Genomic DNA, 54869 nt, shown 5'->3' on the forward strand with positions numbered 1-54869 from the left:
CTCCCAGCGGTTCGGCGTGCCGGTGGCGGACGACTCCGCGCAGCCAGTGCCGGACGGCGAGCGGCGGGATGAGCACGCTGGTGCCGAGCATCCCGGCGATCTCCCGGGCGGTGCGGGGGCCGGGCAGGATGCGGGCGAGGGCGAACTCGGCGGTGCCGAGCGTCCACAGGGCCGCGCAGGCGGTCGCGGCCCGGCGCCGCCCGGCCAGGGCGCAGGAGGCGGCGGCGAGGGCCGCGCCGGTGACCACGAGGTGGCGGGGCAGCCGGCCGCGGGGTGCCTCGGCGCGGTCCCACCAGTCGCGGCCGTGCAGCCGGTTCATCAGGGCGTCGTCGGCGTTGCCGCGCTGCGCGGGCAGCGAGGCCCACCAGTGGGCCGGGCGGACCGGGTGTCGGGTGACCCGCGTGCCGCGGGTCAGGGCCCAGCCGGCCCGCCGCACGCGCAGGGCGAGGTCGGCGTCCTCGCGGAAGGCCCGCGGGAAGCGTTCGTCGAAGCCGCCGGTGCGTTTGAGCGCCTCGGTGCGGTAGGCCATGTCGGCGGTGGCCCAGGCGGCGTTCTCCAGGCCCTTGGTGGTGCGTTCCCAGTCGGTGGGCCGGCGGTCCGGGGGCAGGGGGACGTGCAGCCGTCCCTGGACACCGCCGACGTCGGGGCCGGCCTCGCGCAGGTCCGCGGCGAGGTGCCGGGACCAGTCCGGGAGCACCTGGACGTCGTCGTCCAGGAAGACCGTCCAGGGGGTGCGGACGGTCTGCCAGCCGGCGTTGCGGGCGGCGGCCGGGCCCCGGCCGGCGGTGCGCAGGGTGCGCACCCGGTCGAGCAGCGGCCCGGCCGCCGTCAGCGGCAGGTCGCCCTCGGGCGCGGGCCGGTCGTCCACGACGACCACCTCGTGCGGCGGGTGGTCGGCGGCCGCGGCGAGGGCGTGCAGGCACTCGGCGAGGCAGGGCCGGCCGATCGTCGGCACGACGACGGTGTAGGCGGGTGCGTCGCTCATGCGAACGCCTTTCCGCGGCGGACCGCGAACGGTCCGAGGACCAGCAGGTCCACGGGGGACGAGCCGAAGCACTCCAGGGCGTCCCGGGGGTCGTCCACCATGGGCCGTCCGGCGGTGTTCAGGCTGGTGTTGACCACCACCGGCAGTCCGGTCCGCCGTTCGAAGCCCTCGATCATGCGGGCCACCAGGGGCTCCAGGGCCCGGTCCACGGTCTGGATGCGGGCGGTGCCGTCGACGTGGACGACGGCCGGGATGCGGGCCTTCCAGTCGGCGGCCACGTCGTGCACGAACAGCATGTGCGGGCTGGGCAGCGGCCCGTCGAAGATCTCGGCCGCGCGCTCGGCGAGCACCATGGGCGCGACGGGCCGGAACTCCTCGCGTCCCTTGACCGCGTTGAGCCGTTCCAGGTTGGCGGCCTTGCCGGGGTGGGCGAGCAGTGAGCGGTGCCCGAGCGCGCGCGGCCCGTACTCGCTGCGTCCCTGGAACCAGGCGACGATCCCGTCGGCGGCCAGCGCCTCGGCGGCCGTCTCGGCGATGTCGGCGGGCTCCTCGTACGGTACGGCGGCCCGCTCCAGCCAGGCGCGCAGTTCGGCGTCGCTCCAGCCGCGTCCCAGGGCGGCCGTCGGCATCGGTTCCAGGGTGTCCTTCTGGCCGGCGACGTGCGCCGCCGCGCCCAGGGCCGTACCGGCGTCCCCGGCGGCGGGCTGCACCCACACGTGGCGGAAGCCGCTCTCCCGCCACAGCCGGGTGTTGGCAACGCAGTTGAGCGCGACGCCGCCGGCCAGGGTGAGCGCGTCCTCGCCGGTGCGCTCGCGCAGCCACCGGGCGAGGGCGAGCATGGCCTCCTCCAGGCACAGCTGGGCGCTGGCCGCGAGGTCGGCGTGGTCCTGGTTCCAGGGTGCGCCGGCCGGACGCGGCGGGACGAGGTCGGCCCAGGGGACGGGGCGGGCGCGGAAGCCGCCCTGGTCGTCGGCGTGGACGTGGGCGCGCAGCCGGTCGGCGAAGCGCGGGGTGCCGTAGGAGGCGAGCGCCATGACCTTGAACTCGTCGCTGCTGCGCAGGAATCCGAGGTGCTGGGTGAGGTCCTCGTAGAACAGGCCGAGGGAGTCGGGCAGTTGCTGGGTGCCGAGGACGGTCAGTTCGCGGTTGGTGCAGCGGCCGGCCAGGTGCGAGCCGCACTCGCCGCGGCCGTCGAGGACGAGGACGGCGCAGTCGGGGTACGGCGAGACGGGTCCGGCGGAGGCCGCGTGCGCGACGTGGTGCGGGACGAACCTCACCTTGGCCGGGTCGAGTCCGGGCAGTGCCTCGGCGAGGAAGGCGGGGGCCTGCCGGGCGTACTCCTGGCGCAGGTGGTCCCAGGGGTCGTCCAGGCCCATGCGTTCGGCGGGCCGGGCCAGGGAGGGGTCGTAGGAGTAGGCGACGGCGTCCAGGTCGGACGGGTCGAGTCCGGCCTGCCGCAGGCACCAGCGGGCCGACTGCTCGGGCAGCTCCCAGGCGGAGAAGGGCAGGGGCCGCTTGCCGTGCTTGCGGCGGGAGAACCGCTCCTCCTCCGCCGCCGCCACGATCCTGCCGTCGGTGATCAGGGCGGCCGCGGGGTCGTGGAAAAGTGCGTTGATACCGAGGACGTGCATGCGCTGTCTCCAGGGCCGGGGACGGGCGGGGTCAGGACTGGGCGGCGGTGTCCTCCTCACACGCGATCGGCTGCGGGGGCATGGCCGCGAAGTAGGCGATGGTCTGCTTCAGGCCCTCCTCCCAGGGCACCTGCGGCGACCAGCCGAGCAGCTCGTGCGCGAGCGTGGTGTCGGGGCGGCGCCGGCCGGGGTCGTCGACGGGCCGGTCGACGAAGGCGATCGGGGAGCGGGAGCCGGTGAGGGCGACGATCCGGCGGGCCAGGTCGGCCACGGTGATCTCGTCGCTGCCGCCGATGTTCACGGGGCGTACGGACTTGCTGGCGGCCACGCGCAGGATGCCGTCGACCGTGTCGTCGACGTAGCACAGTGAACGGGTCTGACTGCCGTCGCCGGTCACCGTGAGCGGCTCGCCGGCCAGGGCCTGGCAGATGAAGGTGGGGACCGCGCGGCCGTCGTCGGCGCGCATCCGCGGCCCGTAGGTGTTGAAGAGCCTCACGATCCCGGCGTCCGTGTCCCGGACGCCGGCGTGTGCGGTGACGAGCGCCTCGGCGAACCGTTTGGACTCGTCGTACACGCTGCGCGGCCCGACCGGGTTCACGTTGCCCCAGTAGCCCTCGTGCTGGGGGTGCACCTGGGGGTCGCCGTACACCTCGGAGGTGGAGGCGAGCAGGAAGCGGGCGCCGTCGCGTTCGGCGATCGCCAGGGCGTTGCGGGTGCCGAGGCTGCCCACGTCCAGGGTCTCCAGCGGCATGCGCAGGTAGTCGGCGGGCGAGGCGGGACAGGCGAAGTGCAGGACCAGGTCGTAGGGGCCGGGCAGCAGACCGGTGCACTCGGGTGCCGAGACGTCGCAGTGCGTGTAGCGGAAACCGGGCCGGTCCTGGAGGTGGGCGACGTTCTCGCGGCGCCCGCAGGCCAGGTTGTCGGCACAGTCGACTTCGACACCTGAATCCAGCAGCCGCTCGCACAGGTGGGAGCCGAGGAAGCCGGCACCGCCGGTCACGAGGGCGCGCCGCCAGGAGAACGGTGTGTCACCAGTCATGGGGGCTACTCCTTCGTCGTCCTTCATCCGCGCCGCGTGCGCCGTACGGGGCTGCTGAGGCGCGATGGGCCTGCTGAGGGCACCGGACGGGCGTTTCGGTGCGTACCGCGTCGCCGGGTCCGACGTCGTCGGCCCGCGGGGAAAGGAGAGGACAGGGCTCGGGGTCCCACCGGTCCGGAGGACCGCCCTGGTCGGCCGCCGCTTGCTGGACGGCACTGGCAGCTGGGTTCCCGTGCCAGTTGGTTTCACACGTTGGACTCTTATTGTCCGGAATGCCGGGTACTCGCGCGACTTCGGCGGCCTCATACCACGGTGGAGGAGCCCATGCACGACGATGTGACGGCGGCGGTGCTCGACACCCTCCGCTCACCTGCCCGTCCTCCCGGGCGGCTGCTGCTCACCGGCTGGTTCAGCTTCCGCGACGGGGAGGCGACGGCCGGGGACGTCCTCGCCCAGCAGCAGATGTCGGCCGCGCTGAGCCGGGCCGGCATCCTGCACGACACGGCATGGAGTCCCGGCTTCCGGCCCGGGGCGCTGTCGCTGGAGACGGCCGAACCGGGGGCGTACGACACGCTGCTGTTCGTGTGCGGTCCGGTGTACGGGCCCCAAGTGGCCGCCCTCCATGCCAGGTTCAGAACCTGTCGGCGACTCGCGGCCGGCGTCTCGGTGGTCGACCCGGCCGACCCCGGGGCCACCGGCTTCGACCTGATCGTCGCCCGGGACGGCACGGCCGGCCCGGCCCGTCTCGACCTCGCGGCCACCGCGCCGGCCGGTCCCCTGCCGCCGGTGGCCGGGGTGGTCCTCTCGCACGGTCAGGGCGAGTACGGGGCCCGTCGCCGGCACGCGGAGGTGAACGAGCGGATCACCGGCTGGCTGGCCGGCAAGGACTGCGCGCGGGTACCGGCCGACACCCGGCTGGCCGGCGACGACTGGCGGCTGTGTGCCACCGCGGAGCAGTTCCTCGCCCTCGTCGCCCGCTTCGACCTGGTCGTCACCACCCGGCTGCACGGCCTGGTGCTGGCCCTGCGCACCGGTACGCCGGTGATCGCCGTCGACCCGGTCGCGGGCGGCGCCAAGGTCAGCGCGCAGGCCCGTGCGGTGGGCTGGCCGGCGCTGGTGGCCGCGGACGCGCTGACGCCGCGCATTCTGGACCACTGGTGGGAGTGGGCGCTGTCCGGGACGGGCCGGACGGCCGCCGCATGCCACTCGATGCGCTGACGCGGGGCCGGCGGCCGTGTACCGGGACGCGCCCTGGGCACTCGGCGCGGCGACGGCCGGCCGTTCACGGGCGGCCGCGGTTCACGCAGGAGGTAACGACAATGGGTCACGGCGGAAACGTCATCCAGGAGCTGACCACCGACCACCGTGAGGTCGAGGAGATCTTCGGCCGCATCGAGGCGCTGCCGTCCGGCTCCAAGGAGCGCAAGGACCTCTGCGACCAGGTCACGATCGAGCTGGTCCGGCACTCGGTCGCCGAGGAGGCCTACCTGTACCCGGCGGTGCGCCGGCACCTGACGGGCGGGGACGCGCTGGCCGACAAGGAGCTGGAGGACCATGCCAAGGCCGAGCAGCTCATGAAGGATCTGGAGGGCTGTGAGGCGGACGACCCGCAGTTCGACATGCTCATGACGAAGCTGATGAGCGAGATCCGCTCGCACGTGGCGGACGAGGAGGGCAACCTCTTCCCGCAGCTGGAGGGCGTCTGTCCCCCGGAGGCGCTGATGGAACTCGGCGACAAGATCCGCCGGGCGAAGAAGACGGCCCCCACCCGTCCGCACCCGTCGGCACCGGACACTCCCCCGGCCAACAAGCTGCTGGCCCCGGGGACCGGCCTGGTCGACCGGATGCGCGACGCCCTGACGGGCCGGGGCAAGGAGAGCTGACAGCACGCGGCAGGGCCGGCCACCGGACACGGCAGGGCCGGCCACTCGACCACCGGGCGTGGGTTGGCCGGCCACTCGACCACCGGGCGTGGCAGGGCCGGCCAACTCGACCACCGGGCGTGGCAGGGCCGGCCCGCCCCGTCCGCCGCCCGCCCGCCCGGCCGTCCGCCGCCCCGCCGCGCTCTCTCCCGCTCCGCCCTCAGCGGCTCAGCGGGAACGCCGCCCGGCCCCGCGAGGGCCGGGCGGCGTTCCGTCGTCATCGTCACAGGAGGCTTTCCCGGAGGCCCGGCCGGAGAGACCTCTGCTCGGGTCGGCCCCCGGGAGAGCCGGCCAGGGGGGCGGTGCGGTCAGAGCCAGGGAGTCAGGCGGGTGCGGGACGAGGGGCGGGGGCCGGTCGTCCGGCAGAGCAGGCGGAACGCCTGGAAGAGGGTCAGCGGCCACAGCAGCGCGAAGCACCACAGCAGCGCGGGGTCCGAGGTGCGGATGCCCATGACGGCGACGAACACCGACGCGGCCGCCAGCAGCACCACTCCCGCCGGCAGCCAGAACTCGCGCCGCGCCGCGGCCATGCGGCGCGCGAACCGCCGGTCGTGCCGCAGGTTTGCCTCGATCTGCAGCAGCACGAGCCGCTCCCGCGGCGACAGCCGTACCTGGTCGTCCATCTCCCACATCTCCCAGTCGTCCACGGCGACACACCTCCTCCGCCGGTCGGCGGCGTCCGGGTCCCCGGGTCACCGAGTTCCCCGCACGGAGCGGCCGATGCGGCACCGGCCCGGCACCGGACGGCACCGGTACGGACTCCGGACCGCGCCGGACCGGCCCGATCGCGTTCGCCGGGCGGGACGCCCGGCCGGCGGAGGCACCCCGCTCGCGTACCCGCCGTTCCGCTCCCGACGCCCCGGGTGGAAGGGCAGCAGTGGGTGATCCACAGGTCGCCCAGCGTGATCGCCCACGTCTGCGCGTGACCTCCCCTGAGGCAGGGCAGATACTGCCCTTAGCGCCATCGGTGAACTCTGTTCGACGTCGCAGCACAGGTCTCAAGCCCAACCGCAAGGCTCACGAGGAGACACCCATGAGGATGCTGATCAACGTGCCCGAGACCGTCGTGGCGGATGCGCTGCGTGGCTTGGCGGCCGCGTGTCCCGACCTGAACGTGGACGTGGAGAACCGGGTCATCGTCCGCCGGGACGCCCCCGTGGCCGGACAGGTGGCGCTCGTGTCGGGCGGCGGTTCCGGACACGAGCCGCTGCACGGCGGGTTCGTCGGTCCGGGCATGCTCTCCGCCGCCTGCCCGGGAGAGGTGTTCACCTCTCCGGTCCCGGACCAGATGGCGCGTGCCGCGGCCGCGGTGGACAGCGGCGCCGGGGTGCTGTTCGTCGTGAAGAACTACACCGGCGACGTACTGAACTTCGACATGGCCGCCGAGCTGGCCGAGGACGAGGGGATCCAGGTCGCCAAGGTGCTCGTCAACGACGACGTGGCGGTCACCGACAGCCTCTACACGGCCGGCCGGCGCGGTACGGGCGCCACCCTGTTCGTGGAGAAGATCGCGGGCGCCGCCGCGGCCGAGGGACAGCCGCTGGAGCGGGTGGAGGCCATCGGCCGCCAGGTCAACGAGAACGCGCGCAGTTTCGGCGTGGCCCTCAGCGCCTGCACGACCCCGGCGAAGGGCTCCCCCACCTTCGATCTGCCGGACGGGGAGCTGGAGTTGGGCATCGGCATCCACGGTGAGCCGGGGCGCGAGCGGCGGCCGATGATGACGTCCGGGGAGATCGCCGACTTCGCGGTCAACGCCGTCCTGGAGGACATGCCGCCGCGCAACCCCGTCCTGGTGCTGGTCAACGGCATGGGCGCGACCCCGCTGCTGGAGCTGTACGGCTTCAACGCCGAGGTGCAGCGGGTGCTCGGGGAACGCGGTGTCTCCGTGGCCCGCACCCTCGTCGGCAACTACGTCACCTCACTGGACATGGCCGGCGCCTCGGTGACGCTGTGCCAGGTCGACGAGGAGCTGCTGCGGCTGTGGGACGCGCCGGTGCGGACCGCGGCGCTGCGCTGGGGGATGTGATACGGCGGAGCAGCCGGCCACCGATCCGGCCGTACGGACAACAGCCCTACCACGCAAGGAGATCCAGTGCTCGACGCCGACTTCTTCCGCCGTTGGATGACGGCGGCCGCCGCGTCCGTCGACCGCGAGGCGGACCGGCTCACCGCCCTCGACTCGGCCATCGGCGACGCCGACCACGGCAGCAACCTGCAGCGCGGGTTCACGGCCGTGACGGCCGTCCTGGAGAAGGAGGCGCCCGGCACACCGGGTGCCGTCCTGACCCTGGCCGGACGGCAGTTGATCTCGACGGTCGGGGGAGCGTCCGGGCCGTTGTACGGCACCCTGCTGCGCCGGGCCGGGAAGGCGCTCGGCGACGCCGCCGAGGTGGGGGAGGAGGAGCTGGCCGCGGCGCTGCGCGCGGGCGTCGAGGGCGTGATGACGCTCGGCGGGGCGGCCCCCGGCGACAAGACCATGATCGACGCCCTGGTGCCGGCCGTGGACGCGCTCGGGTCCGGGTTCGCCGCCGCGCGGACCGCGGCGGAGGAGGGCGCGCGGGCCACCACACCGCTCCAGGCCCGCAAGGGCCGGGCGAGCTACCTGGGCGAGCGCAGCATCGGGCACCAGGATCCGGGGGCGACCTCGTCGGCGCTGCTGATCGCCGCGCTGGCCGACACGGCGGAGGCGGACGGTGAGTGAGGAGAAGGCGGTCGGGATCGTGCTGGTGTCGCACAGCGCGGAGGTGGCCGCGGCGGTGGCCGAGCTGGCGAGGGGGCTCGCGGGCGGCGCGCCCTCGGTGCCGGTGGCCGCGGCGGGCGGCACCGAGGGCGGCGGGCTCGGCACCAGCGCCGAGCTGATCTCCGCCGCCGCGCACTCGGTGGACCGGGGGGCCGGGGTCGCGGTCCTCACCGACCTGGGCAGCGCGGTGCTCACCGTCAAGGCGCTGCTCGCCGAGGGCGACGAACTGCCGGACGGCGCACGCCTGGTGGACGCGCCGTTCGTCGAGGGCGCGGTCGCCGCGGTGGTCACCGCCGCCGCGGGCGGCGACCTGGACGCCGTGGAGGCCGCGGCGGCGGAGGCGTACGACTACCGGAAGGCGTGACGGATCCGGCAGTGGTCCGACGCGGTGTCCGGCGGGAGGCCGGACACCGCGGCAGCCGCGGCGGCGAAAGGCATACGACCACCGGACGGCGTGCGACCACCGGACGGCGTACGACCACCGGACGGCGTACGACCACCGGACGGCGTACGAGCACCGCAAGCGGGACGGATCCGGCGGGCCGGCGCCGGGGTCCGGCGGGGTGCCGGCCTCGGTCGGCACGCCTGCGGTCATTTCTTCGCGACGAAGTGTCTGGCCAGCCGCTCCCCCGCCGTCACCGCCGCCGCGCGGCTCTCGATGGGGCGGACCCGGGAGTTGCGGAAGACGATGTAGGTCACGCCGGAGGGCGCCCCGCCGACGCGCGGGTCGGGCCGGATGCCGAGGCCGCGCGCGGTGGCGTAGGAGGCCTCGCCGATGATGTCGCGCGGGCCGGTGTCGCCGACGACCGCGTACTGCACCCGGCCCCGGTAGACGACGGCGGCCAGGGAGCCGCCCCGGACGCCGGACGCACGGGGGTTCCAGCGGGAGCTCGGCGCCGGGACCACGATGTAGGGCAGGGTCTCGGCGTTCAGGTGGCGCCCGTCGGACTGCTGGAAGGCCGTGGTCGGGGCGAAGTACGGGTCGGTGCGGCGGTTGCAGCGGGCGGTGGGCCGGCCGTCGCAGTCGATGTCCAGGTCGGCCTTCCAGAAGACGGTGTCGCGGGTGCCGCAGACGCGGACGGTCGCGGGGCTGCCGGCGTCGGTGCGGAACCGGCCCCGGGAGAGCTGGGTGCACTCACCGGCCCGGGTCAGCAGGTCGGCGGCGGTGACCGCGCTCTGGCCCCGGGCCACGGGCCGTTCCCGGGGCGGGACGGCGGTGGCCGGGGCGGGCGCCGCCGCCGGGGCGATCAGGGCGGCGCCGGCCGCGGCCAGCGTCAGCGACGGGACACGCACGATGGGGGACCCTCTCGTCGGGGACGGACGTCGAGCCCACTGTGGGGTGGCCCGGGACGCGCGGCCACGGGGGCCGCCGCGAAGGGGCCGGATGGAGCACGCCGCTGACACTCCGTAAGGGGACACCGGCGGAGGGGGAAGCAGGTGGCGGGCGGGCGGCGGGCAGACGGAAGGGCCTGTGCCCGGGACGGGACAACAGGGGCCGGGGATCCGGATCCTGTACCGGTCCGGACCCCCCGGCCACCCGCGCCGGCGCGGGATCGGCGACGACAGCGTGTCCGCGCCACGGGCATGAACTCCCATGCAATTTCGGGCAGTTCAGCCGCAGGGAGCCCCAGCATACGTAACGTGCGGGCATGGTCACCAACGCGCCCCTCTTGCTGTGACGGTACCCGCCGGGCCATATTGGTCCGGACCTTTACCTGAGTCGAGGCCGTCCCCGGGGAGGCAGAGCCGTGCGACGCGTTCCCCTTCCGCTGGTACTGGTCTGCGGCGCGCTGCTGCTGGTCGCGTCCTGCGGCTGGAGCCGGGCCGACGACGGTGACGGCCGGGCGCCCGGCGCTCCGGTGGGGGTCACCGCGGCGGCGGGCAGCGCGACGAGCGTGCACGTGATGTGGAACGCGGCACCGGCCGGTTCCGGGGTCCGCACCTACGAGGTCTATCGCGGGCACACAAAAGTGGTTGATGTACCGGGTTCGCAGCACATGGTGGACGTCACCAGGCTCAGGCCGTCCACCGCGTACTCCTTCACCGTGCGCGCCCGGGACACCGGGGGCCGGCTGGGTCCGCCCAGCCGCGTGGTGCGGGCCCGGACACCGGCCGCGGTGGCGGCGGACCGCTCGGCACCGGCCCGGCCATCGGGGACCACCGGGCGGCCCGTGGGCAGCCGCGCGGCGCAGTTGTCCTGGGGCGCGTCCCGGGACGACCGGGGCGTGGTGTCGTACGACGTCTACCAGGGCGGGGTGAAGATCCACAGCGTCGGCGGTAACCAGACCGCCACCGTGGTCACCGGACTGCGCCCCGGAAGCCGCTATGTGTTCACGGTGCGGGCCCGGGACGCCGCCGACAACCTCTCCCAGGCCGGCGCGGCGGTCCGCCTCACCACGCCGGGCAGCGACGACGGCCGGGACACCGCGCCCACGGCGTTCACCGCCGCCGCCCACCGCTCCGGCGGGGCCTATTACCTCGACCTCGCCTGGGACCCGCCGCGCTCGGACGGGGTGATCACGGAGTACCGGATCCAGCTGGACGGCGCGGCGGCCACCTCGCTCGTATGGGGCGGCGCCCCGCCACGCGGCCGGGCGCACCACAGCTTCTACCTGGGCACGGCCGCCGGGGAGGAGCACCGGGTACGACTGCGGGCGCGCCTGCCGGACGGCACCTGGGGCGGCTGGTCGGCGGAGCGGACCGTGACCACGGGCGGCTGACGGGCGGAGCGGACGCTGACCACAGGCGGCCGACCGGCGAAACGGACACGACCACAAACGGCCGACCGGCGGAGCGGACGCTGACCACAGGCGGCCGACCGGGAGCGGGCGTGGCAGCCCTCCGTGTCCGCCGGACGGACCAGTGCGTCACCTGACCGGCCCTCGCCCGCGTGCGGGCACGGCGGGGGCCGCGTTGGCTTCGGTTGAGGCAGCACGGACGTTTCCCGACCCTCGGCGGCGCATGGGACGTACCGCCAACCGTGCCGCCGGAGGCCACCCCATGGACAACTCGCGACTCCTGCTCCGCTCCGGCCTGACCCTCGCGGCTGCCGCCGCGCTCCCGGCCGCGCTGGCCGGGCCGTCCGCCGCGGCCTCGGGCATATCGGTCAGCACCACCGGCTCCACGGTCTCGGTGGTCACCAGCGCGTGCACCCAGATCAACGGCAGCTGGGGGACGGCGGCCCTGCTCACCAGCCGGCAGGCGAACTTCGCCCAGGGCCGTCAGGTGGCCCTGTCCGGCACGTCCGTCAGCCAGTCCGCGGCCTGGTCGTCGGTGAGCCCGGGGACGTACACCGTGGTCGTGGTCTGCTCCAGCGGCACCACCGCGGGCAGCCAGTCGGTGATCGTCTCCTCGCCCGCTCCCGCGACCCCGACGATCTCCTCGACGTCCAGCGCGGCCCCGTCGCGGGGTGTGATGGGCGGCCTCGGCGGCGCCGCCCGCGACTACGGCCCGCTGACCCTGGGCGTCGGTGCGGCCCTGGTCGGTGCCGGGGTCGTCGCCACGGGATGGGTGCTGCGCCGCCGCTCCAAGCCGTACCGGCTCTGAGGAGCCGTACCGCCCGGAGCCGCCCACCACCGGCCGGGCGGCCCGCGCCACCGGGCGTTCGCGGCCCCGACGGGACCGGCGACCCCGACGGGACCGGCAACCCCGACGGGACCGGCAACCCCGACGGGACCGGCAACCCCGACGGGACCGGCAACCCCGGGGGAGCCGTCGCCGCGCGCCATCGCCATCAGGTCGCCATCAGGTCGCCGTCAGGCCGCCGTCAGGTCCCCTCCCGCTCCTGCTCGGGCAGCGCGGCGAACTCCGCCAGGGCGTGGGTGAGCCACTGGGTCCAGAAGGTCTCCAGGTCGATCCCCGCCCGCAGGACCAGGTGGCGCAGCCGGTCCTGCGGCGCGTCCCGGTCCGGCGGGAAGTCGCGCTCCTCGATCTCCTGGTACTCGGCCAGCTGCCGCCGGTGGAGTTCCAGATGCCGCTCCAGGTCGGCCCGCAGACCCGCGGTGCCGACCACGGCCGCCGCGCGCAGCCGCAGCAGGAGCGGATCCCGCATGGTCTTCGGATCCTGGGCGGCGGCGGTCCAGCGGACCAGTTCGGCGCGGCCCGCCGGCAGGACCTCGTAGCTCTTGCGCTGCCCGCGGGCCGGCTGCTCGGCCGGGAGCGCGCGGATGAACCCCTCGGCCTCCAGCTTCCCCAGCTCGCGATAGATCTGCTGGTGCGTCGCGGACCAGAAGTAGCCGATCGACTTGTCGAACCGGCGGGTCAGTTCCAGTCCCGACGACGGCTTTTCCAGCAGGGCGGTGAGGATCGCGTGCGGGAGTGACATGAACTCATCCTAGGGAGGCCCGGGGAGGGGGCCTACAGCGCCGCCGCCAGCTCGGTGCCCTGCTTGATCGCCCGCTTGGCGTCCAGCTCGGCCGCGACGTCCGCGCCGCCGATCAGGTGCGCGCTCCGCCCGGCGGCGACCAGTGCCTCGTACAGGTCGCGGCGCGGCTCCTGGCCGGTGCAGAGCACCACGGTGTCGACCTCCAGGACCGTGCTCTCCTCCCCGACGGTGATGTGCAGGCCGGCGTCGTCGATCCGGTCGTAGCGCACGCCCGGCACCATGGTGACGCCCCGGTGCTTCAGCTCCGCGCGGTGGATCCAGCCGGTGGTCTTGCCGAGGCCGGCGCCGACCTTGCTGGTCTTGCGCTGGAGCAGGTGGACCTCGCGGGGCGGCCTGGGGCGCCGCGGCTCGGCGAGACCGCCCGGCGCCCGGTAGTCCATGTCGACGCCCCACTGGCGGAAGTACGTCTCCGGGTCCTCGCTCGCCTTGTCGCCGCCGTCGGTCAGGTATTCGGCGACGTCGAAGCCGATGCCGCCGGCGCCGAGGACGGCGACGCGGTCGCCGACGGGGGCCCCGTCGCGCAGGACGTCGAGGTAGCCGAGGACCCGCGGGTGGTCGACGCCGGGGATGTCGGGGGTGCGGGGGGTGACGCCGGTGGCCACGACGACCTCGTCGAAGCCGTCGAGGTCGTCGGCGCTCACCCAGGTGTCCAGGCGTACGTCGACGCCGTGGATGTCGAGCTGGTGGCGGAAGTAGCGCAGGGTCTCGTCGAACTCCTGCTTGCCGGGCACCTTGCGGGCGACGTTGAGCTGCCCGCCGATCTCGCTCGCCGCGTCGAACAGGGTGACCGTGTGACCGCGCTCGGCGGCGGAGACCGCGCAGGCGAGGCCGGCGGGGCCGGCACCGACGACGGCGACGCGCTTGGCCAGCCGGGTCGGGGAGAGCACCAGCTCGGTCTCGTGGCAGGCGCGCGGGTTGACCAGGCAGGAAGTGATCTGCCCGCTGAAGGTGTGGTCGAGGCAGGCCTGGTTGCAGCCGATGCAGGTGTTGATGGCCTCCGGCGTGCCGGCGGCGGCCTTGGCGACGAAGTCGGGGTCGGCGAGCATCGGCCGGGCCATGGAGACCATGTCGGCGTACCCGCCGGCCAGCAGTTCCTCGGCGAGGTCCGGCGTGTTGATGCGGTTGGTGGTCACCAGGGGGACGGAGACCTCGCCCATGAGCTTCTTGGTGACCCAGGTGTAGGCGCCGCGCGGCACGGAGGTGGCGATGGTGGGGATGCGGGCCTCGTGCCAGCCGATGCCGGTGTTGATGATCGTGGCCCCGGCGGCCTCGACGGCCTTGCCGAGGGTGACGACCTCCTCCAGCGAGGAGCCGCCCGGGACCAGGTCCAGCATGGACAGCCGGTAGATGACGATGAAGTCCTCGCCGACGGCCTCGCGCACCCGCTTGACGATCTCGACCGGGAAACGCATCCGGTTCTCGTACGAACCGCCCCAGCGGTCCGTGCGCCGGTTGGTCGGCGCGGCGATGAACTCGTTGATCAGGTAGCCCTCGGAGCCCATGATCTCCACGCCGTCGTAGCCGGCCTGCCGGGCGAGGCGGGCGGCGCGGGCGTAGTCCTCGATGGTCCGTTCGATGTCGGCGTCGGTCAGCTCACGCGGCGGGAAGGGGCTGATCGGCGCCTGGAGCGGGCTCGGAGCGACCAGGTCACGGTGGTAGGCGTACCGGCCGAAGTGGAGGATCTGCAAGGCGATCCGGCCGCCCTCGCGGTGCACCGCGTCGGTGACCATCCGGTGCTGTTCGGCCTCCGCCTCGGTGGTGAGCTTGGCTCCGCCCTCGTACGGCCGCCCCTCCTCGTTGGGTGCGATGCCGCCGGTGACGATGAGGCCCACTCCGCCGCGGGCGCGGGCCGCGTAGAACGCCGCCATCCGCTCGAAGCCGCGCTCGGCCTCTTCCAGGCCGACGTGCATCGAGCCCATGAGGACGCGGTTGGGCAGGGTGGTGAAGCCCAGGTCGAGCGGGGTCATCAGGTGCGGGTAACGGCTCATCGGGCCCTCCGTGCGCGGTGTGGTGCTCCTTGTTGTAGAGGAAGCCCGACCGTTTATGCAACTAGTTGCACAACTGTCGCGGGGTGACGGCGCCCACTCCGCACCCGCCCGCACGCCGACCGCGCCCGCCCGGACAGCCCCGGCCACCCCCTCCGCCCAGGCCGCCACCACGCACGGAGCCCCGCCCCGACACACGAAACCCCGACACACGAAGCCCCGGCCGGCGGCGGCCGGCCGGGGCTTCGCCCTGGACGTTCAGCGGCTCTCCAGGCGCAGGTGCAGGTCCCGCTCCTGGTCACCGGAGGCCGTGCAGGTCTCCTCGACGGTGAACATCGCGTCCAAGGTGGTGCGGAACCGGTTCACGGCCCAGTAGCCGCCCTGGACGTCCGCCTGGACGGACGCGCCGAGGTGGACGGGCGGGCAGCCGCCTCCGCGGGCGTCCGCGACGTCGTATGTGCCGAGCCACACCATCGGCCGGGTCTCGTGGAGCTGCTGGGGCTCCTCGTCCGCGCCCCGGTCGGACGCGAAACACGAACTCAGTGCATCGAATACGAGGCGGGCGTCTTCCTTGGAGCCGCTGATCTCCACCGTGACGGTTTCCGGATGCGACCGCTCCGTGTCTGCCATTGATCGCTCCTTTCGTGGCCGCGCTGCGATGGAACGGGGTACCCCGCCGAACCGCGTCCATCCTCAGGAAAGCACCACCGGCGGCCCGGCACACCTCAGCTGCGCCTCAGCCGCGCGCGAACGTGTACGTCTTGCTGTCCGTCAGCACGCAGAAGCCGGGCGAGATCACGATCACGCGCAGGATGCCGGTGCGGCGGTCGTAGTCGATGCCCTCCGTCTCGAAGGAGCCCTGGCATGAGCTGCGCAGCGGCAGCCGGCGCAGGGCCGTGACATGGCCGGAGACGTCCGCCGCGCCGCCGGGCGCGGCCGACAGGTCGACCTGGAGCAGCGGCTTGGTGAGGCCGAAGAGGCTGCCCTCGGGATCGTCGGAGGAGCACAGCAGGGTGGTGGGCCCGGAGAAGTCGCAGCCCTGGACGTCCCGGACGGCGTGGTCCAGCCGGACGGTGGCGACCCGCGGGAGGTCGGCAGAGGGGGAGGTGGAGGCGTTGGCGCCCGGGGTCGGGAAGACGAGGAAGCGGGTCATGGTGCCGTACTCGCCCGAGAGCATCCACTGGCCGTCGGGCGAGATCGCGACCCAGGAGTTGTTGAGCGCCTCCCCCGCGTCCAGCGTGTGGACGTACTCCGACCAGGCGCCCCCGGGCGCCTGTACGCGGAACATCTTGGAGTTGCCGGAGTCGCGCTGGTAGGGCTCGATGTAGTAACCGCCGTACGAGGCGTCGGGGTCGCCGACGTGGTTCCAGCCGCGAGCGGAGACACCGAGCGGGACGGTGCCGATGCCGGTGTAGCGGTTGGGGCTGTTCGCCGGGACCTCCACCGAGGTCAGGCCCTGGCTCTCGGTCAGCGGATCGGCGCGGTCGGACCCGGTCTCGCTCCAGGTGTCGGCCGCGGCGGCGGAGGCGGGCGTGGCCAGGGACACGACGACGGCGGTGGCGAGGGTGACGAGTCCGGTGAGAACTGCGTGACAACGTTGCCGGGCGGGCGCGGGCATGGCCGACTCCTCGGACGGGGACGGGGACGTACCGTGACCGGACGGGGACACCCGGTCGGCGGACAGTCTGGCGTGGCGCGTTAGTCATGTACAGGCCAATGACGCAACATGGGCGTGAACTCTCACGGCCCGCCGGACCGCGCTGTACGGTCCCGGCGGGAGGGCTCGCGGCGCGCGCATCACCGGCGCGGCGACTTGGGCGGACGTCCGCCGCCGTGTTGAGAGATGGTGGACGTAGACGGCGACGGCGCGGAGAGTCGGGTGTGAGCGCGGTAGAACCAGGGGAGTCGGCACAGGGAACGGCGTGCCGTGCCGACGGTCGAAGGCGGTGCGTGGCATGAGTGCAGCCGAGGCTCCGGCGACGGAGGGCGGCGGGCCGGCGCGGGGGCCGGTGCGTCCGAGCGGTCTGCTCGACGTGCTGGGCGTCGCCTCGGTGGTGCTGGACACCGAGGGCCGCATCGTGCTGTGGAGCCCGCAGGCCGAGGAGCTGTTCGGTTACACCGCGCAGGAGGCCCTCGGCCAGTACGCCGCCCGGCTGATGGTGCACGAGCGGCACATCCAGCTGGTCGGCAGGCTCTTCGCGGACGTCATGCGCACCGGCCGCAGCTGGGCCGGCGGCTTCCCGATCCGGCACAAGGACGGCAGCACCCGGGTGGTGGAGTTCCGCAACATGCGGCTGCTGGACGACCGCGGGGACGTCTACGCCCTCGGGCTCGCCGCCGACCAGTCGACCGTCCAGCGGCTGGAGCAGGACGTGGCGCTGTCCGAGCGGATGGTGAAGCAGTCGCCGATCGGGTACGCCGTCCTCGACACCGACCTGCGGTTCGTCTCGGTCAACCCGTCCCTGGAGCAGATCAACGGCGTACCGGCGGCCGCGCACATCGGCCGGACGCTGCGTGAGGTGCTGCCGATGCTGGACTCGGCCCCCCTGGAGACCGGCGCCCGGCGGGTGCTGGAGACCGGGGAGCCCGTGATCGACGACACGCTCGTCGGCCGTACCCCCGCCGACCCGGACCACGAGCACACCTGGGCGCACTCGCTGTACCGGCTCGAGGACACGATGGGCAGCGTGCTGGGCGTGGCCGTCTCGGTGGTCGACATCACCGAGCAGCACCGGGCCTCGCTGGAGGCGGAGGCGGCACGGCGGCGCCTCGCGGTCATCGCGGACGCCTCCGCCCGGATCGGTACGACGCTCGAACTGGAGCGCACCGCAGCCGAACTGGCCGAGGTCGCCGTGCCGGAGCTGGCCGACGTGGCCGCCGTCGACCTGCTGGACGCGGTGGTGGAGGGCCGGCCCAGCACCCTCGGTCCGTCGGAGTCGGCGGTGATCCGGGCCCTCGCGCTCCGCCCTGACGACATCTCGGACGCCGTACGCGCCGCCGACCCGCCCGGCCAGATCGCCCGGTACGCGCCCGACCGCCTGGTCACCGAGTGCGTCCGCACCGCCGAGGCGGTGCTGCTGCCGCAGGTGAAGGACGAGGATCTGCCGCGCATCGCCCGCTCACCCGAGGCGGCGGTCCTGCTCGGCCGGGCGGGTCTGCACTCGTACCTCGCGGTGCCGCTGATCGCGCGCGGCGAGGTGCTGGGCGCGCTGGACCTCAAACGCACCCGCAATCCGGCGCCGTTCGGCGAGGACGACGTGCTGCTGGCGCGGGAGCTGGCCGCCCGCGCGGCCGTGCAGATCGACAACGCGCGCTGGTACCAGAACGCCCGCAACACCGCGCTCACCCTGCAGCGCAGCCTGCTGCCCAGCCATCCGCCGGTCACCACCGGCCTGGAGGTGGCCTCCCGCTACCAGCCGGCGGGCGCCACCAGCGAGGTCGGCGGCGACTGGTTCGACGTCATCCCGCTGGACGGCGGCAAGACCGCCCTGGTCGTGGGGGACGTGATGGGCAGCGGCATCAGCGCCGCCGCCACCATGGGCCGGCTGCGCACGGCGACGACCACCCTCGCCGCCCTCGATCTCGACCCGGCCCGGTTGCTGGAGCACCTGGACAAGACGACCTCGGCCCTCGACCACTCCATCGCGACCTGCGTGTACGCCGTCCACGACCCGCACCTGCGCCAGTGCCGCATCGCCAACGCCGGCCACCTCCCGCCGGCCCGGGTACGGCCGGGCCGGCCGCCGGAACTGCTCGACCTGCCCACCGGGGTGCCGCTGGGGGTGGGCGGCGTCGGGTTCTCCAGCGTGACGGTCGACTTCGAACCCGGCGACGAGCTGGTGTTCTACACCGATGGCCTGGTGGAGACCCGGCGCCATTCGCTGGACGAGCGGCTGGCCTTCCTGCTGTCCCTGCTCGACGACCCCGCCCGCCCGCTGGAGGAGGCCTGCGACCTCCTGCTGCGCACGCTGCACCACCCGGACAACCACGACGACGTGGCCCTGCTCATCGCCCGGGCGCAAGAACTGCCCTAGACACCGTCGTACGGACCGGGTCGCGGGGCAGCCGACGGGCCCGGCGCTCAGGTCCGTACGCCGATCACCACGTGGGCGTGCAGTTCCTCGCTCACCGCCAGGCGGGCCGTCAGACCGGCGTCGACGAAGGCCCGTACGGCGGCCGGCGCCTGGCGTTCGCTGGTCTCGCTCAGCAGGCAGCCGCCGGGCGCGAGCCACTCGCGCGCCCCGGCGGCCACCCGGCGCAGCACGTCGAGGCCGTCGGCGCCGCCGTCCAGCGCCACCAGCGGCTCGTGGTCGCGGGCCTCCGCCGGCAGCAGGGCGACCTCGGTGGTGGGCACGTAGGGCACGTTGGCCGTCAGCAGGCCCACCCGGCCGCGCAGGGAGGCCGGCAGCGCGTCGTACAGGTCGCCCTGGTAGGCCCGGCCGCCGTGGGCGGCGAGATTGCGGCGGGCACAGCGCACGGCAGCGGGGTCGATGTCGGCGGCGTGCACCCGCACGCCGTCGAGGGCGGCGGCCAGGGCCGCGCCGAGCGCGCCGGAACCGCAGCACAGGTCGACGACGACGCCGGCGTCCGGTGCCGCGGCCAGCGCCTGGTCGACCAGGAACTCGGTACGGCGGCGGGGGACGAAGACCCCCGGTTCCACGGTGACGCGCAGGCCGTGGAACTCCGCCCAGCCGAGGACCTGTTCGAGCGGCAGTCCGGCGACACGCCGGTCCACCATGCGGGCCGCTTCCTCGGGGGTGCGGGCACCGGCGAGGATCAACTCGGCCTCTTCCTCGGCGAAGACGCACCCCGCGGCGCGCAGTGCGGAGACGGCCGCGGACGGGGAGAAGGGAACGGGAGTGGCCATGGAAGCCGGAAGCCTTTCGGGAGCGCGAAACATCGGGGCGCTCCCGCGGTCACCGCTGCCGGTGCACCGCGCGGTCTCGAGGGATGAGCACCCCGGCCGACACAGCGGTAATGGGTCTCACCTCCTCGTCGCGTCATGGCCGCGGACGTCCGCGGCGGGACGGCCACCATACCCCAAGGGGCCGCGGGGAAAAGGGCCTGCCGGGGCGGACGGGACCGCGCCGCCCCCACGCGGTTCCCCGTGCCGGCCACGCCGGTGACGGTCGCTCAGACGCCGACCGCCTCCTCGATCTCCGCCTCGGTCTCCGCGGTCTCATCGGCCTCATCGGCCTCATCGGCCTGCTCGGCGTCGCGGCGGGCCGGCCGCCCGGCCCCGGTCGCGGTGGGCTCGGGGCCGGACTCCGCGCGGTCCGCCTCCCGGCGGGCGCGCTCGTGGAGGCCGGCGACCGCGGTCACCACCAGGCCGGCCAGCAGCCAGCCGACCAGGGTCCACACCGAGCGGCCGAGACCGTCGTCGCCGAAGTAGAGCAGGCTGCGGACGCCCTCGACGAAGCCGGCGCCGTTCCAGAACCCGTGCAGAGCACCGAAGAACGCGTTCTGCAGCTCGGGCTGGAACAAACCGCCGGAACTGGTGAAGTTCAGCATCACGAACAGCACCATCATGGCGAGCGTGGTCCACCGCTTCAGGAAGGTGTGCAGGCCGACGCCGATGAGGAGGATGCCCGCCGAGTACAGCCACGCCATGCCCCAGACGCCCGCGAGGTCGTGGTGGGCGAGGTGGAACACCGGGCCGGCGAGCAGCGCGCCGATGCCGCTGACCACGGCCGAGACGCCGAGCGCCAGCAGCGCCCGCACCCGCATCGCGAGGGCGGCACCCGCGGCACCGAGTGCGGCGACCGAGGCGTAGGAGCCGATGCTGACCGCGATCAGCAGGAAGAACAGGCCCTGGCCGGTGGGGTCGTCGGCGACCGGCTCGGCCACGTCGGTGACCTTCAGCGGGAGGCCGTGCGCGGCGGCGACCGGAGTGAAGAGCCTCTCGGCCGCCAACGCGTCCATGTCGGAGGCGGCGCTCGCCACCAGCAGCTCGGGCGACTTGGCGCTCGGCACATAGGCGCCGGTCACCTCGCGGGACCTGAGCAGCCCGACGGCGTCTTCGCGGGCGGGCACGGTACGGACGTCGAGCTTGTCCCCCGCACCGTCCTTGAGCGTCTGCGCGAAGACCTTCGCCTGCGGGGCGGTGCCGACGACGGCGACCGGCAGGTGGTTCGGCTCGGGGGTGACGAACGCACCCATGTACGCGAGCCCCATGCCTATGCACATCAGCAGTGGGGTGATCAGGTGCGTGAGCACGTGACGCAGCGCCGGTGACCTCATCGCCACGATCCTCCAAAAGGTTGGCTTATACAACTGTCGCTCTAAGTTGTACTCTACAACCAGAACGCCGGAGGAGGTATTCCCGTGAGCGCAGCGGAGTCGGCCGTCGAGACGATCCAGCGCGAGATGACCATCTTCGCCCGCCGGGCCCGCGCCTCGGCGGGCCGTATGCACCCCGAGCTGTCCCTGGTGTCGTACACCCTGCTCGGCCACCTGGAGGAACGCGGCGGCTGCCGGGCGACGGACCTGGCGGCCCACTACGCCCTGGACAAGTCCACGGTGAGCCGCCAGGTCGCGGCGCTGGAGCGGGCCGGCCTGATCGAGCGCCGGCTGGACCCGGAGGACCACCGCGTCCAGGTGCTGCACCTGACCGACGCCGGCCAGGACATCCTGGCCCAGGTCACCCGCAGCCGCCGGACCGCCTTCCAGGAGCGGCTCGCCGACTGGCCGGAGGAGGACCTGGTGCGGTTCGCGGCCTACCTGGAGCGGTACAACGCGGGACCGGGCGGCGCCGCGGCCGACTGAGGTGCCGTGCGCCGGGAGCCCGGGATGATCGGCGAGACGCCCCCTAGCCCACCGGCACCGGTGTGCGGTCGTCCGGCAGCCGCTCCGGTGCGCGGGCCGCGAGGAACGCGGTGCGGCGGCGCAGCCGGAAGCCGAGGGACTCGTAGAGCCGGATGGCGCCCGTGTTCCCGGCGCTGGTGTGCAGGAACGGCGTCTCGGCGCGCTCGCGGATGCCGTGGGCGACCGCGAGGACCAGGCGGGTGGCCAGGCCCTCACCGCGGTGGGCGGGGTCGGTGCAGACCGCGCTGATCTCGGTCCAGCCCGGCGGGTGCAGCCGCTCCCCCGCCATCGCGACGAGCGCCCCGCCGCGCCGGATGCCGAGGTAGGTGCCGAGTTCCACGGTGCGCGGCAGGAACGGCCCGGGCTGGGTGCGCGCCACCAGGTCGAGCATCTCGGGCACGTCCGCGGGCCCGAGCCGGACCGCCTCCGCGTCGGGAGCGGCGGCCACACCGTCGTCCACGAGCTGCACGCCCTCCACCCGCACGGTGATCTCCCAGCCCTCGGGGACGTCCCCGCGGATGCCGGGCAGCGGCACCTCGGCACCGGGTCCGGCCAGCGCGGCCAGGTCCGCCCAGTCCCGCGCGTCCGGTTCGTCGGGCAGCGCCAGCCACGGGGAGACGTCGACCGGGTAGCGCACGACCCGGCCGCGCCGCTCGGCGAAGCGGGCGTGCGGGCCGGTCAGGGAGGCGAGGGCCGGGTTGTCGAGGACGTGCGGGGCGGGGGCGGCGGCCCGGCCGGGGCCGCCCGGCGTGCTCACGACGCTCATACGGCCACCTCGATCTCGGTCCTGGAGACGTACGCCTGGGGCATCCTCTGTCCTCGCTTCCCTCGCGCTGTGACCGGCGCACCGGAGCCGGCACTGGGCGGCAAGGAACGGCGCCGGGGCGGTATTCCCGGGCGCGGACAGAGTTCACACGGCCGCAACGAGCGGGGTGCCGGCCAGGGACGGAGCACCCGGAACGACAGCGTACGGTTGAACCATGAACGTCACGCGAGGCTTCACGGGCCGCCCGCGCCAGCACGATCCGGGGCTGCCGCCCGGACAGTACGACGCGCGCGACGACTGGCCCGTCCTGTCCGCCGAGGTCACCCCGGACCTCTCCCCCGCCGACTGGTCCTTCCGCATCGACGGCCTGGTCGGGCGCGCGCAGACCTGGGACTGGGACGCCGCCCACGCGTTGCCGGCATCGGCGTACGAGGGCGACATCCACTGTGTGACCGGCTGGTCGAAGTTCGGTGTGCGGTTCGGTGGCGTCTCGTTGGACGCCTTCCTGAGTGTGGTCCAGCCACATGGGTCCGCCACACATGCCCTCGCCTACTCCCACACGGGTTACACCACCAATCTGCCGCTCGCCGACCTGACCGGCGGGCGGGCCTGGATCGTCTGGGAGTACGACGGAAAACCACTGGCGCCGGAGCACGGCGGCCCGGCGCGGCTGCTGGTGCCCCACCTGTACTTCTGGAAGAGCGCGAAGTGGATCGCGGGCATCACGCTGCTGGACCACGACGAGCCGGGCTTCTGGGAGGGCAACGGCTACCACGCGCGCGGCAACCCCTGGGAGGAGCAGCGGTACTCCGGTGACTGAGACGGTGACCACGACAGGGAAGACGCAGCCGGCGCAGCCGGCGCAGCCGGCGCGGCCGACGCAGACCGCTCCCGAGGCGCCGCGGGCCACCGGAGCGGCCGCTCGGCCCGGTCCCGCGACGCGTTTCGCGGTACCGGGGCGGATCGCCGTGAGCGGCGAGGCGGCGACGGCGTGGCAGACCGCCACGCTGACCGAGGTCCGGCGCGAGACGCCGCACGCGGCCACGTTCCGGCTGGCGGTGCCGCGGTGGGCGGGGCACCTGCCGGGCCAGCACCTGATGCTGCGGCTGACCGCGGCGGACGGCTACACGGCCCAGCGCCACTACTCGATCGCGTCCGCCCCGGACGGCTCCGGCCACATCGAGCTGACCCTGGACCGGGTGCCGGACGGCGAGGTCTCCGGCTGGTTCCACACCGTGGCCAGGCCCGGTGACACGGTCGAGGTGCGCGGCCCCTTGAGCGGCTTCTTCGCCTGGCCGGGCGACCGGCCCGCGCTGCTGCTGGGGGCCGGCTCCGGGGTCGTACCGCTCATGTCGATGGTGCGGCACCACCGGGCGCGCGCCCTGACCATCCCGTTGCGGATGCTGGTGTCGGCGCGCAGCCCCGAGGAGCTGATCTACGCGGCCGAGCTGGGCGCGGAGACGACGCCCGTGTTCACCCGCAGCGCCCCGCCGGGGGTGCCGGTGGGGCGTATGACGGCCGCACATGTGGCACCGCTCCTGGCCGAGCAGCCTGCCGGTGGGTGGGAGGCCTATGTGTGCGGATCCAACAGCTTCGCCGAGCACGCGTCCCGGCTGCTGGTCGCGGCGGGACAGCCGGTGGAGCGCATCCGGATCGAACGGTTCGGCTGAGCCTCGGGCTCGGATACGGCCGAGGGTGCCGATACGGCCGAGGGTGCCGATACGGCCGAGGGTGGCGATACCGCTGAGGGGCCGGTTCAGCCGAGGGCTCGGTTCAGCCGAGGGCTCGGTACAGCCGAGGGCTCGGTACAGCCGAGGGCTCGGTTCAGCCGAGGGCTCGGTTCAGCCGAGGGTTCGAGACGGTCCGAGCGGCGCTACCGGACCAACAGCCCGGCCTAGTCGATTCGTTGCCCCCACGAGCCGTCGGCCTGCCGAACCGCTCGGCCGGGCGCCCGGCTTCGCGCGGTCGCGTGCCGCGCGCGAGCGTGGGGCGCTTGGTCGGGTTCCGTGCGCCATCCCGGCCGGAACTAGCGGTTCCCGGCATGCGCGAGGTACGCCGAACGGGGTACGAGACGGGTGTGGACGCTCGTGCACGTGAGCGGTGGGGACGGTGGGCCGGCGGACCCGGCCGCTCCGGCTCCCCGGCTCCGGCGGTGGCGAGGAGGTGGACATGCGTACCCGGGTGCGAGGCTGGCGCTGGCGGCGCAATCCGCTGCGGCGCCGGGCGGACGTCGTGGAGGCCTGGACGGTGCTGGTGGTCGCCGTCCTGCTGTTCGCCGTCGCCCCCCTGGTCGGCGTGGCCGCGGGTCTGCACGCCCATGACCGGGCCGCGTCGCTCGCCGCGGCGCAGCGGGCGGAACGGCACCAGGTGCGCGCGGTGGTCATAGGCGAGCCGCCGGAGCGGCAGTCCGCGGTGCAGGGCGACCGTCAGCGGCCGTACCGCGCCCAGGTGCGGTGGACCGAGCCGGGCCAGGGGGTGCGGACGGCGTGGGCCCGGGTGCCGGCGGGGGCCCGTACCGGGGAGCCGGTCCCGGTGTGGTTCGACTCACGGGGCCGCAACGTCGCACCGCCGCCGGACGAGGCGGCGGTCTGGCAGCACGCGATCAGCGTCGGGCTGGCCGCGGCCGGCGGTACGGCGGCCGTCGTGGTGCTCGGCCACGCGGTCGAGCGGCGGATCGCCCTGCGGCACCGGATGGCCGAGTGGGAGCGCGCGTGGGCGCGGACCGGGCCGCGCTGGACCCAGCCGCGGACCTGACCGAGTGGTGGTCCGGCCCATCGCGGCATGACGATGCCGGGGCCGCCGATAGGAGTAAGCGCTTACCCACCCAGGGGCCCACCCGCGGACGGACGGACGGACGGACGGGCGGACGGACGGACGGGCGGACGGAACCCCGGCCTCCGCGGATCCCTGGCGATTCGTCCGATCACCCACGTACGGTGGGGCGACGCTGTCTCCCTTGACCAAGGTGGTTGTTGATGGCCCTGTTCGACCTCCCTCTCGACGAACTCCGTGCGTACCGCAGCGAGTCCACCGAACCGGACGACTTCGATGCTTTCTGGGACAAGACGCTCCAGCAAGCGCGTGAGCACGAGCTGGACGCCCACTTCGAGCCGGTGGAGACCGGACTGTCCACGGTCGAGGTGTACGACGTGACGTTCGCCGGGTTCGGCGGCCATCCGGTCAAGGGCTGGCTGCGCCTGCCGGCCGGCGCCGACGAACCGCTTCCGCTGGTCGTGGAATTCATCGGTTACGGCGGCGGGCGGGGGCTGCCCCACGAGAACCTGCTGTGGGCGTCGACGGGCCGGGCGCACTTCATGATGGACACCCGCGGACAGGGCAGCGCCTGGGGCGCCGGCGGCGGCACGCCGGACCCCGTGGGCGCCGCGCCCGCGTACCCCGGGTTCATGACGCGGGGCATCGACGCGCCCGAGAACTACTACTACCGCCGGGTGTTCACGGACGCCGTGCGCGCGATCGAGGCGGCCCGGTCGCATCCGCTGGCCGACCCGGCCCGGACCGTGGCGACCGGTGCGAGCCAGGGCGGCGGCATCGCCCTGGCCGTCGGCGGGCTGGTCCCGGACCTGGTCGCGGTCGCCCCGGACGTGCCGTTCCTGTGCGACTTCCCGCGCGGGGCGACCCTGACGGACCGTCACCCGTACCGGGAGATCGCTCTGTTCCTGAAGACGCACCGCGGCCGCTCGGCGGAGGTGCTGCGCACGCTCTCCTACTTCGACGGGGTGCACTTCGCGGCCCGCGGCCGGGCGCCCGCCCTGTTCTCCGCGGCGCTGGAGGACCAGACCTGCCCGCCGTCGACGGTCTTCGCGGCCTTCAACGCGTGGGCGCACGAGGACAAGGCGATCGAGGTGTACGACTTCAACGACCACGAGGGCGGCGGCCCGTTCCAGGAGGCCGAGAAGCTGCGCTGGCTGCGCTCGTACGCCTGAGCCCCGCCGCCGGTGCCGTTGCGGCGGCGGTACAGGCGGGGCCCGCCGGGCCGGTGCCGTCGCGGCCGCCGTACACCCGAGGCCCGCCGCCGGCCGATGCTCTCGCGCCGCCCTTCCGTCCGGTCCGACCAGTCGGTACGTTCGGAGCGCCCGGGCCGCACCGCCGCGGCCCGGCTTCCCGGCGACGACGGAGGGCCCATGTCCGCGCACGAGCAGCAGCAGACACCGCAGACGCACGCACCGATCCACGGCCACTGTGATCCGCGCTTCGCCGCGGTGCGGGAGGCGTTCGAGGAGAACTTCCGCACCCGGGCGGAGCTCGGCGCCGCGGTGGCCGTGACCGTCGGCGGCGAGACGGTGGTCGACCTCTGGGGCGGCTGGGCGGACGCGGCGCGCACCCGGCCCTGGACCCGGGAGACGGTGGTGAACGTCTGGTCGACCACCAAGGGGCCGGTGGCCCTGTGCGCGCACGTCCTCGCCGACCGGGGCCTGCTGGACTTCGACGCCCCGGTGGCCGCGTACTGGCCGGAATTCGCCGCCGCGGGCAAGGAGAAGGTGCTCGTGCGCCACCTCCTGTCGCACCGCGCCGGGCTGGCCGGACTGCGCGAGCCGCACAGCCTGGAGGAGCTGTACGACTGGGAGCTGACCACCGCGCGGCTCGCGGCCATGGAACCCTGGTGGGAGCCCGGCACCCGGTCCGGTTATCACGCGCTGACCTACGGCTTCCTGGTCGGGGAGGTCGTGCGGCGGATCTCGGGGCTGCGGCCGGGCGCCTTCCTGGAGCGGGAGGTGACCGGGCCGCTCGGGATCGACTTCACGGTCGGCCTGCCGGCACGGGAGTACGGCCGGGCGGCGGAGCTGGTGCCTCCGCGGGCCGCGTCGCCCGCCGGACAGGAGGCGGTCTTCAAGGAGTTGGCCCCGGCCGCGGTGGCCGCCCTGACCAACCCCGCCGTCGGGGCGGCGGACGCGACCAGCCCCGGCTGGCGGGCGGCGGAGATCCCCGCGGCGAACGGGCACGGGACCGCGCGGGCGGTCGCGGCCCTGTACGGCGTCTTCGCCGGCCGCGGTGCGTACGGCGGCCGCCGGATCCTGTCCCCGGAGGCGGCGGAGCGGGTGCGGGAGGGTCAGGGCAGCTGCCGGGACCTGGTGCTGGGCGCGGGGTTCGAGGGCGAGACCGAGATCGGGCTCGGGCTGTGGCTGAGCGGGCCCCACGGGTCGTACGGCCCGAATCCGCGCGCTTTCGGCCATGACGGATTCGGCGGTTCCTGTGGGCTCGCCGACCCGGACGCGGGAGTGTCGCTGGGCTACGTCATGAACCGGATGGGCCCGCACATCGCCGACGATCCGCGCAAGACAGCGCTGGTCGACGCCCTGTACAGCGCTCTGTAAGGGCGCCTCGGCGCGCCGGGTGACGGACGTGCGCGCGGGTGGAATTCGGCCGAACCGACCGTCCACCCTTCCCCCGTGGTTTAGACCAATGCTAATTGTGGTCGCGCAACGAGCCCGAACGACTACGTCTTGTCACCGACAGGAGGGCGCGGCATGGCCCGCACCACCTCACACGATCCCTCGCCCAGCGACAGCGACAGCCGGCCCCTGTACGGACGGATCGCGGCGCTGCTCCTCGACGAACTGCGCGACGGCACCATTCCGCCCGGTGAACGGCTGCCGGGGGAACGGCACCTGGCCGCGCACTTCGGGGTCAGCCGGGAGACCGTCCGCCAGGCGCTGGAGGTGCTGCGCCGCGGCGGTCTGGTCGCCACCGACCGGCGGGGCAGCCACGCCACGCTGCCCGGCCGGCCGGTCGAGACACCGGCCTGTCTCACCTTCCCGGTGGGCGCCCGGTCGGCGGATCCGTGTGCGGTCGACCGGGCCACGGTGACCTGGGAGGCGCCGCCGCCGGAGCACGCCAGGGCCCTGGGCCTGGCCCCGCACCGGCCCACGCTGGTGCACCGCTACCAGTCGGTGGCGCCGGACGGGCGGTCGCTGCGGACGGCGGTGAGCTCGTTCTCGGCGGTGGTGCTGGCCGAGGTGGCGGAGCTGGCCCGCTACCGGAGCCGGGCCGACGGGGCCACGCCCGCGCAGCTGCGGCGGGCCTACGACTGGATGCGCAAGGCGGGGCTGACCCTGCACCACCGGGATGCCATCAGCCAGGTCGGCGACGCTTCTTCGGTGCGGGTGACGCGGCGGGTGCACGACCAGTACGCGCGCCCGCTGGAGATCACCGACCTGGTGGTCGACGCCGAACAGGACGCGCTCGTCTACGAGTTCACGCTGCCCGCCGCGGTCTGACCGCCGCCGGGCGGCGCGCCGGCCCTGCGGGCCACCACCAGCCGGGCGCGCGGGCTGCCGTCGGCCCGCCGCCCGAACTCGGGCAGGGCGGCCAGCTCGACGGTGAAACCCGCGCGCTCCAGCTCCTCCCGCACGGATCCGAGCCGGAAGGCCCGGTAGTACATGACGAAGGGGGGCCGCCACAGCGCGTTGCGCACCCGCATCACCGCGTCGAAGCCGAGCAGGAGCCAGAACGCGGGGTGGCCGGGGCGGGGCGGGGCGAACACGGGGAAGGCGAACCGGCCGCCCGGCCGCAGCACCGAGTGGACCTGTCCGAAGAGGCCCGGCAACTCCCGCGGCAGGAAGTGTCCGAACGCCCCGAAGGAGACGACGAGGTCGAACGCGGCCGTGAACGGCAGTTGCCGGGCGTCGCCGCGCACCCAGGCCATCCGGGGCCCGCCGGCGGGCCGCACCCGCTGCCGGGCGACGTCGAGCATGCCGGCGCTGAAGTCGACCCCGGTGACGCTGCGGCGGCACAGGCCGGTCAGCAGCCGTGTCCCGGCGCCGGTCCCACAGCACAGGTCGAGCCCGTCCGTGAACGGGCCGAGCGGCACCAGCGCCTTCGCCACGGAGTCCAGCACGGCGTCGGGGGTGCGGAAGGGGGTGTGATCGAACTTCGGCGCGAGCAGGTCGTACCCGCGCTCGACGGAGGACAGCGCCTGGACGGCGAGTTCGCGGAGCGTGGGGCCTTCGGGACCGTACATTCCGTCAGCCTAGTCCGCTCGTCGCGGCACCGGGGCGGCCCGTGGGCGGCGGCTCAGGTCAGCCGAAGACGTCGTGGCAGAGCTGGACGATCTCCGGTGCGGCCACCCCGTCCGCCTCACGGCACACATCGCGCATACCGACGGTGGCGGTCGGGCGCGGACGCGGGACCGGGTGCCGTGCGGGCGGCCGCCGCTGCGGGCGCGGGTGCCGTACCGGCGGGGCGGCGGGCGCCGCGGTCCGGGGCGGGGGCACGAGCCGCGCCGCGCGGACGGGCACCGGGCCCCGTCGCGGCGCGGCCGCCGGACGCGGCCGGTGCGTGCGCTCGGGGCCCGTGCGCACGAGCGCGGCGTGCCCGGCCGGTTCGCTCACCGGTGCCGTCAGGACCGACGGCCGCACCGCCGCGTCCGGGACGAGGAAGCGTCTGGAGCGGGCGGTGTCGGGGGCTTGGGCGGAGCTGACGGTGGTGCAGCCGGCGACGCTCATCAGCGCCGCCACCAGCAGCGGAAGAAGTCGGCGAGGCACCCTCTCACTCTGCCGTACCGCGCGCGGTCACGGTCCGCGTTCCGCGGCGGCACCACCCCGACGGGCGATCGGCCCGGTCGGGGCGACGCGCGCGGGCGCGCCCGCCTCCCCCCACCGCCGGGTCAGTCCCGGAGCTGCCGCAGGGTGGCCTTGGCGTCGGTCTTCAGCCAGTCGGAGACGTCGGTGAGGGCGGGCGGGTCCTTGTCCTCGTCGTACGAGCTGAGATAGGTGCTGTACGCCATCGTGTACGTCACCCATCCGTCGCGGACGGCGAGCGTGGCGTACCGGGAGCCGCTGGAGGACCCGTTCGTGGTGTCATGGCTGACCAGGTACGCCTCGTCACCGATGCCCTCGACGGAATCGACGTCGTAACCCGTGTGGCTCTCCCCGTAGTTCTTCCAGGTGGCGGTGAACTCCGGCGCGGGGTCGGTCTTCTTGTGCAGGTCCAGCTGCAGGGTGAGGTAGGCGTCCGCGTACGTCGAGCCGGGCTTCTTCAGGCTCAGGCTGCAGTAGCTCTCGTCCAGCGCCTCGTCCTTGAGGGCGGTGTGGGTCGGCGAGGAGTCGTTCTCGGTGTACTCGTCCTTGAAGGACGAATAGTCGGCGCTGGAGCACAGATTGGAGGGGGCCGAGTAGCCGCGCAGGTCCGCGCTGTCGCTCTTCCCGCCGACGAGGAGGACACCGGCCCCCCAGGCGGCGGAGGCCACGACCGCGCCGACGGCGGCCCACAGCACCGCGCGGCCGGCCCCGCCCGCGGCCGGGGGCGGGGGCGGCACGGGTCCGTACTGGTGCTGCGGTATGTAAGGGTTCCCCGGCTGCGGCTGCGGCTGCCCCGGCACGGGCTGACCGACCAGCGTGGGCTGTGCGTGGAAGGCCCCCGCCGGGGGCGACTGCGGGTGGGGGTAGGGGTAGGCCGTCGGCTGCGGCGGGACGGCGGGCTGCTGGGGGTGCTGGGGCTGCGGAGCAGGCTGGTCGGCCGGCTGCGGGGACTGCGGTGGCGTGGACATGCCGCGAAGATAGTACACGCTTGGCGGTCAAGTCCGCCGACGTCCGGGATCGTTATGGTCTGCGGACATCTGCTACGTATCGATGACGGCCGAGGGAGAGGTGGCGTGCGGTACCGGGCCGGGTGGCGCGGGTGAGGCCGAAGCGGTCGGCGTCCGGGCCGTGCGCCGCCGGATCGCGGCCGGCGGCGGAGTAGCCGGCGAGGACGGGGGTGCCGACGGGGATGAGCGTGCCTGCCACGGTCAGGTCGCGCACCGGGTAGCGGAACGGGAAGTAGCTGACCGGCGCGTCCCAGCGCAGCGTCTCCCCCACCACGTCCGCCCGGCTCGCCTCGCCCGCGCGCACCAAGGCGAGCTGGTCGGTGCGCTCTTGGCGACATCGGGGTGCTGGAGGAAGTCCCGCAGCGCCTCGTGCCCGAGTACGGCCATGCCCTCGGTGCCGCCGGGCAGCTCGACCGGGGCGACGGCGCCCTGGGCCAGCAGCCGTGCGTTGCCGGCGTGCGGGCAGCCGCCGGCGGGGTCCAGGCGGTGCGGGGTGCGGGCGGGTGAGCTCTGCACCGGATTCTCCTGACGTTCTCTTGGCAAGACGGTCGATCGCAGGCCGGGGCAGGGGGCGGCGGGAGGGTGCCCGGCGTTCACGGCGGGCGGGCCGGAATAGTCCGGCAGGGTGGCGTGTTGACGGTGGTGCGGACACGGGACCCCTGCGAGTGGTACCGTGACATCAGCACTCGTGTACGCCCACTCCTTGGGCGCCGGTGCGAGTTCCACCTCTTCACGCTGATCGCTCCGCCGTCGTCCGGATGTCCGGCGCCCGGCGCGTCAGCTTCTCCGTACCACCCCGCGGCAGGCCTTCCTCGCCGTACCCGGTGTGTCGTTCCCGCCGCCCGGAGGCAGTCGCAGACGCCTCCCGTTCGCGGCCTCTGCCCTCTCTTCCCCCTTCTTCTTCCTCGTTCGTCCGCGAAAGGACCCCACCATGACCACCACTGTCGAACACCCTCCCGAGGTACGCCAGGTTCAGCCGGACTCGCTCGTCGCCGGTGTCCTCGACGTCGACGCGCACGGGACGGGGCGGCTGCGGGGCGCCGGCCTCCTCGCCTCCCCCGCCGATCCGCAGGTCCCGCCGGCCCTGATCCGGCGCCACGGGCTGCGCAAGGGCGACCTGGTCGAAGGCGTCCCGGGCGCACAGCGGACGCTGGCCGAGGTCGCGCGCGTCAACGGCCGCGCACCCCGCGAGCTGCGCTCCCGGCGGCACTTCCACGACCTCACCCCGGTCCACCCGCACCGGCGCATCCGTCTGGAGCACCCCGCCTCCGGCCTGGCCGGACGCGTCACCGACCTGCTCGCCCCGGTCGGCAAGGGCCAGCGGGGCCTCATCGTGGCCCCGCCGAAGAGCGGCAAGACGGTGCTGCTCCAGCAGTTCGCCGCCGCCGTGGCCGGCAACCACCCCGAGTGCCGTCTGATGGTCCTCCTGCTGGACGAGCGGCCCGAGGAGGTCACCGAGATGCGCCGCTCGGTGCGCGGCGAGGTGTACGCCTCCACCTTCGACCGGCCGGCCAAGGAACACATCGCCCTCGCCGACCTGGTCGTGGAGCGGGCCAAGCGCCTGGTGGAGGCCGGCGAGGACGTCGTCGTCCTGCTGGACTCGCTGACCCGGCTGTGCCGGGCCCACAACAACGCCTCCGCCGCCGGCGGCCGGACCCTGAGCGGGGGTGTGGACGCAGGTGCGCTGCTCGGCCCCAAGCGGTTCTTCGGTGCCGCGCGCCAGGCCGAGGAGGGCGGCTCGCTGACCATCCTCGCCACGGCCCTGGTGGACACCGGCTCCCGTGCCGACGGCTACTTCTTCGAGGAGCTGAAGAGCACGGGCAACATGGAACTCCGCCTGGACCGGGACCTCGCCGCCCGCCGCCTCTTCCCCGCCGCCGACATCGACGCCACCGGCACCCGGCGCGAGGAACTCCTGCACGGTGCCGCCGAGTTGGCGGCCGTACACGGCCTGCGCCGCGCCCTGCGCGCCCGGGAGAACGGACCGTCGCCGCTGGCGACGCTCCTGGAGCGGCTGCGCGCCACACCGGACAACGCCGCGTTCCTGCGACGCGTCCTGCCCACCCTGCCGGCCGGCTGAGACCGGACCGCGCACTGCCGGGCAGGAGCGTCCGGGCAGGGCTGCGGCGGCCGGGGAGGTTCCGGCCGCCGCGCACGGCCGCAGGGCTGGCAGGGGAGGTCTCCGGCCGCCGCGCAGGGCCGGCAGGGGCGCGGGGCGCGTGGGCCGGTTCGGGTGGGCCGGTTCGGGTGAGCCGGTTCGGGTGAGCCCGGTGCCCGTGGGCCGCGCGGGGGCCGCGCATGGGCCGCATGGGGGCCGGGTGTGGCATCCGGGTTGCTCGGCGACCCGAACGGCCCGGCCGGCATGGTGCGGGCGGGCGATGTTCGTAGGTTGATCATATGGTCACCGGAATCTCATGTCGCGCGGCTGTGTCGGCCTGCTCCCTCTGTGTGGCGGGTCTGCTGGTGCTCACGCCGGCCGCCGCCGCCACCGGGCCCTGGGCCGGGGAGCCCGCCCCGCCCCACCCCCGGGCGGCGATGCCCGGGCCGTCCCTCCTCTACCGCTCCGGCATCCAGGTCCGGCCGCACCGGGGCGCGCCCGGACTGCCGGACGTCTCGGCGCTGTCCTGGCTCGTCGCCGACGCCGGCACCGGAGAGGTGCTGGCCGCGAACGACGCGCACCGCGAACTGCCGCCCGCGAGCACCCTGAAGACGCTGTTCGCCCTCACCGTGCTGCCGGCGCTGCCCAGCGGGCTGCAGCACACCGTGCGGTACGAGGAGCTGGAGGACGTCGGCGAGGGCAGCAGCCTCGTGGGCGTCGAGGAGGGACACACCTACCAGGTGGCCGACCTGTGGCGCGGGGTGTTCCTCAGCTCCGGGAACGACGCCGTGCACGTGCTGGCCGAGCTGGGCGGCGGCTGGCGGGCCACGGCCGCCCGCATGCAGGCCAAGGCCCGCTCGCTCGGCGCGCTGGACACCCATGTCGTCTCCCCGGACGGCTACGACGCCCCCGGCCAGGTGTCCTCCGCCTACGACCTGGCGGTGTTCGGCCGGGCCGGCCTCGCCGACCCCGACTTCGCCCGGTACTGCGCCACCCTCCAGGCCGATTTCCCCGGTGACGGGTCGTCGTACCCGATCGAGAACACCAACCGGCTGCTGACCGGCGAGGACGGGGTGGCGCCGTACCCCGGGCTGATCGGGATCAAGAACGGCTACACCAGCAACGCGGGCAACACGCTGGTGGCGGCGGCCCGCCGCGGCGGGCGCACCCTGGTGGTCAGCGTGCTGAACCCTCAGAGCGACGAGGGCTTCACCGTGTACGAGGAGGCCCGCGCGCTGCTCGACTGGGGCTTCGACGCGGCCGGACGGGTGGACCCGGTCGGTTCGCTGGACGGGCTGCGCACCCCGTCCCGTACGGCGGCGTCCGCCACGCCGGTGGCGGCGGCCGTGGCATCGGACGACGACTCGGGCTGGTCCGCCACCGCGGTCGTCGCGGGGCTGTCCGGGCTCGGCGCCGGTGCCGTCGCGCTGGCGCTGCGCGCCAAGGGCGGGCGGGCGGCGCGCGGCTGACCCGCCGGCAGGCCGAGCAACAGGCCCAGCGCGATCCACGCATAGGCGTTGCCACCGAGGAAGCCGTCGAGGCCGGAGGCGTCGTCGGACCACAGCCAGACCACGCTCGTGCACGGCACGGCGTACACGGCGGCCGCGGTCCGCGGGCGGCCGGCCCGCAGCAGCACCGCGAACGAGGGCAGCAGCCACACCAGATGGTGCACCCAGGTGACCGGGCTGACCAGGCAGGCCGCCGCACCGGTGAGCGCGAACGCCGCCGTCCAGTCACCGGCGGCGACCGCCCGGCGGCCGCGCCAGACCCAGACGCACAGGGTGAGCAGGACCGCCGTCGCCCACAGCGGGCGGCCGGTCTCGCCGAGCCGGGCCAGCACCCCTTGCAGGGACTGGTTCGAGACGTAGTCGAGGCGGCCGACGCGGCTGGTGTCCCACAGCGCCTCGGTCCAGTAGAAGCGGGAGGCCGCCGGGTCCGCCCAGGCGGCCAGCGCGGTCGCGGCGGCGGCGACGGCCGCGGCGGTCCCGGCCGCCCGCCGGCGCCCGGCGAGCAGCAGCAGGCCGATGAACAGGGCGGGTGTGAGCTTCACGGCGGCGGCGAGGCCGATCCCGGCGCCCGCCCAGCGGCCCCTGCCACTCGCCAGGAGCAGGCAGTCGCCGAGGACGAGGGCGAGCAGCACCAGGTTCACCTGGCCGAAGCCGAAGGTGTCCCGCAGCGGCTCGAACAGGGCGAGCAGGCACAGGCACAGCGCCCACCGGTACCAGCCCTGGCGCCGCCGTTGCGGTCCGGCCAGCACGCGCAGGACCACCGCGAGCGCGGCCAGGTTCACCAGCAGGGACACCACGATCGCGGTGGTCCGGCCGAGCAGGGCCAGCGGCAGCATGGCGACGGCGGCGAACGGCGGGTAGGTGAAGCCGTACCCGGTGCCCGGCACCCGGTAGTCGTAGATCCGGCCGCCGTGGTGCGCCCAGGTGTGCACGGTGCCGTAGTAGACCCGCAGGTCGAAGAAGTCCCGCAGCAACGGAACGGTCGCCGTGAACGCGGTCACCGCCGCCGCTGTGAGCAGGACGAGAACCAGCCGGCCGCGGTCCGTGCGCGGCCACCGCGTCCCGGGCGGCCCCGGCCGCTCCCCCGGCGCCGTCATGCGGTGCGTCCCGGGGCCGGGGCCTGCGCGGCCTGGTGGGCCTGCCAGAGCACGACCGCACCGAGCGCCCCGCCGGAGACGGCGAGCACCAGCTGCCCCAGGTCGGCCGGGCCGCCGCTGGGCAGTACGGCCAGGGCGAGCACCCCCGCCAGCGCGGCCGCCCGGTGCCGTACGGAGGTGCTGGGCGCGGCCGCGGCGATGAGGAACAGCCCCCACAGCACGTACCAGGGCCGCAGTGCCGGGCCGAAGGCGGCGACCGCGAGCAGGCTCAGGCCGAGCGCGTACACCGGCCGGACGCGCAGCCGCCGCCAGGTCAGCAGGACGGCTACGGCGGTGGCCGCGAGGCCGAGCAGATGCCAGGCCGGCACGGCCAGCGGGGCCAGGCCGCTGCCGAGGTGGGCGAGCAGGGCGCCGGTGGCGCGGCCGAGCAGACTGGTCAGCGCCCAGTTGTGGGGGGAGACCGGGGTGTCGAGGGCACCGATCCAGCCGTAGCCGGTGCCGACGACGGCGGTGGCGGCCACCGTCGTCGCGGCGGCGGCCGCCGCCGTGGCCAGGACCGCGGGCAGCGGCCGGCGGCCGGAGCGCACACCCAGGGCCACGACGGCCGCAAGGCCGAGCGCCGCCGGTGCCTTGACCAGGGCGGCGAGAGCGACGAGTACGGCGCCGGCGGCGGGTCCGCGGGCGCGCGCGGCGACCAGGCCCAGGCCGAGCAGGCCGAGCATGAGCGCGTCGTTGTGGGCGCCCGCGACCAGGTGCAGCAGGACGAGCGGGTTGAGGGCGCCGAGCCACAGGGCGGCGGCCGGGTCGGCGCCGCTGTGCCGGGCGAGGCGGGGCAGCGCCACGGCCATGAGGGCCACGCCGAGCAGGGCGGCCAGGCGCATGCCGAGCAGGCCCGCGGGCACTTCACCGTGGGTCAGCGCGGACAGCGCGCCGGCCAGGGCCAGGAAGGCGGGGCCGTAGGGGGCGCCGGTGTGCCGCCACATCGGGGCGACCTCGTCGGCGAGCGGGCCGCCAAGCCGGGCCGGCCCCTGCGCGTAGACGTCCATGTGGGCGTCGACCATGGCCCCCTGTGCGAGATAGCTGTACACGTCACGGCTGAACAGCGGCGGGGCGAGCAGCAGCGGGGCCGCCCACACGGCCAGCACCAGCAGCAGCGCGCGCGGGCCGGGCGGCCGCGGGCCGCGTACCAGGCGGCCGAGGAGCAACCAGGCGGCGGTCAGGAGAACGACCCCGAAGTACACCCCGACCAGGCCGAGCGCGGCCTGCGCGGATGCGGGCGCCGGCAGGTCCCGGACGGGCAGGGCGCCGGCCGTCTCACCGCCCAGCGCGAGGGAGGCCGTCCCGGCCAGGCCCAGCACCTGGCAGTGGCGGAGGTCGACGGGAAATGCCATGGCCAACACTCGGGCAGCGTGTCAACGCCGGATGGCCGGAAGGAGACGCCGGCCCTGCCGGGCGGGGGCCGCGACACGACCGCTGGGTGGAGTGCGGGGACGCGCCGCCGCCGCACGGGCCCCCGCGTTTCCACGGAAGACCGGCGGCGGCCGGCTCCCGCCGGCCCGGTCAGAACACCGACAGTCCGGTCAGGGTCGTGAAGCGGTCCAGGGCCGCCACGCCGGCCACCGAGTTGCCGCGTTCGTCCAGGCCCGGGCTCCACACGCACAGCGTGCACCGGCCGGGCACCACGGCGATGATCCCGCCGCCGACCCCGCTCTTGCCGGGCAGGCCGACCCGGTAGGCGAAGTCGCCGGCCGCGTCGTACGTGCCGCAGGTGAGCATGACGGCGTTGACCTGCTTGGCCTGGCTGCGGCTGAGCAGCCGGCTGCCGTCGGCGCGGACGCCGTGCCGGGCCAGGAAGCCGGTGGCCAGCGCCAGGTCGGCGCAGGACGCGGCGAGGGAACACTGCCGGAAGTACTGGTCGAGCAGAACCGGGACGTCGTTGTCGATGTTGCCGTAGGAGGCCATGAAGTGGGCGAGCGCGGCGTTGCGGTCGCCGTGCGCGGTCTCGGAGGCGGCGACCTCCTCGTCGAAGTCGAGGGCGGGGTTGCCGCTCTCGGCGCGCAGGAAGGCCAGCAGTTCTCCGGCCGCGTCCCCGGTACGGGTCTGGAGGCGGTCGGTGACGACGAGGGCACCCGCGTTGATGAAAGGATTCCGCGGAATGCCGTTCTCGTACTCCAGCTGGACCAGCGAGTTGAACGGGTTGCCGGACGGCTCCCGCCCCACGTGCTCCCACAGTTCGTCGCCCTCCCGGGCCAGGTCCAGGGCGAGCGTGAAGACCTTGGTGATCGACTGCGTGGAGAACGGCTGCCGCCAGTCCCCCACCCCGTACACCGTGCCGTCGAGCTCGGCGACGGCCATACCGAAACTGCGCGGGTCACGGGCCGCGAGGGCAGGGATGTAGTCGGCGGGGCGGCCGCGTCCGGGGGTACGGCTGACCTCCTCGGCGATGCGCTCCAGGACCGGCAGGAAGGCGTGGGACGACGTCGTTGTCATGATCACCATTGTGCCCGCCGGCCGGTCCGGCAGCGTCATCGGGAGGGTGTCGCCGCAGGTCAGGCGGCCGGTGCCCCGCTGCCCGCGACGACCTCCGGGCGCAGCAGGTCGGCGAGCCTCTCGGCCGGCAGCAAGCCCTTCTCCAGCACCAGTTCGGCCACGCCGCGGCCGGTGACGAGGGCCTCCTTGGCGATGTCGGTGGCCGCCGTGTAGCCGATGTGCGGGTTGAGGGCGGTGACCAGGCCGATGGAGTTCTCGACGGTCGCGCGCAGCCGCTCGGTGTTGGCGGTGATCCCGGACACGCAGCGCTCGGCGAGGGTGCGGCAGGCGCTCTCCAGGTGCGTGATCGACTCCGACAGGGAGTGCAGGATGACCGGCTCGAAGGCGTTGAGCTGGAGCTGCCCGGCCTCGGCGGCCATGGTGATGGCGACGTCGTTGCCGATCACCTCGAAGGCGACCTGGTTGACGACCTCGGGGATGACCGGGTTGACCTTGCCCGGCATGATCGAGGAACCGGCCTGCACGGGCGGCAGGTTGATCTCGCCGAGGCCGGCGCGCGGCCCCGACGACAGCAGGCGCAGGTCGTTGCAGCTCTTGGAGAGCTTGACCGCGACGCGCTTGAGCACGCCGGACATCTGGACGAAGGCGCCGCAGTCCTGGGTGGCCTCGACCAGGTTGACGGCCGTGACCAGCGGGAGGCCGGTGATGGCGGCGAGGTGCCGGCGGGCGGCCTCGGCGTAGCCGGCGGGCGCGTTGAGGCCGGTGCCGATGGCCGTGGCGCCCAGGTTGATCTCGTGGATCAGCTCGACGGCCTCGGCAAGACGGCTGCGGTCCTCCTCGATCATGACGGCGAACGCGGAGAACTCCTGCCCGAGCGTCATGGGGACCGCGTCCTGCAACTGCGTACGGCCCATCTTGAGCACGTCACGGAACTCGACGGCCTTCCGGGCGAACGCGTCCTGCAGGACGGCCATCGCCTTGAGCAGTCCGTGCACCGCGAAGACCGTCGCTATCTTGACGGCGGTCGGGTAGACGTCATTGGTCGACTGGCCGAGGTTGACGTCCTCGTTGGGGTGCAGAAGCGTGTACTGCCCCTTGGCGTGGCCGAGCAGCTCCAGCGCACGGTTGGCCACGACCTCGTTGGCGTTCATGTTGGTGGACGTGCCGGCCCCGCCCTGGATGACGTCGACGACGAACTGGTCGTGCAGCTCGCCGGCCCGGATCTCGCGGCAGGCTGCGACGATCGCGGCGGCCTTCTCGGGCGCCAGCAGCCCGAGCTCCTCGTTGGCGAGGGCGGCTGCCTCCTTGACGGCGGCCAGGGCGTCGATCAGGTGCGGGTAGGCGGAGATCGGGGTGCCCGTGATGGGGAAGTTCTCCGTCGCGCGCAGGGTGTGGATGCCCCAGTACGCGTCGGCGGGGACGTCACGGTCGCCGAGCAGGTCGTGCTCGGAGCGGGTGGCGGCGGTCATGAGGGGGTGGGTCCTCTTCCTGGGTACGGGGGTGGGAGCGGCCCGGCAGGGGGCGGGGGGAAGTGCGTGATCGTCGACGGGCGGGCCGCGGACCGGTGCGCGCGGCCACGGACGACGGCGGACCGGTGACTACACGCCGGCGGTGACGGCGACCGGGTCCAGCGCACGCACGGGCCGCACACACCCCACCGGCTCCCCGCCCCCGAGCAGCGGCTCCCCCGCGAACTCGGTGAGCAGCGCCGGATCGACGCCCGCGCGGGCCAGCGCGGCGGCCGCCACCGGGATGCGGGCCCGGTTCGCCCCGTCGGCTATCTTCACGGCGACCGCCGTGCCGTCGGGCAGCGCGGCCACCTGGACGCCCTCGAAGCCGTCCTTGGCGAGCAGACCCGGCACGGCCCGCATGAGCGCGGCGACGTCCCGGCCGGAGCCGGACGCCATCTCGGCGTGGTCGCGCATCGCGTCGGCGACCCGGGCCTCGGGCGTGCCGGGCGCGGCGGAGGTGATCCGGGCGAGGGCGCGGGCGAGGCCGTGCAGGGAGACTGCGAACAGCGGGGCGCCGCAGCCGTCCACGGTCACCCGGGCCACGCGCTGGCCGGTCAGCTCCTCGACGGTCGCGGCGATGCCCTGCTGGAGCGGGTGCGCGGGGTCGAGGTAGTCCGTCAGGGACCAGCCGTTGAGCTTGGCCGTCCAGAGCATCGCCGCGTGCTTGCCGGAGCAGTTCTGGGCGAGTCGGGAGGGCCGCCGGCCGCCCCGCACCCAGGCGTCCCGGACGGCCGGATCGAACGGCATGTCGGGCACGTTGCGCAGGTCGTCCTCGGTGAGCCCGGCGAGTCGGAGGATGCGCCGGGTGCCGGCGAGGTGGCGCTCCTCGCCGGAGTGGCTGGCGGCGGCCAGCGAGAGCAGTTCGCCGTCGAGCGGGAGTCCGGCCCGCAGCATCGCCACGGCCTGGACGGGTTTGAGGGCCGAGCGCGGGTAGAAGGCGGCCTCGATGTCGCCGAGCTGGAACCGCACCCGGCCGTCGGCGCCGAGCACGACGACGGAGCCGTAGTGGATGCCCTCGACGACCCCGCCGCGGACCAGGTGGGCGACGGGGGCGTGGAGGGGTTCGCGGACGACGGGTGCGTCGACGGGGGAACTGCTGTGCATCACTGCCTGCATCATGGGATCGGGGTCGGCCGGAACGCGGATCACGCGTCGGCGCCGGTGGACGTGCGGGTGGTCGGCGTCGGGGGCGTCGGTACGGCCGGAGCAGGGAAGTGTCCCGTCCTCGGGTGGCCGCTCGCTCATGCCTCGGGTGCGCCTTCCGCGGGGCGGTTCGTCCGCCGGGGACGGACGATGTCGGTGAGGGTCGTCTCGACGCGGTCCAGATGGTGGCTCATGGCCTCCACCGCGTCGTGCTCGGAACCGTCGGCCAGCGCCTCGACGATCGCCCGGTGCTCGCGGTTGGACTGCTCGCGGCGCCCGCCCAGCTCGTTGAGGAAGGCCGACTGACGTGCCAGTGCGTCGCGGATCTCCTCGATCACCCGGCGGAAGACGGGGTTCTGGGCGGCCTCGGCCACGGCGAGGTGGAAGAGGGTGTCCATCGCGACCCAGGCGGTGGTGTCCGTCTCCCGCTCCATGCGGTCGAGCAGGTGGGCCAGGTGGTCCAGGTTCTCCGGGGTGCGGCGCCGGGCCGCGTATCCGGCGACCGGGATCTCGATGTGGCGGCGCACTTCGAGCAGGTCGCTGGCCGCGTAGTCGCCGAAGGTGGGGTCCTCGACGGCGTTGGCGACGACGAAGGTGCCCTTGCCGGTCCGGGAGACCGTGAGGCCCATCGTCTGGAGTGCGCGCAGTGCCTCGCGCAGCACCGGCCGGGACACCTCCAGGGCGCGGCACAGCTCGGCCTCGGAGGGGAGCTTGTCGCCGATGGCGTACTCGCCGCGTTCGATGGCGCCGCGGAGGTGGGCGAGGACCGCTTCCATGGCGCTCACGCGCCGGGGGCCACGCCCACCTGTCTGGCTGTCTGACAGGTTCACGAGTGACGATCCTGCGGGGTGCGGGCGGGGACTGTCAAGGCGACCGTATGGAGACGTTCACGGGGTACGGACGCCTGCATACAGGCATCCGCACCCCGCTGTCCGCCGGCGTCTCGGCTCAGCTGCCGAGCGTGCCCGTGCCCAGGAGGCCGAGGAGGAGGACACCGATCGCGATCCGGTAGATCACGAAGGCGTTGAAGGAGTGCTTGGCGACGAACTTGAGCAGCCAGGCGATGGAGGCGTAGGCGACCACGAAGGAGACGAGGGTGCCGACGACCAGGGGGGCGGCGCCCACGCCCGTGCCGAGCGCGTCCTTCAGCTCGTAGATGCCCGCGCCGGTCAGGGCCGGGATGCCGAGGAAGAAGGAGAGGCGGGTGGCGGCGACCCGGTCCAGGTCCAGGATGAGCGCGGTGGACATGGTGGCGCCGGAGCGGGAGAAGCCGGGGAAGAGCAGGGCGAGGATCTGGGAGCAGCCGACCCACATCGCGTCCTTGAACGACGTGTCGTCCTCCCCCCGCTTGTGCCGGCCCATCTGGTCGGCGGCCCACATCACACCCGAGCCGACGATCAGCGAGCCGGCCACCACCCACAGGGAGGCGAGCGGACCGTCGATCAGCGGCTTGGCGGCAAGGCCCACCAGGACGATCGGCACGGTGGCGGCGATCACCCACCAGGCGAACTTGTAGTCGTGGTGGTAGCGCTCCTCACGGTCGGCCAGCCCGCGGAACCAGGCGGTGACGATCCGCTTGATGTCCTTGAAGAAGTACACGAGGACAGCGGCGATGGCGCCGACCTGGATGACGGCGGAGAAGCCGACGACGGACTTGTCGTCGACGGGAATGTCCATCAGGCCCTCGGCGATCTTCAGGTGACCCGTGGAGGACACCGGCAGGAACTCGGTCACCCCCTCGACGACTCCGAGGACGACGGCCTGACCGACGGAGATGGCGCTCATGGGATCCAGTTCTGGGGAGAGTGGGTCGACAGTGCTGTGGACAGTACTTGCTGTTTCCGCCCGGACGGCAAGCGCCTAGGCCCACAGGGCGCCGGCGAGTGAGACCCCGGTGAACGCCGCCGCGAGTCCCACGAGCAGGCTCGCCACGACGTTCACGGCGGCGTAGAGGCCGGAGCCGGCCTCGGTCAGCCGCAGGGTCTCGTAGGAGAAGGTCGAGTACGTCGTCAGCGCGCCGCACAGTCCGGTACCCGCCAGGAGCTGCGTGGAGGACCCCGCGGCCCCGGCGGACGCGGCCCCCGTCAGCAGTCCGAGGACCAGACAGCCGACGACGTTCACCACGAAGGTGCCCCACGGGAAGAGCGAGTCGTGGCGGGCCTGCACGGCACGGTCGGTGAGGTAGCGCAGGGGTGCGCCGACGGCGGCTCCCGCGATGACCAGAAGCCAGTTCACAACGAGTTCTTACCCTTCGGGTCCGTTTCGTCCGGACTGGGCGTGCGCCCCGCGCCGGGGCTCCCCCCGGCCGGAGGCCGGTCGGTCCGGGGCAGGACGACCTCGCACTCCTCCAGGGTCACGAGGTGCTCGCCGACCAGTTCCGCCAGCCGCGGGAGGAACGCGCGCACCCGCTCCTCGGCGTCCACGACGACGACCGCGACCGGCAGGTCCTCGCTCAGGGACAGCAGGCGGGAGGTGTGGATGCGGGAGGAGGCGCCGAAGCCCTCGACGCCCCGGAAGGCACTGGCCCCGGCGAGCCCGGCGGCGTGCGCGCGGTGCACGATCTCGGAGTAGAGGGGCTTGTGGTGCCAGGTGTCGTTCTCGCCGACGTAGACGGTCAGCCGGAGGGCGCGGCCGGTGGGTGACGTCATCGCCGCCTCCCGGTCAGCAGCCGGCGGGCGGCGGCCGAGGCGAGCCAGACCGCCGCGAGCGCCGCGCACAGCGTCGCGGCGAGGTAGGCGAGCGCGAGGCCGGGGCGGCCACCGTCGAGCAGCTTGCGGGTGTCGACCGCGTAGGTGGAGAACGTGGTGAAGCCGCCGAGGACGCCGGTGCCGAAGAACGGGCGCAGGAGGCGGTGGGCGGCCCACACGTCCGTGATCAGCACCATGAACACTCCCATGACCGCGCAGCCGGAGACGTTCGTCCAGAACGTCGCCCAGGGGAAACCGCCGGGAGGCGTGGGCCAGGCGAGGGTGAGCGCGTAGCGGGCCAGGGCGCCGAGCGCGCCGCCGAGCGCCACGACCGCGACGACGGGGGCCTGGCCACGCCAGGCGGGCCGCCCCGGTGCCACCGGGCGGGTGCCGAGGGTCTTCGGTTCCGGCGCCGACATGCTCGTACATCTCCTGTTCGGGCCCTGCCCCCGGGGTGATCACGGCCGGGACCAGGGTACCGCCGTCGCGGCGGGCGGCGGGCTTCGCGCATGCGGCCGCACCGGCCTGCCGGAAGCTGCCGTCAGCGGGCGGCGGGCTTCGCGCAGACGGCCACACCGGCCTCCCACAGGCTCCCGAGCACCAGGTGGCCGCCGGTCGCGCAGACACTCGTGACCATGCGGAAGCCGGAGCGCCGGCGGGTCAGGTGGTGCACCGTCCGGCCCCGGTCGTCGACGGCGACGACGCCCACGGTCCGGCTCGGGCGGTACGGCGCGCGCACGGCGGCCCGGGCGGCGCCGCGGCGGACGGCCGGGCGGGCGCGGTGCAGCAGGTCCAGCGGGGGGACGCGGGGACTGGCGAGGGCGACCCAGACCGGCCCGTCGGGGCCTTCGCGCCAGAGGTTGTCCGGCATGCCGGGGAGGTCGGCGAAGGGCTCTGCCTGTCCGGCGCGGGGGCCGGTGAGCCGGTAGCGGGTGAGGCGGCAGGAGCCGCTCTCCGCGATCACCAGGAAGGAGCCGTCGCCGCTCGGGGCGAGCCCGTTGGCGAACTGGAGGCCCTCCAGCAGGACCTCCGGCTCCCCGCCCCCGGGAGCGAGCCGCAGCAGGCGCCCGGTGCCGGTGTGTTCGACGATGTCGCCGATCCACCGGTCCAGTGGATGGCGGCGGCTGGACACGGTGACGTACACGGTGCCGTCGGGCAGGGCGACGGCGTTGCTGCAGAAGCGGAGCCGCTCCCCCGCCACCGAGTCGGCGAGGACCCGGACGGTGCCGTCCTCCGGGCCCACGCGCAGCAGGCCGCGTTCGGCGTCGCACACCAACAGGTCGCCGCAGGGGAGGATTTCGAGTCCGAGCGGACGGCCGCCGGTCTCGGCCAGCACCTCCACGCGGGCCGTGAGCGGGTCACCGACGTGGTGGACGCGGAGGATGCGCCCGTCCGCCACTCCGGTCAGCACGCGTCCGTGCGCGTCGGCGACGACGTCCTCGGGGCCGAGGGCGCCCAATGAGACGTAGTGGAGCGGCACGAGTGGCGAGGCTCGGTCCATGTGCGGTCCCTTCTCCGTGGCGTCCCTGAACGGTGGGGTCACGAACGGTGGGGTCACGAACGGTGGGGTCCCCGAACGATGGGGTCCCCGAACCGTGGAGTCCCCGAACCGTGGAGCCCTCGAACCGTGGGGGCGGCCCGTACCGCTCCGCGCGGGCCTCGGCCGGTACGCCCGGTGTGCCGCGCGTGCGCCCGGCCCCGCGGGCGGCGGGCCCCGGGCGGGGCGGCGGACGGCGGGCAGGGGGCGGCGGACGGCGGTGTCCCGCACCGCCGGGGTGGCCCTCCGCCGGAGCCGCCGGCCCGCGGCCCGGCCGTGTCACCACCCCTTCTCGAACATCCGGGCCACCTCGGCGATACGGACCTCGTCGCGGCGGTAATAGGTGCGGCAGCGGACCCGGCGGGTGCGCAGGACACCGAGGCGGGTGAGGAAGTCGAGGTGGGTGACGGCGGTCCGGCGGGGCACGCCGAGCTTGGCGGCGAGCGCCCGCGCCGTGACGCCGGGGTCGCGGGGGTCGCGGTGGCGCGCGTCCGGGAAGTGGACGTCCGGGTCCTTGAGCCAGTCCAGGATGGTCTGCCGCATCCGGCCCGAGGGAGTTCCCGTCATCCGTCCGCCCTCCGTCCCCGGCCTCCTCGTACGCAGTGTTCCCACTGTGGCGGCGGCGACGCGGTCACGTCCCGGACTCGCTCCCGCTTGTCCGGTACCGAACGGCCGTGCGACCGATGAACGATGCCGGCGCCCCGGGAACACGGCGAGGGCCCGGTCGCGGCGTGCGACCGGGCCCGGTACGCGGGAGCTCCATCGTGGCCGGACCACGTCATGCAGGGCGCGGGCCGGTGCCGGCTGGACCACGTCGTGCAGGCGCAGCCCGGCGATGGCTGAACCAGGCGGCGCAGGCGAGGCTCAGCGGTGGCTGAACCACGTCATGGAGGAGAGCGCCTTGTCGTCGTAGCCGAACAGGGCCTGGTTCTCCCAGCCGTTGCCGGAGCCGGGGTCGGCCGGGTCCCAGCCGTTGCCGGTGACGGCGGTCCAGGTGGCCTCCCAGTAGAAGACGCCGAGACCGCGGCCGTTCGGAACGGCCTCCACGATGCTCGTCACGTCCTTCATCCACTTGGTCTGCCCGGCCACGGTCGCCGGGTAGCCGGGGACGAGCTCGCCGCCGGTGTCGATCTGGTTGGTGAGCGGGTCGTCGCTGTCCAGGCGGAAGGGGTAGGCGGTCTCGGCGACGAACACCGGCTTGCCGTAACGGGCCGCCGCGTCGTCCAGGGTGGCCTGGAAGTCGGAGAGCGGTCCGTGCCAGTAGCCGTAGTACGACAGCCCGATCGCGTCGAACCTCACCCCCTTGGCGACGGCGTTGTCGAACCACCACTCGGTGCCGGCCTTGTCCCCGCCCTTGGCCAGGTGCAGCGCGACGGGGGTGGACGAGTTGACCGCCTTGACGGCGTCGTAGCCGGAGTTGATCAGCCCTGCGAGCTGGCTCCAGTTGTCCGTCGACCCTTCGGACCAGAGCATGCCGCCATTGATCTCATTGCCCACCTGGACCATGTCGGCGGTGGTGCCTTGAGCCTTCAAGGCACTCAAGACGTCGTACGTGTGGTTGTACACGTCCGTCTTGAGTTGACTGTATGTATGGCCCATCCAAGCGGCCGGCTTGGTCTGCTGGCCGGGATCGGCCCAGCTGTCCGAGTAGTGGAAGTCCACCAGCAGCTTCATGCCCTGCGCCTTGACGCGCTTGGCCGTCGCGAGGACGTGTGCCTTGTCGTTGAAGCCGTCGGCCGGGTTCACCCACACCTTCAGCCGCGCGTAGTTCATGCCGGACGACTTCAGGATGGAGACCGCGTCGCCGGTGGCGCCGGAGCCGGTCCGGTAGACGCCGCCCTTGGCCTCGCTCTTGGCGAGGGAGGAGATGTCGGCGCCGTGGATGGATGTACCCGTGGTGCCGGAAGTGAGGGTGAGGTCGTCAACATTGATCCAGTTGCCGGCGTTGGCGTCACTGTTGACGCTGATGGTGCACTGGTTGTTGCTCACCTTGACCGGCGTGACGATCCGTATCCACCCCGTGGACGAGATCGGCAGATCCGTGCGCTGTTCGGTACCGCCGCAGTTCTTGAGCGCCATGTACGCCGCGTTCTGCCCGCCGCCGGAGCGGACCCACGCGGTCAGCGTGTAGTTTCCGTTGGCCAGTCCGGACAAGTACTGGTACGTCTCCACCTTGTAGGCGGACGACGCGTAGTGGGTGAGGCGGTAACTCCCGCCGTGCCCGCCGGACTCGGTGAACGAGGCGCCGGTGTCGCCGTACTCGGACCAGCCGGTGGGCACGGCCGCGCCGGTACCGTCGGACTCGAAGCCGCCGTTGGCGAGGGTGGTCGCGGCCTGGGCGCTCTGGGCGGGCAGGGCGGTGAGGGCGAGCCCGGCCGCGAGCGGCGGCAGCAGGGCTCTGATGGTGCGTCCGGGATGGAACTTCATCGTCCGTCGTCCCTTCGACGTAACTGGGGAGGGGCCTCCGGCGGGGCCGGAGGAGGGCCCCTCCGCCCACGGCTCTCGTGGCACACGCGGGCGGAGGGGGGTCGGCTCAGCCGTCGAGTCGGACGACCCGGACGGCTCCCGCGGGGACCGCCAGGCGGCCCGCGGCGCGTTCGCCGGTCAGCAGCTCGGTGCCGGGCGTGTCCAGTGGCACCTTGGTGTCGGCGGCGGTGTGGTTGATGACGAACAGGTAGGTCCCCGACGCGCCGAGGCGGTGCACGACCTCGACGTCGCGCGGCAGGTCCGCGCGCGGGGCGAGCCCGGCGTCGTCGGCCGCCCGCCCGATCACCGCGTCCAGGCCCTGGGCGGCGAGGCGGGTGGAGACGTACCAGGCGGTGCCGCGCCCGAACCGGTGCCGGGTGACGGCCGGCCGGCCCGCGGTGAGCCCGTCGGCGTACGTCCACACGGTCTCGGCGCCGCGCGGGACGACGAACTCCGTCCACACGTCGCCGGTCAGCTCGGTGGCGTCCGGACCGGTCAGCCGTACCCGCTCGTCGCGCAGCAGCGGGGAGAACTCCTCGACGGTCAGGCCGAGGACGTCCCGCAGCGCGCCCGGGTAGGCCCCGTCGTGGACGGCGTCGTGCTCGTCCACGATGCCGGAGAAGTACGACGCCACGAGCGTGCCGCCGTTCTCCACGTACGCGCGGACGTTGTCCCTCGCGGCCCGTGTCATCAGGTACAGGGCGGGCACGACCACGAGGGGATAGGCCGACAGGTCGGCTTCCGGGTGGGCGAAGTCGACCGTGAGGTGGCGGTCGTAGAGGGTCTCGTAGAAGGAGTCGGCGCGCTCGCGCGGGTCGTGGTCCTCGCTGGGGCGCCAGGCGAGGTTCTGCGCCCACCAGGACTGCCAGTCCCACAGCATGGCCGCGTCGGCCCGGGTGCGGGTGCCGCGGATCTCGCCCAGCGCGTCGACGACGGCTCCGAGTTCGACCACCTCGCGCCACACGCGGGTCCCGGTGCCGCCGTGCGGCAGCATCGCCGAGTGGAACTTCTCGGCGCCGCGCCGGGACTGGCGCCACTGGAAGAACATCGCGCCCTCGGAGCCGCGCGCCACGTGCGCGAGGGAGTTGCGGGCCATCTGGCCCGGCGCCTTGGCCGGGTTGCGCGGCTGCCAGTTGACGCCGGAGGTGGAGTGCTCCAGCAGCAGCCAGGGGGCACCGCCGGCGACCGAGCGGGTGAGGTCGGCGGCCATCGCGAGGTTGACGTGGGTGCGGCGGCCGTCGGTGATCAGGTAGTGGTCGTTGGTGACGAGGTCGACCTCGCGGCCCCAGGCCCAGTAGTCCATGGAGTCGCACTGGCTGAGGGCGGTCATGAAGTTGGTGGTGACCGGGACGCCCGGGGAGAGGCGGTGCAGGATGTCCCGTTCGGCGCGGAAGTTCTCCCGGATGGTGGCGTCGGCGAACCGCCGGTAGTCCAGGGCCTGGCCCGGGTTGCCGACGGTCGGGGTGGCCCGGGGCGGGTTGATCTGTGCGAAGTCCGTGTAGCGCTGGCCCCAGAAGGCTGTGCCCCAGGCCTCGTTGACCGCGTCGACCGTGCCGTAGGTGCCGGCGAGCCAGCGGCGGAAGTGGGCGGCGCAGGAGTCGCAGTAGCAGGCCGAGACCGGGACGCCGTACTCGTTGTGCACGTGCCACATCGCGAGGGCCGGATGGTCGCCGTAGTGCTCGGCGAGCCGGGTGGTGACGGCCGCGGCGGCGGCGCGGTAGTGGGCGTTGCTGTGGCAGATGGCCCCGCGTGAGCCGAACTCGTAGCGCATCCCCTCGGCCGTGACCGGCAGCGCCTCGGGGTGCGCCCGGTAGAACCAGGCGGGCGGCGCCACCGTGGGCGTGCCGAGGTCGACCCGGATGCCGGCCGCGTGCAGCAGGTCGAGAACCCGGTCGAGCCAGCCGAAGTCGTACGCGCCCGGCGCCGGCTCCAGCAGGGCCCAGGAGAAGATCCCGACGCTCACCATCGTGACGCCGGCCTCGCGCATCAGCCGGACGTCCTCCTGCCAGACGTCTTCCGGCCACTGCTCCGGGTTGTAGTCCCCGCCGAAGGCGAGCCTGGTGAGGCCCCTGGGGCTGGTGTCCGGCATGGTCTCTCCCGCGAATCGATCATTTGGGAACGTGCACACACAGCATTGGCGATGCGATCCCAACATAACCGCACAGCAACAACCATTGACAAGTGTCCGGGATGTTTCTCTACTGTGAACGCTCACAGAAGCATGGCAGGGGCTCCCGGCTGGAGAGCACCCGGGTCATGTGATCGTGCACATCTGCATGGCAGGTTCCCGCAGCGGGCGGGGACCCAGGTCAGGGGAGAAACCATGCCGCACACGAAGCGCCGCCGCCTCGTGACAACCGCCGTCGCCGTCTCGCTCGGCGCCACCGCCCTCGCCGCCTGCGGCTCCGACGACAGCGAGGCCGGGTCGGGGCCGGTGTCGCTGACGTACTGGACCTGGACACCCGGCATGGACAAGGTCGTCGACCTGTGGAACGAGGGGCCGGGCAAGAAGCGACAGATCACCGTCACGGTGAAGAAGCAGGCGTCCGGCGACACGCTGGTCACCAAGATCCTCACCGCGCACAAGGCGAAGAAGGCCCCGGACCTGGTGCAGGCCGAGTACCAGGCGCTGCCGACCCTGGTCAGCAACGACGCGCTGGCCGACATATCCGGGGAAGTCGGCGACGTGAAGGGCAAGTTCGCCGAGGGCGTCTGGCAGCAGACCACGCTCGGCACGGACGCGGTCTACGCGGTGCCGCAGGACATCGGCCCGATGATGTTCTACTACCGCGAGGACCTGTTCGAGAAGTACGGCCTGAAGGTCCCCGCCACCTGGGAGCAGTTCGCCGAGACGGCCCGCGCGCTGAAGAAGAAGGCACCGGACAAGTCCCTGACCACGTTCTCGGCCAGCGACTCCGGCCTCTTCGCGGGTCTGGCCCAGCAGGCCGGCGCCAAGTGGTGGACCACCTCCGGGGACAAGTGGAAGGTCTCCATCGACGACGCGGCCACCCGGAAGGTCGCCAGGTTCTGGGGCGGGCTGGTCAAGGAGGGGGTCATCGACAACCAGCCCATGTACCAGCCGGCCTGGAACAAGGCGTTGAACACGGGCAAGGAGATCGCCTGGGTCAGCGCCGTGTGGGCGCCGGGCACACTGACGACGGCCGCGCCGGACACCAAGGGCAAGTGGGCCATGGCCCCGCTCCCCCAGTGGTCGCTGGACCAGGACGTCACCGGCAGCTGGGGCGGCTCGTCCACGGCCGTCACCACCGACTCCGCGCACCAGGAGGCCGCGGCCGCCTTCGCGGCCTGGCTGAACACCGACCACGACGCCCTCAACGCGCTGGCGAAGGAGGGCGGCATCTACCCGGCCTCCACCTCCGCCCAGCTGAGCGGCGCGTTCTCCAACCCGCCGGCGTTCTTCTCCAACCAGCCGGACTTCTACACCAAGGCCGCCGGCATCGCGAAGACCACGGCGCCCTCGGCGTGGGGCCCGAACGTGAACGTCGCCTACGCGACCTTCAACGACGCCTTCGGCGCCGCCGCCAAGAACAAGTCGGACTTCGCCGCCGCCCTGCACGAGGTGCAGGAGGCCACGGTCGCCGACATGAAGAAGCAGGGCTTCGGAGTCTCCCGGTGACCAGCACGCAGAGCCGGAAGGCGTCCGGGGCCGAGGGGGCCCCGGACGCCCACCCGTCTCCCACCACCCTCGAACGAGCGCGCAGCGCGCCCTACCTCTTCCTCCTGCCCGCCGCGCTCCTGTTCGCCCTCTTCTTCGCCCTGCCCATCGGGTACGCCATCTGGCTGAGCTTCCGCAAGGCGCACGTGTCCGGCCTCGGCCTGGGCGCGGGGGCGCGCAGCGAGGTCTGGGCCGGCTTCGAGAACTACCGGGCCGCCCTCCAGGACAGCGAACTGCTGGACGGCGCGCTGCGCGTGCTCGGCTACGGCTGCATCGTCGTCCCGGTGATGCTCGGCCTCGCGCTGCTGTTCGCGCTGATGCTGGACTCCGACAAGGTGCGGCTCGCGCCGTTCACCCGGCTCGCGATCTTCCTGCCGTACGCCATCCCGGGCGTGGTCGCGGCGCTGATGTGGGGCTTCCTGTACCTGCCGGACGTCAGCCCGTTCTACTTCGTGCTCGACGAGCTGGGCCTGCCGCAGCCGGACCTGCTGGACGGCGGTCCGCTCTACCTCGCCCTGTCGAACATCGCGGTCTGGGGCGGCACCGGGTTCAACATGATCGTCATCTACACCTCGCTGCGGTCCATCCCGGCCGAGGTCCACGAGGCGGCGAAGCTGGACGGCGCGACCCCGCTGCAGATCGCGCTGCGGATCAAGATCCCGATGGTGGCGCCCTCGCTGGTGCTGACCTTCTTCTTCTCGATCATCGCGACGCTGCAGGTGTTCAACGAGCCGACGACCCTGAAGCCGCTCACCAACTCCGTCAACACGAGCTGGAGTCCGCTGATGAAGGTGTACCAGGACGCCTTCCGCCGCGGTGACATCTACGCCGCCGCCGCCGAGGCGACCCTGATCGCGCTGGCCACCCTGGTGCTGTCCTTCGCGTTCCTGAAGGCCGCGAACCGTCGCAACAAGGAGGAGGCAGCGGGATGAGCACCCTTGCCGTCCGCAAGGCCGCCCCGGCCGCCGGCACCACCCCGGGTACGGCGCAGGGCCCTCCCCCTGCCTCCGGCGGGGGGACCCCCATGCGCCGCCGGATCGCGCTGATCCCGACGCTCACCCTGCTGTTCGGCGCGGTCTACACCCTGCTGCCGGTCGCCTGGGTGGTGATCGCGTCCACCAAGTCCGGGCGCGAGCTGTTCTCCACCTTCACCTTCCTGCCCGGCACCGGCTTCGCCGACAACCTCGCGGACCTCGACGCCTACCGGGGCGGCGTCTACTGGACGTGGATGGGCAACTCCGCGCTGTACGCGGGTCTCGGCGCCCTGCTCTCCACGGCCGTGTCCGCGGTCAGCGGGTACGCGCTCGCGACGTACCGCTTCAGGGGCCGCGAGACGATGTTCAACGTGCTGCTGGCCGGCGTGCTGATGCCGCCGGTGATCCTCGCGATCCCGCAGTACCTGCTGCTGGCGAAGGCGGACCTCACGGACTCCCACCTGTCCGTGCTGCTGCCGCAGATCCTCTCCCCGTACGGCGTCTACCTCGCCCGGATCTACGCGTCCGCCGCCGTGCCGGCCGACGTGGTGGAGGCCGGGCGGATGGACGGGGCGGGCGAGTGGCGGATCTTCACCCGGATCGCGCTGCCGATGATGATCCCCGGCATGGTCACGGTGTTCCTGTTCCAGTTCGTCGCGATCTGGAACAACTTCCTGCTGCCGTACATCATGCTCAGCGACGACGAGAAGTTCCCGCTCACGCTGGGTCTGTACACGCTGCTGGAGCAGGGCTCGAACACCCCGGCGCTGTACACCCTGGTCATCACGGGCGCGTTCCTGGCGGTGCTCCCGCTGATCGCCCTGTTCCTGGTCATCCAGCGCTTCTGGAGTCTGGATCTGCTGTCCGGAGCCGTAAAGTCATGACCATGAGCAATACGGGGGGCCGGCGCAGACCGCCGACGATCCACGACGTGGCGCGCGAGGCAGGCGTCTCGCGCGGCACCGTCTCGCGCGTGCTCAACGGCGGGCACTACGTCAGCCCCGCCGCCCAGGAAGCGGTCAACGCCGCCATCCGCAGGACCGGGTATGTCGTGAACCGGCACGCGCGCTCCCTGATCACCGGCCGCTCGGACTCCGTGGGCTTCCTGCTGACCGAGCCGCAGGAGCGGTTCTTCGAGGACCCGAACTTCAACGTCCTGCTGCGCGGCTGCACCCAGGCGCTGGCCGCGCACGACGTTCCGCTGCTGCTGATGCTGGCGGGCACGCAGGACGAGCGGCGCCGGATCACGCGGTACATCACCGCCGGGCATGTCGACGGGGTGCTGCTGGTCTCCAGCCACTCCGGGGACCCGGTCGCCGAGGAGCTGCGGGCGGCGGGGGTGCCGCTGGTGGCCTGCGGGAAGCCGATCGGGCTGGGCTCGAAGGTGAGTTACGTGGCCGCCGACGACCGGGACGGCGCCCGGGACATGGTCCGGCACCTGCTGTCGCTGGGCCGGCGCCGGATCGGCGTCGTCACCGGCCCGCTGGACACCCCCGGCGGTGTGGAGCGGCTCGCCGGCTACCGTGAGGTGCTCGCCGAGGCGGGCATCGCGGCCGACGAGCGGCTCATCGTCTCCGGCGACTACAGCCGGGCCAGCGGTGAGGCGGGTGCGGAGCGGCTGCTGGCGCAGGCCCCGGACGTGGACGCCGTGTTCGTCGCCTCCGACCTGATGGCGCAGGGCGTGCTGGCGGCCCTGCACCGGGCCGGGAAGCGGGTGCCGGACGACATCGCCGTCGGCGGCTTCGACGACTCGCCGGCGGCGACCGCCGCCACGCCGGCGCTGACCACCATCCGGCAGCCGTGGGACCGGATCAGCACCGAGATGGTGCGGGTGCTGCTCGCCCAGATCGGTGGTGAGGACCCGGCGGCGGTGATCCTGCCGACGGAGCTGGTCAAGCGCGACTCGACGTGACGTCCGGTGCGCCGAGGCGCACGGTCTGGCACTTGACCTGCGGCGTGGCGCCGTACGCCGCGACGGTGGTGCGGTCGCCGGTGACGGTGCCGTCCAGGCACAGCTGGCCGCCCATGACCCGCAGGTCGAGGGTGAACGTCACGGACGCGCCCGCCATCCGGGGGCCTTCGACGCGCTCGTCGACATAGCCGAGGCGGCGCAGTGCGTCCCGGACCTGATCGGGTGTGGGGTCGGGCGTCTTCTCCAGGGCGTCGGTGATCCGGCGGGCGTGGACCCGCCCCTCGCACTTCTCGACCGCGCTGAGCGGTACCTCCTCGCGAGGGTTCGCGGGCGTTGCGCCGGTGTCCGGGGGCGGGCCGCCGGGGAGCGAGGGCAGGGGGGTGGGGGCGGTCCGCGGTGCGCCGGTCTCGGACGGCTCCGGTGACGCGGTGGCGGGCGGCTGCGGCACACACGGCTCGGCGAGCGAGTCCAGCAGTTCCATGAACGCGACGAAGTCCGGGCCCTCGGACTGCGTGCGCGCGGCCACGGGACGGCTGCCGGCGGCATCGGCTCCCTGCGGGTCGCCCTCCGCCCGGTCGGTGCCGCAGGCGGCGAGGACCAGGGCGCACAGGGCGAGCGGCACGGCGCGGCCGCGGACCCGGGCGGTCCCAACTGCGCGCCGTGCACGGCTTCTTGTGTGGAAAGTCGGCTGCATGGGTGCAGTCTCGGGCGCGGGCGGCGCCCGGGCATGAGTACGGCTACTCAGTTCGTGCCGGCGCGTCCGGGCGGCGCGTGGCCCGCCCCGGTCGCCGTGCTCGGCACGCTCGGCTGCTCCCGCTGCCGCTTCCGGTCGCCTTCCGCGTGACGCGCGGGGCGTCCGCAACCGGTCAGGATCGAAGAAGCCGCGGCGGGCTCCCCGGTCCTAGCGTGGGAGCACCGACGGGGAACCCCGTCGGGCCACGCACCTCAGAAGGAGTGAGTCCCATGACC

Annotated in this window: 51 protein-coding genes and 2 pseudogenes (2 of these 53 running past the window's edge); 22 read left to right on the forward strand and 31 right to left on the reverse strand. The window is 73.8% G+C overall.

The window, feature by feature from the left end:
* The 3 genes in view from ABZ576_RS12915 to ABZ576_RS12925 are tightly spaced (at most 31 nt apart) and all read right to left on the reverse strand, a layout consistent with a single transcriptional unit that may run on beyond the window.
* A protein-coding gene (locus tag ABZ576_RS12915; protein WP_360739398.1) for a glycosyltransferase crosses the window boundary here: on the reverse strand, positions 1–985 show its 5' portion. The gene continues 11 nt to the left of window position 1, outside the view; only the first 985 of its 996 coding nucleotides appear in the window; the start codon lies at positions 983–985; the stop codon falls past the left edge of the window.
* Positions 982–2616 carry a carbamoyltransferase C-terminal domain-containing protein gene (locus ABZ576_RS12920; protein WP_360739399.1) on the reverse strand — a complete coding sequence of 545 codons (1635 nt, stop codon included), beginning with the start codon at positions 2614–2616 and terminating at the stop codon, positions 982–984. The genes ABZ576_RS12915 and ABZ576_RS12920 overlap by 4 nt, the downstream gene beginning before the upstream one ends.
* Positions 2617–2647: 31 nt before the next feature.
* Positions 2648–3655, reverse strand: coding sequence for an NAD-dependent epimerase/dehydratase family protein (locus ABZ576_RS12925; RefSeq protein ID WP_360739400.1), 1008 nt, complete (start codon positions 3653–3655; stop codon positions 2648–2650).
* 324 nt (positions 3656–3979) lie between these two features.
* Between ABZ576_RS12925 and ABZ576_RS12930 the strand changes: the two genes are divergently transcribed.
* Together ABZ576_RS12930 and ABZ576_RS12935 are read left to right on the forward strand one after the other, a co-directional pair.
* The gene (locus ABZ576_RS12930) at positions 3980–4873 is read left to right on the forward strand and encodes a polysaccharide pyruvyl transferase family protein (RefSeq protein WP_360739402.1); all 894 of its coding nucleotides are present in this window, start codon (positions 3980–3982) and stop codon (positions 4871–4873) included.
* Between the two features lie 101 nt (positions 4874–4974).
* The gene (locus tag ABZ576_RS12935) at positions 4975–5538 is read left to right on the forward strand and encodes a hemerythrin domain-containing protein (RefSeq protein ID WP_360739403.1); all 564 of its coding nucleotides are present in this window, start codon (positions 4975–4977) and stop codon (positions 5536–5538) included.
* 347 nt (positions 5539–5885) lie between these two features.
* Here ABZ576_RS12935 and ABZ576_RS12940 read toward each other — a convergent pair whose 3' ends face one another.
* Positions 5886–6224, reverse strand: a complete 339-nt coding sequence (locus ABZ576_RS12940) for a DUF3040 domain-containing protein (protein ID WP_360739404.1) — start codon at positions 6222–6224, stop codon at positions 5886–5888.
* Between the two features lie 386 nt (positions 6225–6610).
* On the opposite strand from ABZ576_RS12940, the gene dhaK reads away from it, so the two are divergent.
* The 3 genes from dhaK to ABZ576_RS12955 all read left to right on the forward strand — a co-directional run bounded on the left by dhaK (position 6611) and on the right by ABZ576_RS12955 (position 8681).
* Entirely contained in the window at positions 6611–7603 is a 993-nt protein-coding gene (gene dhaK, locus ABZ576_RS12945) for a dihydroxyacetone kinase subunit DhaK (RefSeq protein WP_360739406.1), read from the forward strand.
* A gap of 66 nt (positions 7604–7669) precedes the next feature.
* A complete protein-coding gene (gene dhaL, locus ABZ576_RS12950; RefSeq protein ID WP_360739407.1) occupies positions 7670–8278 on the forward strand; it encodes a dihydroxyacetone kinase subunit DhaL in 609 nt (202 codons plus the stop codon).
* Complete coding sequence (locus ABZ576_RS12955) at positions 8271–8681, forward strand: PTS fructose transporter subunit IIA (protein WP_360739408.1); 411 nt, start codon at positions 8271–8273, stop codon at positions 8679–8681. The genes dhaL and ABZ576_RS12955 overlap by 8 nt, the downstream gene beginning before the upstream one ends.
* A gap of 227 nt (positions 8682–8908) precedes the next feature.
* Here ABZ576_RS12955 and ABZ576_RS12960 read toward each other — a convergent pair whose 3' ends face one another.
* Positions 8909–9610: a glycoside hydrolase family 75 protein gene (locus ABZ576_RS12960; RefSeq protein ID WP_360739410.1), complete on the reverse strand. Its 702-nt coding sequence runs from the start codon at positions 9608–9610 to the stop codon at positions 8909–8911.
* A 455-nt stretch (positions 9611–10065) separates the two neighbouring features.
* On the opposite strand from ABZ576_RS12960, the gene ABZ576_RS12965 reads away from it, so the two are divergent.
* Both ABZ576_RS12965 and ABZ576_RS12970 read left to right on the forward strand, forming a co-directional pair.
* Complete coding sequence (locus ABZ576_RS12965; protein ID WP_360739411.1) at positions 10066–11037, forward strand: fibronectin type III domain-containing protein; 972 nt, start codon at positions 10066–10068, stop codon at positions 11035–11037.
* A 280-nt stretch (positions 11038–11317) separates the two neighbouring features.
* A complete protein-coding gene (locus ABZ576_RS12970) occupies positions 11318–11863 on the forward strand; it encodes a hypothetical protein (protein ID WP_360739413.1) in 546 nt (181 codons plus the stop codon).
* Between the two features lie 220 nt (positions 11864–12083).
* On the opposite strand, the gene ABZ576_RS12975 is transcribed toward ABZ576_RS12970, so the two are convergent.
* From ABZ576_RS12975 to ABZ576_RS12990, 4 genes are all read right to left on the reverse strand, one after another.
* A complete protein-coding gene (locus ABZ576_RS12975; protein ID WP_360739414.1) occupies positions 12084–12641 on the reverse strand; it encodes a PadR family transcriptional regulator in 558 nt (185 codons plus the stop codon).
* Positions 12642–12673: 32 nt separating this feature from the next.
* Positions 12674–14689 (reverse strand): NADPH-dependent 2,4-dienoyl-CoA reductase, encoded by a 2016-nt coding sequence (locus ABZ576_RS12980; protein ID WP_360739415.1) that lies wholly within the window; start codon positions 14687–14689, stop codon positions 12674–12676.
* Between the two features lie 255 nt (positions 14690–14944).
* The gene (locus ABZ576_RS12985) at positions 14945–15316 is read right to left on the reverse strand and encodes a hypothetical protein (protein WP_360739416.1); all 372 of its coding nucleotides are present in this window, start codon (positions 15314–15316) and stop codon (positions 14945–14947) included.
* Positions 15317–15422: 106 nt separating this feature from the next.
* Positions 15423–16304 carry a hypothetical protein gene (locus ABZ576_RS12990; RefSeq protein ID WP_360739418.1) on the reverse strand — a complete coding sequence of 294 codons (882 nt, stop codon included), beginning with the start codon at positions 16302–16304 and terminating at the stop codon, positions 15423–15425.
* Between the two features lie 337 nt (positions 16305–16641).
* Here ABZ576_RS12990 and ABZ576_RS12995 point away from each other — a divergent pair, with 337 nt between their 5' ends.
* Positions 16642–18720, forward strand: coding sequence for a SpoIIE family protein phosphatase (locus tag ABZ576_RS12995; RefSeq protein ID WP_360739419.1), 2079 nt, complete (start codon positions 16642–16644; stop codon positions 18718–18720).
* A 47-nt stretch (positions 18721–18767) separates the two neighbouring features.
* On the opposite strand, the gene ABZ576_RS13000 is transcribed toward ABZ576_RS12995, so the two are convergent.
* Entirely contained in the window at positions 18768–19553 is a 786-nt protein-coding gene (locus tag ABZ576_RS13000; RefSeq protein WP_360739420.1) for a putative protein N(5)-glutamine methyltransferase, read from the reverse strand.
* Between the two features lie 266 nt (positions 19554–19819).
* Positions 19820–20926 (reverse strand): hypothetical protein, encoded by a 1107-nt coding sequence (locus ABZ576_RS13005; RefSeq protein WP_360739421.1) that lies wholly within the window; start codon positions 20924–20926, stop codon positions 19820–19822.
* A gap of 126 nt (positions 20927–21052) precedes the next feature.
* Between ABZ576_RS13005 and ABZ576_RS13010 the strand changes: the two genes are divergently transcribed.
* Positions 21053–21451 carry a MarR family winged helix-turn-helix transcriptional regulator gene (locus ABZ576_RS13010; protein ID WP_360739590.1) on the forward strand — a complete coding sequence of 133 codons (399 nt, stop codon included), beginning with the start codon at positions 21053–21055 and terminating at the stop codon, positions 21449–21451.
* A 43-nt stretch (positions 21452–21494) separates the two neighbouring features.
* On the opposite strand, the gene ABZ576_RS13015 is transcribed toward ABZ576_RS13010, so the two are convergent.
* Positions 21495–22256 (reverse strand): GNAT family N-acetyltransferase, encoded by a 762-nt coding sequence (locus ABZ576_RS13015; protein WP_360739423.1) that lies wholly within the window; start codon positions 22254–22256, stop codon positions 21495–21497.
* Between the two features lie 214 nt (positions 22257–22470).
* Here ABZ576_RS13015 and ABZ576_RS13020 point away from each other — a divergent pair, with 214 nt between their 5' ends.
* From ABZ576_RS13020 to ABZ576_RS13045, 6 genes are all read left to right on the forward strand, one after another.
* Positions 22471–23076, forward strand: a complete 606-nt coding sequence (locus ABZ576_RS13020; protein ID WP_360739424.1) for a sulfite oxidase-like oxidoreductase — start codon at positions 22471–22473, stop codon at positions 23074–23076.
* 142 nt (positions 23077–23218) lie between these two features.
* Positions 23219–23926: a ferredoxin reductase gene (locus ABZ576_RS13025; protein WP_360739592.1), complete on the forward strand. Its 708-nt coding sequence runs from the start codon at positions 23219–23221 to the stop codon at positions 23924–23926.
* Between the two features lie 499 nt (positions 23927–24425).
* On the forward strand, positions 24426–25010 hold the full coding sequence (locus tag ABZ576_RS13030) for a DUF3592 domain-containing protein (RefSeq protein ID WP_360739425.1): 585 nt from the start codon (positions 24426–24428) through the stop codon (positions 25008–25010).
* 221 nt (positions 25011–25231) lie between these two features.
* Positions 25232–26200: an acetylxylan esterase gene (locus ABZ576_RS13035; protein ID WP_360739426.1), complete on the forward strand. Its 969-nt coding sequence runs from the start codon at positions 25232–25234 to the stop codon at positions 26198–26200.
* A gap of 198 nt (positions 26201–26398) precedes the next feature.
* Complete coding sequence (locus tag ABZ576_RS13040; RefSeq protein WP_360739427.1) at positions 26399–27589, forward strand: serine hydrolase domain-containing protein; 1191 nt, start codon at positions 26399–26401, stop codon at positions 27587–27589.
* Positions 27590–27742: 153 nt separating this feature from the next.
* Positions 27743–28492, forward strand: a complete 750-nt coding sequence (locus ABZ576_RS13045; protein WP_360739428.1) for a GntR family transcriptional regulator — start codon at positions 27743–27745, stop codon at positions 28490–28492.
* On the opposite strand, the gene ABZ576_RS13050 is transcribed toward ABZ576_RS13045, so the two are convergent.
* The 4 genes and pseudogenes from ABZ576_RS13050 to ABZ576_RS13065 form a co-directional block, all read right to left on the reverse strand.
* Entirely contained in the window at positions 28462–29235 is a 774-nt protein-coding gene (locus ABZ576_RS13050) for a class I SAM-dependent methyltransferase (RefSeq protein ID WP_360739429.1), read from the reverse strand. The two genes, ABZ576_RS13045 and ABZ576_RS13050, sit on opposite strands and share 31 nt — an antisense overlap.
* A gap of 58 nt (positions 29236–29293) precedes the next feature.
* Complete coding sequence (locus ABZ576_RS13055) at positions 29294–29758, reverse strand: hypothetical protein (RefSeq protein ID WP_360739430.1); 465 nt, start codon at positions 29756–29758, stop codon at positions 29294–29296.
* 122 nt (positions 29759–29880) lie between these two features.
* The gene (locus ABZ576_RS13060; protein WP_360739432.1) at positions 29881–30762 is read right to left on the reverse strand and encodes a hypothetical protein; all 882 of its coding nucleotides are present in this window, start codon (positions 30760–30762) and stop codon (positions 29881–29883) included.
* An 88-nt stretch (positions 30763–30850) separates the two neighbouring features.
* Positions 30851–31317: pseudogene (locus ABZ576_RS13065) on the reverse strand (cytochrome P450); the annotation flags it as partial.
* Positions 31318–31732: 415 nt separating this feature from the next.
* Between ABZ576_RS13065 and rho the strand changes: the two are divergent.
* Entirely contained in the window at positions 31733–32881 is a 1149-nt protein-coding gene (gene rho, locus ABZ576_RS13070; protein WP_360739433.1) for a transcription termination factor Rho, read from the forward strand.
* Positions 32882–33336: 455 nt separating this feature from the next.
* Positions 33337–34080 (forward strand): annotated as a pseudogene (locus ABZ576_RS13075) (serine hydrolase); the annotation flags it as partial.
* A gap of 11 nt (positions 34081–34091) precedes the next feature.
* On the opposite strand, the gene ABZ576_RS13080 reads toward ABZ576_RS13075, so the two are convergent.
* The 14 genes from ABZ576_RS13080 to ABZ576_RS13145 all read right to left on the reverse strand — a co-directional run bounded on the left by ABZ576_RS13080 (position 34092) and on the right by ABZ576_RS13145 (position 49427).
* Positions 34092–35504, reverse strand: coding sequence for a glycosyltransferase 87 family protein (locus ABZ576_RS13080; protein ID WP_360739434.1), 1413 nt, complete (start codon positions 35502–35504; stop codon positions 34092–34094).
* Positions 35501–36895 (reverse strand): polyprenol phosphomannose-dependent alpha 1,6 mannosyltransferase MptB, encoded by a 1395-nt coding sequence (gene mptB / locus ABZ576_RS13085; protein ID WP_360739436.1) that lies wholly within the window; start codon positions 36893–36895, stop codon positions 35501–35503. The genes ABZ576_RS13080 and mptB overlap by 4 nt, the downstream gene beginning before the upstream one ends.
* A 169-nt stretch (positions 36896–37064) precedes the next feature.
* On the reverse strand, positions 37065–38003 hold the full coding sequence (locus ABZ576_RS13090) for a glutaminase (protein ID WP_360739593.1): 939 nt from the start codon (positions 38001–38003) through the stop codon (positions 37065–37067).
* Between the two features lie 50 nt (positions 38004–38053).
* Positions 38054–39463, reverse strand: a complete 1410-nt coding sequence (aspA, locus tag ABZ576_RS13095; RefSeq protein ID WP_360739437.1) for an aspartate ammonia-lyase — start codon at positions 39461–39463, stop codon at positions 38054–38056.
* Positions 39464–39592: 129 nt separating this feature from the next.
* Positions 39593–40609, reverse strand: coding sequence for an asparaginase (locus tag ABZ576_RS13100; RefSeq protein ID WP_360739595.1), 1017 nt, complete (start codon positions 40607–40609; stop codon positions 39593–39595).
* Between the two features lie 137 nt (positions 40610–40746).
* Positions 40747–41424, reverse strand: a complete 678-nt coding sequence (locus ABZ576_RS13105) for a FadR/GntR family transcriptional regulator (RefSeq protein ID WP_360739597.1) — start codon at positions 41422–41424, stop codon at positions 40747–40749.
* A gap of 172 nt (positions 41425–41596) precedes the next feature.
* Complete coding sequence (locus ABZ576_RS13110; RefSeq protein WP_360739438.1) at positions 41597–42433, reverse strand: undecaprenyl-diphosphate phosphatase; 837 nt, start codon at positions 42431–42433, stop codon at positions 41597–41599.
* A gap of 75 nt (positions 42434–42508) precedes the next feature.
* Positions 42509–42883 (reverse strand): fluoride efflux transporter CrcB, encoded by a 375-nt coding sequence (crcB, locus tag ABZ576_RS13115; RefSeq protein ID WP_360739440.1) that lies wholly within the window; start codon positions 42881–42883, stop codon positions 42509–42511.
* Positions 42880–43296 carry a DUF190 domain-containing protein gene (locus ABZ576_RS13120; protein WP_360739441.1) on the reverse strand — a complete coding sequence of 139 codons (417 nt, stop codon included), beginning with the start codon at positions 43294–43296 and terminating at the stop codon, positions 42880–42882. Before ABZ576_RS13120 ends, crcB (ABZ576_RS13115) begins: the two co-directional genes overlap by 4 nt.
* A complete protein-coding gene (gene crcB / locus ABZ576_RS13125) occupies positions 43293–43754 on the reverse strand; it encodes a fluoride efflux transporter CrcB (RefSeq protein ID WP_360739442.1) in 462 nt (153 codons plus the stop codon). Before crcB (ABZ576_RS13125) ends, ABZ576_RS13120 begins: the two co-directional genes overlap by 4 nt.
* Before the next feature lie 122 nt (positions 43755–43876).
* Entirely contained in the window at positions 43877–44836 is a 960-nt protein-coding gene (locus tag ABZ576_RS13130) for an SMP-30/gluconolactonase/LRE family protein (protein ID WP_360739444.1), read from the reverse strand.
* Between the two features lie 315 nt (positions 44837–45151).
* Positions 45152–45439, reverse strand: coding sequence for a helix-turn-helix domain-containing protein (locus tag ABZ576_RS13135; protein WP_360739445.1), 288 nt, complete (start codon positions 45437–45439; stop codon positions 45152–45154).
* 297 nt (positions 45440–45736) lie between these two features.
* On the reverse strand, positions 45737–47299 hold the full coding sequence (locus tag ABZ576_RS13140; protein ID WP_360739446.1) for a glycosyl hydrolase 53 family protein: 1563 nt from the start codon (positions 47297–47299) through the stop codon (positions 45737–45739).
* Between the two features lie 106 nt (positions 47300–47405).
* Positions 47406–49427 (reverse strand): beta-galactosidase, encoded by a 2022-nt coding sequence (locus tag ABZ576_RS13145; protein WP_360739448.1) that lies wholly within the window; start codon positions 49425–49427, stop codon positions 47406–47408.
* 234 nt (positions 49428–49661) lie between these two features.
* Between ABZ576_RS13145 and ABZ576_RS13150 the strand changes: the two genes are divergently transcribed.
* From ABZ576_RS13150 to ABZ576_RS13165, 4 genes are all read left to right on the forward strand, one after another.
* A complete protein-coding gene (locus ABZ576_RS13150; RefSeq protein ID WP_360739449.1) occupies positions 49662–50975 on the forward strand; it encodes an extracellular solute-binding protein in 1314 nt (437 codons plus the stop codon).
* Between the two features lie 104 nt (positions 50976–51079).
* Positions 51080–51946 (forward strand): sugar ABC transporter permease, encoded by an 867-nt coding sequence (locus ABZ576_RS13155; protein ID WP_360739599.1) that lies wholly within the window; start codon positions 51080–51082, stop codon positions 51944–51946.
* A complete protein-coding gene (locus tag ABZ576_RS13160; RefSeq protein ID WP_360739451.1) occupies positions 51943–52872 on the forward strand; it encodes a carbohydrate ABC transporter permease in 930 nt (309 codons plus the stop codon). Before ABZ576_RS13155 ends, ABZ576_RS13160 begins: the two co-directional genes overlap by 4 nt.
* Positions 52869–53900, forward strand: coding sequence for a LacI family DNA-binding transcriptional regulator (locus tag ABZ576_RS13165; RefSeq protein ID WP_360739452.1), 1032 nt, complete (start codon positions 52869–52871; stop codon positions 53898–53900). The genes ABZ576_RS13160 and ABZ576_RS13165 overlap by 4 nt, the downstream gene beginning before the upstream one ends.
* Here ABZ576_RS13165 and ABZ576_RS13170 read toward each other — a convergent pair.
* A complete protein-coding gene (locus tag ABZ576_RS13170) occupies positions 53881–54594 on the reverse strand; it encodes a hypothetical protein (RefSeq protein ID WP_360739454.1) in 714 nt (237 codons plus the stop codon). The genes ABZ576_RS13165 and ABZ576_RS13170 overlap by 20 nt on opposite strands.
* Before the next feature lie 269 nt (positions 54595–54863).
* Here ABZ576_RS13170 and ABZ576_RS13175 point away from each other — a divergent pair, with 269 nt between their 5' ends.
* Positions 54864–54869, forward strand: the 5' portion of a protein-coding gene (locus ABZ576_RS13175; protein ID WP_360739456.1) for a VOC family protein. Its footprint extends 345 nt past the window's final position; the window shows 6 of its 351 coding nt (coding positions 1–6); its start codon is at positions 54864–54866; the stop codon falls past the right edge of the window.

This window comes from Streptomyces sp. NPDC013455 (genome assembly GCF_040632975.1).
GTDB lineage: Bacteria > Actinomycetota > Actinomycetes > Streptomycetales > Streptomycetaceae > Streptomyces.

Excerpts from the sequence above, each read along its gene's own strand:
- ABZ576_RS12920 (WP_360739399.1), bottom strand. The coding sequence starts at position 2,616 with ATGCACGTCCTCGGTATCAACGCACTTTTCCACGACCCCGCGGCCGCC.
- ABZ576_RS12925 (WP_360739400.1), bottom strand. The coding sequence starts at position 3,655 with ATGACTGGTGACACACCGTTCTCCTGGCGGCGCGCCCTCGTGACCGGC.
- ABZ576_RS12930 (WP_360739402.1), top strand. The coding sequence starts at position 3,980 with ATGCACGACGATGTGACGGCGGCGGTGCTCGACACCCTCCGCTCACCT.
- ABZ576_RS12935 (WP_360739403.1), top strand. The coding sequence starts at position 4,975 with ATGGGTCACGGCGGAAACGTCATCCAGGAGCTGACCACCGACCACCGT.
- dhaK (WP_360739406.1), top strand. The coding sequence starts at position 6,611 with ATGAGGATGCTGATCAACGTGCCCGAGACCGTCGTGGCGGATGCGCTG.
- ABZ576_RS12970 (WP_360739413.1), top strand. The coding sequence starts at position 11,318 with ATGGACAACTCGCGACTCCTGCTCCGCTCCGGCCTGACCCTCGCGGCT.
- ABZ576_RS12975 (WP_360739414.1), bottom strand. The coding sequence starts at position 12,641 with ATGTCACTCCCGCACGCGATCCTCACCGCCCTGCTGGAAAAGCCGTCG.
- ABZ576_RS12980 (WP_360739415.1), bottom strand. The coding sequence starts at position 14,689 with ATGAGCCGTTACCCGCACCTGATGACCCCGCTCGACCTGGGCTTCACC.
- ABZ576_RS12985 (WP_360739416.1), bottom strand. The coding sequence starts at position 15,316 with ATGGCAGACACGGAGCGGTCGCATCCGGAAACCGTCACGGTGGAGATC.
- ABZ576_RS12990 (WP_360739418.1), bottom strand. The coding sequence starts at position 16,304 with ATGCCCGCGCCCGCCCGGCAACGTTGTCACGCAGTTCTCACCGGACTC.
- ABZ576_RS12995 (WP_360739419.1), top strand. The coding sequence starts at position 16,642 with ATGAGTGCAGCCGAGGCTCCGGCGACGGAGGGCGGCGGGCCGGCGCGG.
- ABZ576_RS13000 (WP_360739420.1), bottom strand. The coding sequence starts at position 19,553 with ATGGCCACTCCCGTTCCCTTCTCCCCGTCCGCGGCCGTCTCCGCACTG.
- ABZ576_RS13005 (WP_360739421.1), bottom strand. The coding sequence starts at position 20,926 with ATGAGGTCACCGGCGCTGCGTCACGTGCTCACGCACCTGATCACCCCA.
- ABZ576_RS13010 (WP_360739590.1), top strand. The coding sequence starts at position 21,053 with ATGACCATCTTCGCCCGCCGGGCCCGCGCCTCGGCGGGCCGTATGCAC.
- ABZ576_RS13015 (WP_360739423.1), bottom strand. The coding sequence starts at position 22,256 with ATGAGCGTCGTGAGCACGCCGGGCGGCCCCGGCCGGGCCGCCGCCCCC.
- ABZ576_RS13020 (WP_360739424.1), top strand. The coding sequence starts at position 22,471 with ATGAACGTCACGCGAGGCTTCACGGGCCGCCCGCGCCAGCACGATCCG.
- ABZ576_RS13030 (WP_360739425.1), top strand. The coding sequence starts at position 24,426 with ATGCGTACCCGGGTGCGAGGCTGGCGCTGGCGGCGCAATCCGCTGCGG.
- ABZ576_RS13035 (WP_360739426.1), top strand. The coding sequence starts at position 25,232 with ATGGCCCTGTTCGACCTCCCTCTCGACGAACTCCGTGCGTACCGCAGC.
- ABZ576_RS13040 (WP_360739427.1), top strand. The coding sequence starts at position 26,399 with ATGTCCGCGCACGAGCAGCAGCAGACACCGCAGACGCACGCACCGATC.
- ABZ576_RS13045 (WP_360739428.1), top strand. The coding sequence starts at position 27,743 with ATGGCCCGCACCACCTCACACGATCCCTCGCCCAGCGACAGCGACAGC.
- ABZ576_RS13050 (WP_360739429.1), bottom strand. The coding sequence starts at position 29,235 with ATGTACGGTCCCGAAGGCCCCACGCTCCGCGAACTCGCCGTCCAGGCG.
- ABZ576_RS13060 (WP_360739432.1), bottom strand. The coding sequence starts at position 30,762 with ATGTCCACGCCACCGCAGTCCCCGCAGCCGGCCGACCAGCCTGCTCCG.
- rho (WP_360739433.1), top strand. The coding sequence starts at position 31,733 with ATGACCACCACTGTCGAACACCCTCCCGAGGTACGCCAGGTTCAGCCG.
- ABZ576_RS13080 (WP_360739434.1), bottom strand. The coding sequence starts at position 35,504 with ATGACGGCGCCGGGGGAGCGGCCGGGGCCGCCCGGGACGCGGTGGCCG.
- mptB (WP_360739436.1), bottom strand. The coding sequence starts at position 36,895 with ATGGCATTTCCCGTCGACCTCCGCCACTGCCAGGTGCTGGGCCTGGCC.
- ABZ576_RS13090 (WP_360739593.1), bottom strand. The coding sequence starts at position 38,003 with ATGGTGATCATGACAACGACGTCGTCCCACGCCTTCCTGCCGGTCCTG.
- aspA (WP_360739437.1), bottom strand. The coding sequence starts at position 39,463 with ATGACCGCCGCCACCCGCTCCGAGCACGACCTGCTCGGCGACCGTGAC.
- ABZ576_RS13100 (WP_360739595.1), bottom strand. The coding sequence starts at position 40,609 with ATGCACAGCAGTTCCCCCGTCGACGCACCCGTCGTCCGCGAACCCCTC.
- ABZ576_RS13105 (WP_360739597.1), bottom strand. The coding sequence starts at position 41,424 with ATGGAAGCGGTCCTCGCCCACCTCCGCGGCGCCATCGAACGCGGCGAG.
- ABZ576_RS13110 (WP_360739438.1), bottom strand. The coding sequence starts at position 42,433 with ATGAGCGCCATCTCCGTCGGTCAGGCCGTCGTCCTCGGAGTCGTCGAG.
- ABZ576_RS13120 (WP_360739441.1), bottom strand. The coding sequence starts at position 43,296 with ATGACGTCACCCACCGGCCGCGCCCTCCGGCTGACCGTCTACGTCGGC.
- crcB (WP_360739442.1), bottom strand. The coding sequence starts at position 43,754 with ATGTCGGCGCCGGAACCGAAGACCCTCGGCACCCGCCCGGTGGCACCG.
- ABZ576_RS13130 (WP_360739444.1), bottom strand. The coding sequence starts at position 44,836 with ATGGACCGAGCCTCGCCACTCGTGCCGCTCCACTACGTCTCATTGGGC.
- ABZ576_RS13135 (WP_360739445.1), bottom strand. The coding sequence starts at position 45,439 with ATGACGGGAACTCCCTCGGGCCGGATGCGGCAGACCATCCTGGACTGG.
- ABZ576_RS13140 (WP_360739446.1), bottom strand. The coding sequence starts at position 47,299 with ATGAAGTTCCATCCCGGACGCACCATCAGAGCCCTGCTGCCGCCGCTC.
- ABZ576_RS13145 (WP_360739448.1), bottom strand. The coding sequence starts at position 49,427 with ATGCCGGACACCAGCCCCAGGGGCCTCACCAGGCTCGCCTTCGGCGGG.
- ABZ576_RS13150 (WP_360739449.1), top strand. The coding sequence starts at position 49,662 with ATGCCGCACACGAAGCGCCGCCGCCTCGTGACAACCGCCGTCGCCGTC.
- ABZ576_RS13160 (WP_360739451.1), top strand. The coding sequence starts at position 51,943 with ATGAGCACCCTTGCCGTCCGCAAGGCCGCCCCGGCCGCCGGCACCACC.
- ABZ576_RS13165 (WP_360739452.1), top strand. The coding sequence starts at position 52,869 with ATGACCATGAGCAATACGGGGGGCCGGCGCAGACCGCCGACGATCCAC.
- ABZ576_RS13170 (WP_360739454.1), bottom strand. The coding sequence starts at position 54,594 with ATGCAGCCGACTTTCCACACAAGAAGCCGTGCACGGCGCGCAGTTGGG.